Raw genomic sequence first — 44,963 nt, 5'->3', positions numbered from 1 at the left:
CCACCACACACCCGAACCCGGACAGCTCCCCCGGATCGAGCGTGGCCAGCATGGTCGGCGTCAGGAAGCCGTGCGTGACCCCCTCCCCGGCGATCAGCCCGGCCAGCTCCGCACCGCCGCGCACCTGCGCCGGTGCGATCACCAACCGCGCCGACGCCGCGAACGCCATCAGCAACTCCAGCACCGACGCATCGAAACTCGGTGAGGCGGCATGCAACACACGCGACGACGACCCCGCACGATATCGCTCGAGCTGCTCGACGGCGAAGTTCCTCACCCCCCGATGCGGCACCACCACCCCCTTCGGGACGCCGGTGGAGCCGGAGGTATAGATCACATACGCGGGATGGTCGACCCGCAACGGGCCGACCCGATCCGCATCGGTCACCACCGCACCGGACTGCCGAGCACACTCGGCCCGCACCGTCGCATCGTCGAGCACCAACCACCCCACCGACCCCGGCAGTGCACCCGCCTGCTCGCAGAGCGTAATACCCACCACCGCCCCGGAATCGGTGAGCATGTGCGATATCCGCTCGGCCGGATACATCGGATCCACCGGCACGAACGCGGCCCCGGCCTTGGCGACCGCCCACACCGCCAACACCGACTCCACCGACCGCGGCACAGCCACCGCCACTACCGACTCCGGGCCCACCCCCCGGCCGATCAGCACCCGCGCCACCCGGCTCGACCATTCGTCGAGCTCTCGATAGGTCAGCGATCGCGCCCCATACACCACCGCCACCGCACCCGGATCCACCCCCGCCGCCTCCGTGAAGATCTGCGGCAGAGTCCGGCCCACCACCGCCGCCGCACCCCGCACCGGCACCAACCGGCTCCGCTCCTCGACATCGAGCAGGCTCAACCGTGATATCTCGGTGTCGTGCTCCGCATGAAGAAAACGACCGATGAAGTCGATGAACCTGCTGTGAAGACGGTCCAGGTCCTCCTGGGTGTATCTGTTCGGATTTCCGTGGAGGTCGATCGACAAGGCGGCATCATGACCGCTTCCATGAACATTGATCTGCAGGTCGTCCAATATCCCGGACCGCAGAATGTGATAGGTAGCCGTCGCCTCCCCGAGATTCAACTCGGAATCGAACAGCATGAGATTCACAACGGGACCGAACACAGCCCCGATGGTGTTCAGCAGATTCGCATCACGGCGAATGTCCTCGTAGCGATACCGCTGATGACGCAGGGCCCCGAGCAGCTCCCGCGCAGACTCGGCGACCAGCTCACCGATCGTCGTCCGCACACCGACGTGGAATCGGATCGGGAGAAGATTCGCGAACATTCCCGCAGCCTGCTTCGCACCAGCGTTCGCCCGACCCGTGACGGGAAGACTCATCACGACGTCGCAGGTATTCGCCATGCGAGACAGGAACGCCGCGATCGCGGCAACGACAACCTGCGCTGGACTCTGCCCGTTCTCCCGGGTTATCGCCTCCAGCCGGGCAGTCAGCTCCGGACCCAACTCCTGCCCGCTCACCAGATCGTAGGCGGCCGGCGGAGCCGATCGTCTCGACAGGCTGATTGGCTCCGGGAGACCGGCAACCCGCTCCGCCCAGTACTGACGATCCGCAACGAACCGACCGGACTCGCGGTACTCGCGCTCCGCTCCATACAGCGTTTCCAGGTCCACCGTCTTCAGCGTCGACGGCTGCCGACCTTCCACTGCGGCGCAGTACCGCTGCGCGATGCGACGAGTGACATTCAGTCCGCCGTATCCGTCCATCGCGATGTGATGGACCCGTGAATACCAGAAGTAATGACCATCTGCCAGCACGATCAGCTTGGTTTCCGACAATTCGTCACGAAGCAGATCCACCGGTTTGCTGTAGTCGGCACGCATCCACTCCCTAGCCGAACGAACCGGATCCAGCTCCGAGCTGAGATCGAGAACACCGTCCTCGTAGGACTGCACCCCCTCCACCCACTGATAGGGAATGCCGTCTACTTCGACCAAGCGGAATCGCCCGGATTTCAGCTCCGCAGTCGCGTCAAGTCCCTCCCGAACCATCAAACCGACGTCGACAGGACCTGTGATTTCGAGGTAATGGGCAATATTGAACGACACGCCGCTCGACACCTTCTCCGCCAGCCAGACGCCGTACTGTGCCGGCGACAGCGGATACATGGCCGTCGTCACCCCCACCGTATTCTCAGACCGAGCAACCATCGAAGTTGGCCTTCCGCTACTTTCAACTTCTGAATCAGCCGAGCATTTGGATGAGGGCCAATTCGGTGGTGATCCGGGCGGCCAGGGCGGTCGCGGTGTCCGCGGTGCCGATGTCCTCTCAGACGCGGACGAATTCGTCGCCGCCGAGGCGGGCGACGGTATCGGCCGGGCGGACCGCCCCTGCCAGCCGCCGCCCGAGCCGTTGCAGGATGGCGTGCCCGAGGCTGTCGTCGACGACCTCGAAGTCGTCGACATCGACCAGCAGCACCGCGAGCAGGGTGCGCTCGCGGTGGGCGGTGTGCAGGGCGGCGGTGATCCACCGGTACGCCGCGGTGCGGTTCGGCAGCCCGGTGAGCGGGTCGTGCAGGCTCTGATGCCGCACCCGGGTTTCGGCGTCGATCCGGCCGATCGCGGCGGACAGCACCGCTACCAATCGGCCGGCCTGTTTCAGGCGTAGTGCGGCGGTCAATCCAGCGAAGCCTGCGCCGATCACGCAATAGTCGACATCTGTCATGGCGAGCTGTCCTCGTATCGAGTTCTGCGCACGACCGGAGGACCAGCGCACGATCGCGGCACCCTCGACACGGGTGCACATCGCCTTCGATCAGGTAGACGCGTCGAATCTTCAGCAATTCCCGGTTCCCGAGTCGATCTGGCAGCCAGATGCGCCCCGACGAATCCATTGCTTCCGAGAACGAGCGCGACTTCTCGTCCGGGAGGGGCCATCTCAGCTCTCCGGATCGGAGTCGTCTCATCCACGATCGGTAGCAGTCGCGTCGAATCGCCTGTGCTCAACGCTTCGATGTCTGCAAATCTGCCCCGGAACTTCAAAGTTGGACAATCCTCGGTGAGGACCGCGAGATCAGTTTCTGGCACATCAAGCCCTGATGCTGTCCGGTCATCTGCATGCACAGACACTGCCGACCACGCCCTTCGCTGTACTGTTTGCAGCATTCGCTGAGGCGGTTCGCATCACGCGACCGGTTTCACCCCAGCTCCCACCGAAATACACACGCGAGACATTGTCAATACCAGTGGATTGGTGAGGTTGGATGGCCGCGTTCCGGGTGAGCAGCCGGAGGTTCAGCGACTTTCCGGGATTCCGGTCGGTCATGAGCTCATTTCCGGGGTGAAGATGATCATAAAGTCGTCGGTGCCGAACCAGAAGCTTGTTGCCGATCCTGTGTCTACTGAGACGCCTGGGGCGAACCAGACCACGCTTCTTCGGAAGCCGAGTCGGGTAGCTGCTGGCGCTCGGATCGTCCCGCGGGGATCGTGTTCCCAGCAGATATCAGCGGCGATGATCTTCTTGCCGATCGGCCCGGCCCACCGCGGGTGGTCGGATACCGGCCCCGTGGCAGCGCCTCCGGGTCCGCTGCAAAAGAAGTCGACCATCGGCTTCGGGAAGATTCTCAGTTCCGATTCGGTGAGGTGTTGTTCCAGATCGCCGCGTATCGGTGACCGATATGGGTGATCAGTTCAACGCCCATCGTCGGTTCGTGCCAGTCGCCGAAATCCCACTCCACGGCGAGCCGACCGTCGTCGTCGATGGTTCTACGGGTAGTACACGACATCGGCGAGGCGTTGACCGCGCAGCTCGGCCACGACCGCTTCGAGGTGTTTCTCGGCAGTGGGTATCGACGGCGGCACGACATGATTGTTGCCCGGGTGATCGGATTTCACCCGCAACGGGCAGCACCTCGGAGGATGTCACCAAGCTGGCGTTCGCCAGCGTGATGTCGAGCAGGGCCGAAGCGGCGGCCCAAGTAGATCTACAGAACCTGCCGAGCACCCCTCGGCTGACCGAGACGGAGATCCGCAAACTCATGGACTCCCTCGGCGACATCGCAGCCGTCCTTGCGAACACGTACGCGGGGAGTTGTAGTCATTGCATGGGTCCTTGCGTCAGCCGAATCCTCTCAGATTCCTTGTGTGTGTGTGGACCGCGGTGTGGACGCAGAGGGGGCGCACTCTTCCGATTACGCCCCTGACCTGCTGTGGGCTGGTGTCCTGTCGCCACACGTAACCGCAGCCGTTGCACCGGTATCGGCGGACCGTAACGTGCATCGTGGTGGGCCGCCACCCGAATGGTTCGTGCGCCAACCGGCGCAGGATGGTGTCGCGAGGCACGCCCTCGCAGCCGCAGCATCGACACCACTGGTTCGGTTCGACGACACGGCATGCGAGGACCGCGCGGTCGGGATCGAGCCGCTGGCCGGTGACTTCGAGCCCGAGCTCGTCCAGTCGACAGAAAGTGGTCAGGTCAACGCGGGAGAGACCCCGACCAGGACTAGCGTCGTTCACGTCAGACGCTGCTTCGACGCCTCCCGTTGGCTGGTCAGCGGCCGATGCTGTCCAGTTCGGCCACATCCTCGCCGGAGAGGGCGAGCCCGGCGCCGGCGATGTTCTCGCGCAGATGCGCAGTCGATGACGTGCCCGGGATCAGCAGGATGTTCGGGGAGCGCCGCAGTAGCCAGGCCAGCGCGACGGACATCGGTGCTGCCCCGAGCCGGTCGGCGACTCCCGAAAGCGCCGCGGACTGTAGCGGCGTGAAACCCCCGAGGGGGAAGAACGGTACGTAGGCGATGTCGGCGGCGGCGAGTCGGTCGATGAGGTCGTCGTCGTGGCGGTGGGCGAGGTTGTACATGTTCTGCACGCATACGATCTGTCCGATGCGCCGGGCCTCGGCGACCTGCTCGGTGGTGACGTTGCTGACGCCGAGGTGGCGGATCAGACCTTCCTGCTGTAGGTCGACGAGCATCCCGAACGCCTCTGCGAGCGAGCCGGGCTGGGGGCCTTCGGCATTGCCCATACGCATGTTGACCAGGTCGAGCACCTCGAGACCGAGGGACTGCAAGGTCTCGTGGACCTGCTTGCGCAGGTCTTCGGGCCGCCGGGCTGTGGGCCAGCCGCCCTGCGCGTCGCGGTTCGCCCCTACCTTGGTGGCGATGAACAACGACCGAGGATAGGGGTGCAGGGCTTCGCGGATCAGCTCGTTGGTGACCTGCGGGCCGTAAGCGACACTGGTGTCGATGTGGGTGATCCCGGCCTCGACTGCCTCGCGCAGTACCGCCAGGGCACCGTTGTGGTCGGCGGGCGGGCCCATGACCCACGGGCCCGCGAGCTGCATCGCGCCGTAGCCGAAGCGGGTGACGGGCGAATCGCCCAGAGTCCAGGTGCCGCCGGGAAGTGAGGTGGGGGATGCGTTCATCGTGCTTCGTTCTGCTCTCTGATCCGAGGTGGCGCGTGTCGCCACCTCGGACCATCATTGGGGAGTTACTTCCTATCCGGAAGTAGGCACCTCAAGGTGCGTAACTCACTCTCAGGAATAGGTGTGATCAGGTTGGGGACGACAAGCGCCGCTCAGCGGCGAGCGCAGGCCAAGGTGGAATACAACGCGTTCTTGGCGGCATGCCCCAGTCGCCAACTGCTCGACCGGATCTCGGACAAGTGGGTTGTGCTCGTTCTATGCGCGCTCGGGGGCGACGCTTCCGACCAGCCCGGTGCGGCGAGCGATGCGAGGGCGATGCGCTACTCCGAGATTTCGCGCCTGCTGGCGGGAGTCAGCCAGAAGATGTTGACCCAGACATTGCGGTCGCTGGAACGTGATGGCCTGATCACCCGCACCGTGACGCCAACCGTCCCCGTCACCGTCTCCTACAAGGTGACCGACCTTGGCCTCTCCCTCCACCACCTGACCCGCGGACTCAGATCATGGGCGCAGAGCCACATGGACGAAGTCCTCTTATACCGCGCGACCTACGACGCTCGCGTCTCGTAACCAACACCTCGAACCGTCAGATACCACCACACCCTCGATTGTGAAGAGCCGCGAAACGCCTCGACCTGGGTGTCGAGGTCGCGGGCCATCATCGATACCTGGGAGTTGGAAAGGGTTGTGATGCCGAGTGATTCGACGAGTTTCTCCATCCGTCGTGTCGATACTCCGAGCAGATAGCAGGTGGCCACTACTCAGAAAACGAATCCTGTTGAGCGAGTGAATAACCCGGCATCCGAGATCACCAAAATTGTGCCAGATCCGCGTCACGGACGTCGTTGTCCGCTGAGGTGGTCGAGGCAGGGCAGGACGATATGGTTGGCGCCCGATCGTCGAAGCCCATGGGCGAGCCATAGGAACGAGCCGCTATTGGGGTCGGCTCCGTAGAAGACGGTAGCGAATTCGATCCCGTCGTGTTGTGCCTACTGCTCGTGACGGTCGTCGTGTCAAGCTTGCGGGGTGCCCTCGATGGAGTCCCCGAGGTGCCCGTCCGCCGGATCTGTCGTTCGATGTCCGGTGACCCGGCTCTGGCCCCGAGTTCGGCTTGTGATGTCGGCGTGCAGTCAGGGTCTCGCACCGCAGGTCTGCGCGAGCGTGCTCGGCGTTCAGGTATCGAGATCGCGGCATGTGTAGCCGAGCAGGCCTATCGCCGTCAGGATCGCCGCGATCGCGAGGAGCACGAGGCTGGCGACCCAAGCCGGTCCGGTGTCGGGAACGGCAGACAGGTGAGCGAAGGGCGAGACATTGATCAGCCATGCCGGTGCTCGGATGCTTCGGGCGATGACGTCGAGCAGGAACCCTCCGGCGACGGGGAGTGCGCCGACCGGCCCGACCGCGGCCGGATACCAGCCCAGCGCGAGCATCGCGGCGCCCAGCCCCAGCAGGGCGATCGGCGCGACGTTGATCGCTCCGGCGAGGGCGGCGTCGATCCCCAGCGGCGCGCCGGTCAGTGCAGCACCGCTCCACATCGCGACAGCCGCGGTGATCAACAGGACGAACGATCCCGCCGCGGTCACCGCGACCTCCGCGGCTGCGATGCGACACCGGGGCACCGGCAGGGCATGCAGCACAGTCCAGCGCCGCGCCTTCTCGTCCGCGCCCATGGCCGCGAGCCGAGTCGCGCAGTAGAGCCCGACCGGAATCGCGAGCAAGCCGAACAGCGCCGCGGCGAAACCGGTGGCCGAATCGAGGCCTGCGAATCCAGCCGACGCGGCGAGCTCGGCGAAGCGGGCATTGCCCTCGAAGAACTCCAGGATCGAGGAGATCAACGCACCGATCAGCAGGAAGTAGGTCGCGATACCGATCGACCACGCCATTGTCGGCATGACCGCCCGACGCAGCGCGAAGGCACTCATCGAACCCAGCAGCCGAGTGCGCGCAGGACGGGTAGCCGGAAGAACGATCAGCGCGCCGCCGAGGTCGCGATTGCGAGCAGCAGCCAGCGCGGCGACCGCGAACGCAACACCCACAGCCACCAGCACCAGCAGCGGCTCATAGCGGTTGCCCGCATAGGGCGCGGCGCGGGCAACGAGCCCGAACGGTGTGACCCATGCGGTCCAGGCGACCTCGGACACACCATCGGCGAGCATCCGCAGCAGCAGACACACGCCCAGGACCGCGCCGGAGAATCCCGCGGCCGCGGCCCGGGAGGGCAGCAGTTGCGCGGCGAACAGTCCAGCGCAGCTGAAGACGACGACAGTGCCGAACACGCAGAAGGCGTGCACGATCGCTCCGGCGGGATCGGTGCCGGTCAGGATCAACGCCATTCCCACGCCCGTCGCGATCAGGAGGGCCGCCATGGCAAAGGTGACCAGGCACCGCACCAGCAGATCCACCGCGCGCACAGCTCCGCCGAGGAGCAGGTCCCAGCGCCCGGCATCCTCTTCTCCACGGGTGACGCGAGTGGCGGCCAGCAGCGCCCAGACACCGCTGAGTACCAGGACGGGGGTACCGGTTCGCCACACGGTGAACCCGCCGGGATCGTCGAGCGCGCGTGGAGTTCCGAAAAGGACTCGGATAGCGGGGTTTTCGGCCAATGCGTGGATGGCGTCGGTGTCGATGGCATCGGCGAAGGTGGTCTGATACTGGCCGGCGACGAGGGCAGACATTCCCGCCGCGGTGACCGCCACGAGAACCGCTCCTCGCCGGATCTGCCGCGCGGTGAGCCATTGGACAGCCCGGCCAGGCGCCGGTGCCTGCCTCACCTCTGTCCGGACTGCGGTGGTCATCGCTCGTCCTCGCCGTAATAGTCGAGGAAGATCTCCTCGAGGCTGGGCTCACGCAGCGAAAGGGCGGTCGCCTCGGACGCGGCCAGTGCCCGTAGCGCCGGCGCGGGCGGTCCGGACAAGGTGAACCGCACACGACTGCCATCGAGTCGTTCGACTGCCGCCACCCCCTCCACACCATCCAGTGACGGCGCGCCGCCTCGATAGGAGACTTCCACGACAGTGCGCTGCAGGCGGCGCAGGTCCGCCAATGTCGCGATCTCGACCAGACGACCGGCCCGCAGAATTCCGACCCGATCACACAGCGCTTCGACCTCCCCGAGCTGATGCGAGCTCAGGAACACCGTTTGACCCCGCTCGCGCGCCTCGCCAACGCACCGGCGAAATTCCCGCTCCATCAACGGATCCAGCCCAATGGTCGGTTCATCGAGAACCAGCAGAGGTGCGCGAGTGGCGAACGCGGCGACCAAGGCGACCTTCTGACGATTGCCAGTCGAATACGCCTTGCCCGGCTTGTCGAGTTCGAGCGCGAAACGGTCGATCAGCTCGCCGCGATACGCCGCATCGATTCCAGGGCCGACGCGGGCGAGCAGCTCGAGGATCTCGGCTCCGGTCAACGACGGCCACAGCGCGACGTCGGCGGGCACGTAGGCCAAGTGGCGGTGGGCCGCACGAACGTCGCCCGCGAGGTCACCGAACACGCGCGCCACCCCTGCGGTGGGGCGGATCAGGCCGAGCAGAAGCCGGATCGTGGTCGACTTCCCGGCGCCATTGGGCCCGAGAAATCCGAATACTTCACCGTGTGAGACTCGCAAACTGAGGTCATCGACAGCGAGCGTGCGACCGAACCGCTTCGACAGGTGGTCGATCGTGATGGCCGCGCTTGAATCGAGGGCGCGCGCGGACAACGCCGCAACAGTGGACATGGAAGCCCTTTCCTAGTCGGCGAACTGACCTGCCGACCAGACTTCCCGGCGCACCTACCAAACAGGCTACTCCGGAAAGGAGCCGTCTCACGGCGTTTCCAGCGGACGCGAAGGCAAGCGCAAGGGAGGCGACAGCGCGTAACACTTCGAGCCGATCGGCCATGGAATCCCCACCGCATCAACCCGCCGAAGCCTGCCCCGCAGCAACCGACAGTACTCTCCGTGAAAATTCATCAGGGTCACACCGTGGGTGTCGGTTGCGTGTTCGGTGATCGGCAGATCCGTTGCGCTGCCGAGGATTTCGTCCAGCACGTAGTGCGCTTCGCGTTTCGTGGCGACGATGATCTTCGTGCCGTAGGTGGCGTGCTGATCGGTGACGTGGGTGTAGGTCGACTTCACCCGGCCGCCGTGGATGACCATCTCCCGGGCCGAGGTCGACTTGCCGCGCACCTGTCGCGCATCGAATCCGAGACCCGCCACCGCGCCTCATCGTCACGCACGATGTCGACCTTGCTGGTCGCCGGTTGGCAACATTCTGATGCTGCTGGCCGGTCAGAGGTCACCGTCGAACGACGAGCTGAACGAGACAAGAAGACGGTGTGATGATTGCCATCATCACAGCCACGATCGCCAGTGCGACCGATTTCGGTGTGCTGTGGTGGATAATCGCCAGACAGTCCAGCACTGTGGCGAGACCCGCATCGCCCTCGTAGGTTACAGCCAGGGTGCCGACGCCGCCGGAGATCTCGCGGCCGAAATCGGACGCGGCGGCAGCGTCGTGGCTCCGGACCGTCTCGTCGGCGTCGGTCTGCTCCCCGACCCACAGCGCGCCCCCACCGACATCCAGGTCGGGCCGCAGGTCGGCGGGGCGGGCGCGATCGGCGCGCGACCGGGAGGGCTCGGCCTGGTCCACAGCAAGGTCCGTACCATCTGCGCAACCGGCGACCTGTACTGCTCGACCGACGACGAGGATTTCCTCCTCCGCTTCGGCGGTTACCTCGCCCGGGCGTCGGGCACCACGTCGGACCCGGTGCTGCACAAGTGCGATGCCGCCGCGCTCCTGGACGCGATCCGGTCGCGCGGCGGCATCGCGGCTCTCCCAACCGATTTCGACGAGGAAACCAGCGGGCAGCGCGCGCAGCTGGCACACTTCTACGGCTCCGGGACGCACATGTCGTACGGCACCTATCCGGTCGGAGACGGGCACACCGCTATCACGTGGATGCACGACTACCTCGCGAACCTGGCCTGAGCGCCCACCCGTGCCGACCTCGACCGTTCAGATCATCATCGCCGAATCCTGCGCCGCCACAGCGCGGCGACCGCCACCAGCGCCCAGATCACGACGACAGCGGTGAGCAGTCCCGTGCTGTAGTCGCGATCGAGGACGGTGGGGTTGGCCGCGTTCGCGTGTTCGCGGCCGAGGACGGCCACGGCGAGCAGCCCGAGCGTCACGGTGCATACCGCGCCGACGACGACCGGCGCCCACGACCACGCAGGCAGCAGACGTCGGGCCGTGAGACCCGCGGCGGCGCACAGGGGCGCGAACACCCCGTCGTGCAACACGATCGCGGCGGCGAACCACCACGCGATCGAGATCAGGTCCGCGCGCGGAAAGTCGAGCAGCTGGCTGAATCCGTGCCAGCCCAGCCAGAGTCCGGCCGCGCCGAGCAGCAGCCGGATCATCGTCATCATCGCACCTCGATCGAGGACAACCATTTGGTTTGCAGGACGCCGGGTCGGGTCGGGGCGATGAGTCGACACGGATAACCATGGTCGAGATCGAGGTCCTCCCCGTTCAGCCGCAGCGCGATCAGGCTGTCGGCGGCGACTACGTGGGACTCCGGAAGCGCTGAGCGGCTGTAGAGCCCACCCTGCTCCAAGGAGCGGAAGACGGCGTCGCCACCGGTGTAGTCGCCAACCGCGCCGAGCAGATCGCGCACCCTGATTCCGGACCAGTCCGCGCTGACACTCCATCCCTCGACACAGGCCAGCGGCAGCGTCGCGGTGGTCTGCGGCAGCGCCGCGAGCGCGTCCCGGGTGAACTCGGCGGTGCGTTCGCCCACCGTGACGGTGAGCCGGTAGGCCGCATCGCGGGCGCGTTCGGCGACACCGGCCTCGACCGCGGTGCGATTCACCGGAAGCCCCTGTGGCCCTTCGCCACTGCGCGGTGCGAGCACCGAGATACGACGAAGCAGCGGCACCGTCTGCCCCGCGACGGCGACCCCGACAACCGCGGCCGCGGCGACCGCCGCCCCGAGCACGACCCGCCGCGAAGCCGTGCCGCTATCGGCGCTGGGCTCGACGGCGGGCCGAGCCAGTGCGGTGTGCACCACGGGAAGTTTCACCGCGAGGTGCACCGCGAGCGCACCGATCGCGACATAGGCGAGGGCGTAGTGGGTGGTGGTGAAGAAGAACCGCCACGGGTAGTACTGCGCGGAGTTGAGCAGTCCGGTCACCAATTGGAAGATCATCGAGCCGACCAGCACCGCGATCGATCCGCGTTCGAGCAGGTGCAGCGGATTGCCCAGGATCGGGCGGGCGAACAACCTCGGAAACACCGACCACAGCTTGACGATCAGCAGTGGTATCGCGACCACACCTGAGATGACGTGGGCGCCTTGGCTGACGCGGTAGAGCCAGACCGGGTGCGCGGGCCACCAGAACCAGGCGGGCGGATGCTGGATCCAGTGACTGATCAGGCCGGTCACGAGGCAGATCGCGACGGCGATTCCGAGCAGGATGCCGACCCGGGCGGCGACGGCCGTCGAGCGGGCCGGGGAGATGCGCGCGGTCACCGCCGCGGGCAGCAGCAGGGCGGTGTCGGTTCCCGGTTGGGCTTCGGTGTCGCGAGGCTTGTGGTCTTGCGCCACGGTCACTCCTCAGAGGTGGTCAGGGGCCGCGCGTGCGGTCGGCCGCGGTAGGGGCTCCGAGGCGTTCGGGCGTCTCGGGGACAACCGGAATTTCGGGGATGATCGGCCGCCGCGACACCCCTGTCGTGGTACCGACCCGTCACGGCCGGCTCCCGCTGCCCACGGTGAGGCGGGCCGCGACGGCCGCGAAGCGTCCACCCGAGGCCTCGGCGACCGGCGCGATGTCGTCGACCTCGTCGACGTCGGTCAGCATCGGCAGCAGGCCGATGTCATAGCCGTTGCGGAACAGTGCGTTTCGCGTCAGTTCACCGGTCGTGGTCGTCGACATGGGTATCCCGACGAGCATCCGGGCGATGCGCGGATCGGTGAGTCCGAGCATCCACCAGCCACCGTCGGTGGCCGGACCGAGCACCGCCTCCCGGCCCGCCGCCAATTGCGCGGCCGCCTCGGCGAACAGCGCGGGGGTCACCTGCGGGGTATCCATACCGATCTGGACCACGGGATCACCGGGACGTGCCGCGTCGGCGTGTGCGTTGGCCAGGCGTTCGCCGAAGGTCCGGCCGCGCTGCGGCACGACTTCGAAATCGGCGAGGGCGCTGACGATTTCAGTGGCGTGCTGAGCGTGCGTGACAGAGCCGGTCCACGCAACGATCGCATGGCGCGGATTGCTGGCGCGCACCGCGTCCAGGGTGTCGAGCAGCGCGGCGGCGGCCAGGGTGGCGGCGTCGACGGGCCGCAGCGGCGGGGTCAACCGGGTCTTGGCGAAGCCTGCGATCGGGGCCTTCGCGACGACGAGCACCGTCGCGTCCAGGGTGGTCATCGAACGCTCCAGAAGTCGCGGGCCGCCCGGATCGTGCCGAGCACCGAACCGGAAACCTTCGACACCCCATGGGTTCTCGGCCGGTAGGTGACGTCGCGTTCGACTACGCCCCAGCCTGCCGAGGCCGCCCGCGCCAGCAGCGCCAGCGGATAGCCCGACCGCGGATGCAATGGACCGAGGTCGACCAGTTCGGCGCGGCGCAGGACGCGCATCGCGGCCAGATCGTGCACCACCAGGCCGTACCGGCGACGCAGCCAGCTCGCCAGCACCCAGTTGCCCAGCCGAGCATGCCACGGCCAGGCCCCCGGCACAGGTCGACGACGTCCCGCCACCATCGTGACTTCGGGTGCGAGAGCGGCTACAAGCCTGGGAAATTCGGCCGGATCCATGGATCCGTCGCCGTCGAGCACCGCGATCAGTTCGGTCGTCGACGCGTCCACTCCGGCTTGCACGGCGCTGCCGTATCCCGGCCTGGTCTCCGTGACGACCTGAGCGCCATGCGCCCGCGCGACGGTCGCGGTGGCATCGGTCGAGCCGTTGTCGACCACGATCACCTCGTAGGCGGCGGGGATTGCCGTGAGGACGCCGGGCAGTGCTCCCGCTTCGTTTCGGCAGGGAATCACCACGGTCACTCGCCGTGTGCTTTCTGCAACGTTCACACCACTGACCGTAGGGTCGTTTCAGCGGAAAATGCCTGCTGAAACCAGTGACGAAACTGTGACGGCGCGATCGCGTTGGTGTGCGAGGAGGTCTGTGGAACCTACCGTGAACCAGTGCGGAAGACGACTGACCGACCCCTGCGCCGAGCGATTACCGGGCGGGCCGATCTATACGGCGCGGGTGCCGCGGCGGCCCTGGTCGCGCTGGCGATCCTGGTGCCCCTGCTGGGGAGCGACCAATGGCGAGACAGCCTGTACGCGGCATCGGCCCCGATCTTCGGCAGTTGGGATCCGCACTGGGGGTGGGGAACGGCACCGGCGATCGCGATCGGCGCGCTCGTCACCCTGTACGGACCGGGCCTCGCCGCCCGATTGCCCTGGCGCACAATGCTGCTCGCGGTCTGGCTCACCGGGCTGGCGTGGGCGTTCGCGCTGGCCATGGTGGACGGCTGGCAGCGCGGCTTCACCGGACGGCTGGACAACAGCCACGAGTATCTGCACGAGGTCGGCGGCGTCACCGACATCGGCGCGATGCTGCGTGGTTTCGCCGACCGCATTCTCGACTTCCAACCCGATTCCTGGACCACACACGTGTCCGGTCATCCACCGGGGGCGCTGCTGACGTTCGTGCTGCTGGACCGCGCGGGATTGGGCGGAGGAACCTGGGCGGCGCTGGTGTGCACCGTGATCGGGTGCAGCGCGGCGGTCGCGGTGGTGGTGGCGATTCGCGCACTCGGTGCACCGGACCGTGCGCGCGCCGCGGCCCCGTTCCTGGCGCTGGCGCCCGCCGTGATCTGGCTGGCGGTGTCGGCGGACGCACTGTTCGCCGGTGTGACGGCATGGGCCGTCGCGCTACTCGCCCTCGCGCTCCAACCGGGTCGACGACGGCCGATAGCCGCGTTCGCGGCCGGGTTGCTGTTCGGGTACGGGCTGTATCTGAACTACGGCCTGGTTTTGATGGCGGTCCCGGTGCTGGCAGTGCTCGCGCTGCGTGGGGTGTGTCGCGCGGCGGCCGCGGCGGCCGGGGTGCTGGTAGTGGTCGCGGCCTTCACGGCGTTCGGGTTCTGGTGGCTGGACGGCTACCACCTCGTCGTGGAGCGTTACTACCAGGGCATCGCCACCACGCGTCCGGTGTCGTACTGGGTGTGGGGGAACCTGGCCGCGACAGTCTGTGTCGTCGGCTTGGCGAGCGCGGCGGCGCTGACCCGGCTCCCCGGCTCGCTCGCACTGCCGACCAGACTCCGTCCGAATCCGGTTGTGGTACTGAGCGATTGGCGCGAACGCGTCGACCCGGCCGCCCTGCTGGCCGCCGCCGGACTCCTCGCCCTGCTCGCGGCCGACCTGAGCGGTCTGAGCAAGGCCGAGACCGAGCGCATCTGGCTGCCGTTCGACGTCTGGGTGCTGGCCGCGACGGCGCTGCTGCCCGCCTGGTCGGCACGCCGGTGGTTGGCCGTGCAAGCGATTGGCACACTCCTACTAGCCCATCTCATCCTGACGAATTGGTGACCGACACGATGCGTATCCTGATTGCCGACGACGACCCGGTGGTCCGCGAGGTGGTACGGCGCTACCTCGAGCGCGACGGGCTGGAGGTCGTCGAGGCAGCCGACGGCGCGACCGCGCTGGCCCGCCTCGAGGCCGCCGATATCGACCTCGCGATCCTCGATCTCATGATGCCGCCGCCGGACGGCATCGCCCTGTGCCGGGGCATCCGAGCCGGTGATCGCGCGGACATCCCGATCATCATGCTCACCGCACGCGGCGAGGAGGACGATCGCGTGACCGGCCTGCGGGTCGGCGCCGACGACTACGTCACCAAGCCGTTCAGCCCCCGCGAACTGACCCTGCGGGTCGCCTCGGTGCTGCGACGGACCTGGGCCGCGGCACCGTCCGGTGAACCGGTGTTGCGTGGCGGACCGATCGAATTGCGTTCTGCCGCAAGGACGGTCCACGTCGCCGGGACCGCGGTCGAGCTGACCGCGCGGGAGTTCGACCTGCTGGCGTTCCTGCTGGCCAATCAGCAGCGTGTCTTCAGCCGCACCGAATTGCTCGAGCGGGTGTGGGGCTGGAACTTCGGCGATCAGTCGACAGTCACGGTGCACATCAAACGCCTGCGCGCCAAACTCGGCGCCGCCAGCCGGATCGACACCGTGTGGGGTCGCGGCTACGCCTGGGGTAGGAGCAAGGACGAGGGGCGCGACGATGCCCGCTGACGTCTCCGGCCTGATCGGTCTCGCGCTGATCGGTACCCTGCCCGTGGTCGCGGCCGGCGCGCTCGTACTGCGGCTGATCCGCAATCGCCTGCTCAGTACCAGCATGGTGATCCTGGTGCTGATCCCGACCCTGGCCACGCTGACAGGTTTCGTCGCGGTCAGTCGACTGATGGTCACCGACGAACTCTGGCGTGTTGCCGTGGTTCTCACGGTGGTCACCGCGGTGACGGTGCCCGCGGCGGTGCTGCTCGGCCGGGCCCAGGCGCGGCAGCTGGTGTGGGAACAGCAGATGCTCGAGCAGGAACGCGTCGCCGAGCAGTCGCGCCGGGAACTGGTCTCGTGGGTCAGCCACGACCTGCGCACCCCGCTGGCCGGTATTCGGGCCATGGGCGAGGCGCTGGCCGACGGCGTGGTCGACGCCGACGCCGACATCACCCGCTATGGGCTCCAGATCGTGCGCGACACCACCAGGCTCTCGGCGATGGTCGATGACCTGTTCGAGATGTCGAAGATCAACGCCGGCGCGCTGCGCCTGCATCTGGAACCCCTCGACCTGCGCGAACTCGTCGACGAGGTGTGCGCTGCGAACGAACCCGCCGCAGCGCGCGCCCAGTTGACGCTCACCGCCCGGCAACCGCTCACCCGTGTCATGGTGGCCGCCAGCGATCAGGCGCTGACCCGCGTACTCACCAATCTTGTCGGCAACGCGATCGCGCATACACCGCCGGGCGGCCGGATCGAGATCGCCGCGGGCGCCGACGACCAGGCATGGGCCCGAGTCACCGACACCGGGCCCGGCATCGCGCCCGAGGACCTGCCGCGCATCTTCGAAGCCGGATACCGCGGGACAACGGCACGGACGCCCGGACTCGGCGAATCCGGCGGCAGCGGTATGGGTTTGGCCATCGCGGCCGGACTGATGTCCGTCCATTCGGGCACCATCACCGCGACGAACCGGGAGCCCGGCGCACGGTTGGAGATCCGACTGCCCCGGTTGTCGCCGCCGAGCGCCGGAGGCTGATCGGTTCACCAAGTTGGCGCGCCCGCGCCGCCGACGGCGCGCAGTGGCGCACGAGCGAATTCGGTCAGTCCGGGCTCCGGCCCGATCGCGGCGGTGAAATCCAGCAGCTCGCGGGCGCGGTCCGGACTCGCCACGACATGGCGGACATCGCCCGGCCGGAACTTCCCGGTGATCACTGGCGCGGGTCCGAGGTGGGCGGCCGCGAGCAGCGTGGCGACCGCTCCGATGGAGATCGGCTGTCCCGAAGCGATATTCAGCGCGACGAAACCGGGCAGCGGCCGTTCGACCGCGGCGAGATTGGCCGCGGCGACATCGCGGACATGCACGAAATCGCGCATCTGCCCGCCGTCCTCGAAGACTTGCGGCGGCACGCCCGCCGCAAGTGCCGACCGGAACAGCGCGGTGACACCGGAATACGGTGTGTCCCTTGGCATATCATCGCCGTACACATTGTGATAGCGCAGCGCGGTGACAGCCGAATCAGTGGCGGTCGCCCAGGCCGCGGCATAGTGCTCCTGGGCGACTTTGCTCGCCGCGTAGAGACTTCGGGGGCGCACCGGCGTGTCCTCGCCGACCGGGGCCCAGCCGAGGGGTTCGCCGGAGTGCAGGTCACGGTGTTCGAAGAAGCCACGCTCGAGCTCGTCCCGACTGCGCGGCGCCGGTACCCGTGAAGTGGAATCGGCTGCGCGATAACAGCCTTCGCCATACACCACCATCGAGGACGCGAGCACCATGCGTCGACAGCCCGCCCGCGACATCGCGGCCAGCAGCACCGCGGTGCCGAGGTCGTTGTGGCTGGCGTAGGCCGGCGCGTCCTGGGCGCTCACACCCGCCCCGACGACGGCGGCCTGATGACACACCACGTCGATGCCGGTTAGCCGGTCGTCCAGGGCCGCTGGGTTGCGCACGTCGACACGCTCGACGCCGACCGGCGGCGGCGCCGCCGGACCGTGTGCGGCGGCCAGCATCAGGTCGACGGCAACCACCTCGTGCCCGGCATTAGCCAGAACGCGCCGCACCTGGGACCCGATGAAACCGGCCGCGCCGGTCAAGAGCACTCGCATGGGGTCGAGTCTGTCGATGCTCGCCTGGAATTCCCAGCAAATCCCGCTGTACCGGACCAGCGGTAAGAATTCCGTCACATTTGACAGCGCGGACATGATGTCAATGTTTCGTCAGATTTTCCCGGGGTCGCCGAATGCCATTCTGCGGAATGCTGGGCGGGTGCTGTTGGACATGGACGAGACCTGGGAGGCCGGCATGGCGGCAACCGTCGCCGATCGTATTCGGACCCGCATCGAACGGTCCCACCACGAACGCATCCTGGGTGGGTGGGGTGGCCGAAACCCACGCCACAGCCGCGCACCCGCCACCCACGACATCGTGCTGACCAGCAACGACTACCTCGCGCTCGCGGACGACCCACGGATCGCGGTGGCGGTGTGCCGAGCCGCGCTCGACCGCCCGCCCGCGACGGGCCACCGCGCGGAGCGGGCCAGCGCCGACCTCGAAGCCGCGCTGGCCACCCATGTGCACGCGCAGAGCGCAGTGCTGTGCCAATCAGGGTGGGAGGCGAATGTCGGTCTGCTGCAATCCATCGCCGATCCCGCAACCCCCGTCTACCTCGACAGCCGCACACACATGTCCTTGCGGTTCGGCGCTCGGGCCGCAGGCGCGCCCGTGTACTCCTTCCGACACAACGTCCTCGACGACCTGCGCGCACTGATCACCGCGCACGGCCCCGGCGTCATCGGCGTCGACGCGATCGACAGCACCGGGGGCAGCCACGCCGCGCTGGCCGCGCTGTGCACGTTGGCCGAGGAGTCCGGTGGTGTGCTGATCGTCGACGAGTCACACGCGCTGGGCGTGACCGGACCGCGCGGTGCGGGTGTGGTCGTGGCGCTCGGCCTCACCGACCGGGTCGCCTATCGCACCGCGAGTCTGGCCAAGGCGTTCGCCCGGCACGCCGGGGTCGTCTTCGCTCGTGATCCGGATTTCGCCGGATACTTTCAGTTGGAGGCGGCGGCCGCGGTGTTCTCCTCGCCCGTCCCCCACGCCGATATCGCCGCGCTGACGGCGACGCTCGCGGTGATCCAAGAATCCGATTCCCGGCGCGACCGGCTGCGGGAGGTGGGGCACCGAATCCGAACAGCGTTGCGCACGACGGGATTCGAGCTGGCGGGGGCGGCCGGCCACCTGGTGTCACTACCCACCGGGCCCGCGCCGCATGCGATCGCTGTCCGAGACCATCTGGAAAAGCTCGGCGTCTTCGGCTCGCTGTTCTGGCCGCCCGCGACCCCCGACGACGCCACCCTGATCCGCTTCTCGCTTCATGCCGCACTGACCGACTCCCAGGTCGACCGCATCCTCGACGCCTGCCGTGAGGTCGCGAACACGTACGGGCCGATCCCGCCCGCTATCGCTTGACCGCCTGATGAATGGCATCGATCGTGCCGGGTCCACCTGATCAACAGCTTGCCGACGCGGCCATCGATCCAATGGTGCGTCGGCAGATGGAAATGAGGTTCCCCCGCTAATCCGGAGAGCGGATTATCTGGTTCCGGCTGGAACCTGGTAGTTCGCTCTCCGACCAAGCGGGAGAACCTCATCTCGGCCTTCACCCGCCAGGATGTGCGTGATCTGTCTGGGCCCAGGCGACGCTGGCCGGTGAATTGGCGGGACGGGCGGCCAGGACCATCTCGGCCCGGGAACTCGAGCAGCTCGGCGATGTCGTCCCCGAGTACGGCAGGGCCATGACCGCGGGCGATACCGACCGCATCGTGACTCTCGGCCGCGAGTTCCATCGCCGGATCAACCTCGCCGCTGATTCGCACCGTCTGGTGACGGCTGTTGGGTTCGATCGTCAAACAGTTACCCGACCGGTTCTTCGGCGATATCGAGGGTCACACCGAACAGACGCGCCATTTCCATCCGGCGATCCCCGAGGCGCTGTGCAAGCGCCGCGCCAAGACGGCGACCACGCTGATGCGCGATCACATCGCGCCCGGCACCAACGATCTGGTGGCCGTGCTCGACGAGCACGGGCTCTGGGCCGAGGACGCCGAGTCCAGGCCTAGAACGTTCACCTGTCGATGACGACGTGTCGAAGTTCTGGTCGATCTGGTTGTCGGTGAGGAACTCCCGCAGAAGTTGTGTGCCCCGGGTGTCCGACGGACAATATCGTCGACATCCACTGATCCAGGCCCGTTCGCGCGGCGCCTGCTGCCGGGAGGGCAGTCGGAATGTTCGTCGAACCGCTGTCGGGGCATCGCTATTTTCGGACCGACGACCCCGAGGTGGCCCGAGCGGGGATGGCCGGCATCCTGCGTGAGCACCGGCTCGACCCGGGCGCCTCCACCATGGAGGCCAGCTGCAATATCGTCCGGTACGGCGATATCGGCCTGGTCTACAAGCATTACGGGGTTCAGGTTCGGATCCGGACCGACCCCATCGAAACCTTCCGCCTGATTCAAATACCGCTGGCCGGGTGGGTCCGGGTGCTCGACGGCACCGCCGATATTGCCTGCGACCCGGCGGTGGCCTCGGTTCCGGACCCGGATGCGCCCCTGGACATGAACTGGCACGAGAGCAGCAGGCAACTCCTGGTCCGAATCGACCGTGCCGCGTTGGACGACCATTTGCGGCGGATGCTGGGCCGGCCGCCGGATCGTCCGTTGCGGATGGCCATCGCCATGCAGTTGCGATCACCGGCCGCCCGGACCTGGTTCGAATCGCTGCGCATGCTGCAGACCGACGCCGAAGGTCCGGGCCTGTTTCTGGATCCGCGGCTGCGGCCGCAGGTCGAGCAGCTGATGATGTCGCAATTCCTGCTGGCCCAGCCGAACAGCTGTTCGGAGCTCCTGCTCGACGACGCCCCCGGAAGGTCGACGCCACGACCCATCCGCCTGGCCGAGCAACTCATGGCCGACCATGCGCACGAAATGCTCACCGTCACCGATATCGCAGAGGCAGTGGGACTTTCGGTGCGGAGTCTCCAGGAGGGCTTCCGGCGATACCTCGACACCACACCGACGGCGCGATTGCGTGAAGCCCGGCTGGTGGGCGTGCACTCCGCGCTGGTCGCCGCGGACCCCACTATGACCACGGTCGCCGCGGTGGCCGCGGACTGGGGGTTCTGGCATCTGGGCCGTTTTTCGGCCCTGTACCGGCGGCGATGGGGTGTGCCGCCGTCGGTGACGCTGCGCGCCTGACGCACCGCGCAGCCCGGACAGAACTCGCGCGAGGTGGATAGTCGCGGACGGTCCGGACCACCCATCATGAGTGCGGCGGATTTCCGCCCACCGATACTCGATCCCACCGGCTTTGAAGGGTCAATCATGTTGTCACTCAGACTGTTTAGCCGTCTCAGCGTCGCGGCGGCAGCCACCATCGCGGTCGCCGGGTACGGCGCAGCCCTCGCGCCGGCGCCGGCATCGGCGGCCTACGACTGCCCGGGCGGACTGTTCTGCGGCTACGACCACCGCGACGGCTCCGGCATGTTCGTGCAGGTCGACAACAACTGCCTGCTGCACGACATCGGCAACGGCGGAATGGGAGATCGTTTGAGCTCGTACTGGAACCGCACCGGAAAGACGGTCGGCGTCTACAACTGGACCGGTCAGAAGTGGCAACTGCTCGTCGCGGTCCCCGACAACAGCAAGGGCAATGTGCCCGCCGACGGTGACAACAAGGCCGATGCCCTGTGGGTCTGCGGCTGAGGCTTGCAGTACTCGGTAGACCCTCCCGGCGCACCACCGGGAGGGTCTTCTGTCTGTCGCGCTGAAAGGCCGCCGACGTTACCTGTTCAACGTGGCAGCGATGTGCAGGACGGCTTGGTAGCGGACGGCGAGCTTGTCGAACCGTGTTGCGGACAGCGAGCTCGGTAGGCCGCCGAGTCCCGGCTCGTCGGAACCCGGGCCGGGCGGATCTTCCGGTCGGCCGGAGTCCGAGGGGGGCGGGAGACCCGGTGTCGATCCGAAGAAGGAGGCCGATCGCCAAGCGCGCATCGCCAAAGGCGAGGCGCTTCTCAACGACACGCGGATCGGTGATACCGAGGATTCCCTGGGCCAGGCGATCTGGGGTGACCGGCCCGCGACCGATCGCGCTCGGCAGCGAGCGGCGGACCTGGTCGGTGGTGGCACGACCTTCAAGAAGAAGGCTTTGGCGGAGGGAATCCAGGACCGAGCCATCCAATGGGCGTTCGAGCAGGGCGGGCGCAATAATCCGGGGCGATTCTCCAATGCCTACGAGTACTACAAACTGAAATTCGACGAATATCGCGGATCGCTGGACCCGTCGCTGTACCGGAACCAAAATCTCGATGCCCTCGCGGCGAGGATGTTCGAAAATCGCATTGCCGACGAGATGTTGGCGATCGATGTCCAGACGGTCCTGCGCAGCGGACGCGGCGCGGTGAATCTCGGTGCGAATCTGTCCGACGAGGCGATGGTATCGGCGCTGCGCAATGCCGAGGGGTTGGGCTTCGATGACCCGGTCTCTAGTGCGTATCACACCCTCAAACACCGCGATGAGTACCCCGATATCGAGAAGGTCGGGCCGACCGAGATCGAGTCGTATCAGAACAGCGCGGCCCGAACCGTCCGCGAGGGCCGTTTGGTTCAGGTCGGGGTCGACGACGCGACCGGAGCGACGAAACTGGTTTTTCACCGAGTGATCGATGACGGCGCGGGCGGTACGAAGATCACTGAGGCGATCGTATGGGTCGATACCGAGGGGCGTGCCTCCATCGCCTCGTACGGCGCTCCGAAGGCGGTTCGGCTGGGACCGGACAAACAGTTGCCGCCGGAATGGGAATTCGGCGGCGCCCGATCGGACGCACCGCAGATCCTGCCCGAAGACGCCGATCCCGCCCCGACCGGAATACCGCGCCCGCTTCTCACAGTGCCGCCGCTGCTCTCGCTGCGACCCGGCGAATCCACGCCGAACTCCGGCGACGGAACAACCGCACCGTGGGCGGGTGACCTACTACAGCACCTGCGGGAAACGATCGAGATGGCTCAGCGCACGGTCCCGCGGACCTTCGCGGCGATGCCCGTCGCTCGCGCCGAGACGTCGCAGGATCGGCCGCTGACGTTCAATATCCGCGTGCCGAGGCCGACAACGGACATGCGAGCGGAATCGGCTAGGGTGCTGACCTATTCAGCCCACCTCGGTTGATTCGTAAGGGGATCGATATGGCGCGCAATTCCGACGATGGCGGAGATGAGAAAATGGCTTCGACTGTGAGAGACAAGTTGATGCGTGACACGATCGCGGCATTCGAGGAATCCGCGTCGATCGCGGACTCCGGCGCGGATGATGTGATACGTGGGCGCGATTCCGCATTCAGGCGGGCGATGGCGTATCTGTTCGAGGTCTGCCTCGACTCCGAGCGGGCGAAGGCAGGTTCCGGGTGGGCCGAATTCCGGGAGCGGGTAATAGGTCTCATGCGGCGCAACGGGTGGGCGTTCCACAATTACATCGACGCCACCACAGAAGCGTCACTGCATTCCTCGGTGGACGGCTGGGACTCGTGGACATCGGCGTGTCGGCGCCGGTCCTCGGTGCAGTTCGTCATGGACGAATTCGACGGCGCCGCGTTGCTGTACGCCGGTGATTACGACGTCGAGTTGTTGCGGGAGGCCGACGAGGAACTCCGCGAACGCGCGCACCGGGTCTCGCCGCTGCCAGACGACCTGCTCCCGCCCGGTATTCCGGAAACCCACTGGTGGTGGTTGTCGCCGGGGAACCCGTGAGGCCGGTCGGGAAGGCCCGGGACGGCGAGTCCGTCGGTGCCGCGCCCGGACCGCTCGTGCCGGGCCCGCCCGGCATGGGTATGGCCTCAGTGTGAGTGATGAGCACGGCAGCGTGCCCAGTTCAGGAACGGAGCGGGCCGTGGCGCGAAGGTACCGGTCACACGGAACAGCACCGACGCGATCGCGTACCGGCCTGCCGTGAGACCGATCGTAGTGCCAGCGGTCGTTCCCAGCATCAATCCGAGGAGTAGTCCGACATCGAGCCCTTGCTCGAACTGGGGCAGCATGGTTCGGGCGAGCTGAGCTCCGGACAGGTGATCGGGGATTCCGTATAGCCGAAGAACGAGCCAGCTACGAAGCAGGAATATAGGGCCGGTCAGGATGCCGACTGTGAGCAGGACCGTGAGTCCGACGGCGATGGCGGCGGTTCGGACGTCGCGGATCACCCGCTGTTCGTCCACGCCGAGTGCGAACCGGTCTTCGCTGGTCGTGCCCAGTGCCTTCATGACCGCGATCGCCACCCCGAGAGGTAGTAGGCACAGCGAAATCAACCAGCCCGCAATAGCGATCGCGCCGGAGGGGCCGCGCGGCTGGAAGTACCACATCCAGGTCGTCAGCGTGAGCGCGAACGCGATGATCGCCCCGGCGACCAGCATGCCTTGCAGGGTTCTGCGGCCTCGGGATCTGCCCGGGATACGCCAAGCCAGGCGCGGTGGCGCGGCGAGTTTCGGAAGGAACCGTGTCAGGACAGACCAGAATCCGAACCACAACCCCAGCCACAGCCAGGTCAGTATCGCTGTCCCGCCGATGAGATAGGGGCCGGACAACAATCCGGTCGCCGTGCTGTAGAAGAGCCCGCCTCTCAGGACGAACGCAGATAGCGTCAGTGATCGGGTCGGCCGCGCACCGGCCAGTTCCCAGATCCGGTCGAGGGTGATATCGGTGCCGCCACGTCCCCCGAGTCCGCTGTGCCTGGAGGTGCTCGGCGAGGTTGTGCAGCCAGATATCGACAGCGCGTTCGGTGTAGGCGCGGGTCGCCGCGGTGCGTTCAGTCGCGGCGATCGCCGCCGGAATCATGCTGGCGAACAACAGATCACACACCGCCGTGACGGTGGAACACGCGGCCAGCGCGTCGGCGGTGTCACGGCCGCCGCCATGTAGAGCGGGCGCGGCCAGTCCGAGCAGCCACGGTGTGCGCAACGCGGTGGCCAGCGGTCCGTCCGGATCTTGCTCGAGCCGCGCGGTCACCGACGCCCACGCCTGTTCGGCAACTCCGAGCTGGTCACGGTAATCATCGAGATAGCAGTAGATATCGGTCGTGGTCAGCGTTTGCACCGTCACCGTGGTCGCACCGTGCAGACCGGCATCGCCACGCAGGTCGGTGATCCTGGCGAACGCCGGAGTGCGGCATAGGACGACGAGAAAATGGATCGGTTCTTCGACACCCCGCTCACCCCCGAACATCCAGCTCTACCGAGGTGCAGCACCTCCGTCGGCGAGTGCGCCGCAAGGCCTGAAGCGGTTAGGTTGCATCCTGTACCTGCCATCTCGCGTGCAGACCGCATTCTCGCCGCCGGACAAGCGGGACTTTCCGTGACGAACCACAAGATGGTGGACTATCGCCGTGACCGGTTCGTTCTGGTTGGATCTGCTGATCGGCGTCGTGGCCGCGCTCTTGCTGGCCTGGCTCGCGCTGGTAGTCGCGCTGGTGGTTGTGCGTCCTCGCGGCGGGCTGCTCCGGGAAGCGCTGCGAATTCTCCCCGACACCCTGCGCCTGATCCGCCGCCTGGCCGCCGACCGGTCTCTGTCCCGCGGTGTTCGGATCCGGCTGTGGCTGGTCCTGGCCTACCTCGCCTCACCGCTGGACCTGATACCAGACTTCATCCCTCTCATCGGCTACGCCGACGACGCCATCATCATCACCGCGGTCCTGCGCAGCGTCGTCCGCACCGCCGGCGGCGCCGCGGTCCGCGCACATTGGCAGGGCACCGATGACGGATTCGCCGCGCTCGCCCGGCTCACCGGGCTGCCGACGTCGTAAATCGTTCGGTTCTCCGACACCCCGCCACCCGGCGGCGGTGCGGTCCGGAGTTTCAGTTTTCTCAGGCGGAGTCCGCCGCCGGCGAAACCCCGTGGCCCCGAATGACACCCGGCGGCGATGATGGCGGGCATGAGCCTGATGAAGTACTGGCCCCTGGCCGGATTACGGGTGTGGACACCGCGTCTGGAACTACGCCTGCCCAGTTCGGAGGACCTGGGCGCGCTTGCTGGGCTGGCCGCGGAGGGAGTGCATGATCCGGCGGTGCAGCCGTTCACTGCGGAGTGGACCGATGCGGAACCAGACGAGCGTGCGCAGCGGGTGCTGCGATGGCACTGGCGATGCTGGGCCGGCTGGCAAGTCGATGCGTGGGCACTCAATCTCGTCGTGCTCCGAGAGGGGGAGTTGGTGGGCACCCAAACGATCAGTGCGAAGGACTTCGCGGTCTGCTGCGAGGTGAGCACCGGATCCTGGCTCGGCCGAATCCATCACGGGCAAGGCATCGGAACCGAGATGCGGGCCGCGGTCCTGGAATTGGCATTCGCTCATCTCGGGGCCGAGTCGGCGGTATCGGGCGCGTTCGAGGACAACCTTGGCTCGCACGGAGTCTCACGCAAACTCGGCTACGAGCCCGACGGGCTCGAGGTGCATGCAGTGCGGGGAAAGCCGGCGGTGATACGCCGGTTGCGGCTGACGCGTGAGAGATGGGAAACGCATCGGAGCATGCCGGTGGAAGTGACCGGGCTAGCGCAGTGCCTGCCGCTGTTCGGGGCTCGAATCAAACCGTGACGACGACGCGCGAAGCGCTTCGACCTGCAGGTTCGGCGTCAGAACCGGCAAGGACCCGTGTCAACGGGTCTGTATTCCCCGCCCGGATCACCTTGTTGAGTCGCGGCCGGTTTCCCTGGTGGAGTATGTTGTCCAGCTTCCACCGGCCTCGCCCCAGACTCGGGTCAAGTGCTTGGCGGAGAAACCGAGTGCGTCGGCGACGACGGGGGCCGGAGCCTGGAGAACAAGCTGGCGGAGTGTCGCCGACTTCGTGGCCTGCGCAGGTAGGCCGAGATCGTTGCGGAGATGCTCGAGCAGGGTGCTGGAGCGCAGGGGTTGTCCGGCCCGGCGGCCAGGAGACAGCCACTCGCTGTCCGGATTCACCGTCGTCATGTTCTGGCGGCTGTCGACAAGTTTCAGCAGCATTCCCGCTAGTGGTTCACGGACGGGCAGCGGTGGTGTGCCGAAACGGATGAGCAAGCGGTCGTCGTCGCTGACAACGTCGGCGATGGTGAGTCGGACGAGTCGGGCGACGGACTGGGCGGGCCGACCTCTTTCGATGGGTGAGACTTGGGCGTGCCAGGCATCGATGTCGACCTAGGCGCACTCATCCAGCTGTGAGCCGTGGTCGTCGAGCCAGGTCAGGAATCGAGCTGCTTCGTCGATCGAAGCGATCTAGTAGTTGCCTCCGTCGACGACTCGTCGTCGAATTGCATTGCGGCGCAGATGCGGAGCTGATGCCAGATGCGAATTGCCGTAGCGACCGGCCGTAGGTGTGGTCGGCCAGATCGGACAGCTTCTGCTGTAGCAGGGCCTCGGGGTGCGGCAGCTGCTTGTCGACGGCAGGCAGAACGCCGCAGGTCATGAGCAGATCCCGCAGGTAAGCGACAGCTCACTGGTTGATCTGGAGCCAGCCGCAACTGTGTCCTTCGATGAGGGCGGAGGCCGCGACCTCCTCGGCGCGATCGGCGACTACGAGAGCCAGATGTTCGAATAAGGCGCCGAGGCCGTCCGCTTCGGCCTCGAGGCGCTGCCCGCCATCGCCCCGCAGACAGAACCGGCCTGACAGAAACCGAAGGTGCTGACTCTGGCTGACCTCGAAGCCCCCATCCGGACATGGGTAAGGCAATCCGTGGGCTGCACGGTGACGATGCATCCAGATTCTCCGGCTAACGCTCTTCGACGGAACTGCGCCCTACCGCGCACTCTGCCGCCGCGCTGGCGGTAGCTGGTGGATCTGCGTCGATAGGCCGAGACTGTTATTGCCTGCCCGCGCCATACGGCACGCGATCACACGGGTCGCGCTCGCCTCGGAACCGCCAGATCGGGCGAGGTGCGTGGGTCTCCGCCTATCGACATGAAGGAGGCTGGAAATGAATCACTCAGACTTGGACCCGACCTTCTATCGGAGCGCAGCGGAGGCGGCGGCCGCGCCACCGGAGCGGCTCGCATACGTTGTTGCGTTCGACCGCGCGGCACAGAAGCCAGATGCGCTGTCAGTAATCGATGTGGATCCGGGCTCGGCCACCTACGGCCGGGTGGTGGGCTGGACCGAGGTACCCCACCTGGGCAACGAGCTGCACCATTTCGGCTGGAACGCCTGCAGCAGCGCGCTGAAGCACGAGGGCCACCAGATTGAGGGGCTGACTCGGCGGTACCTGATCGTGCCGGGTCTGCGCTCGTCGCGCCTGTACGTGTTCGACACCCAGCCCGACCCACGCCAGCCCACCCTGTCCAAGATCGTGGACAGCTCCGAGCTCGCGGCCAAGGCCGGCTACTCCCGTCCACACACGCTGCACTGCGGGCCGGACGGTGTGTTCATGACCTGCCTCGGCGGGGCAGACGGATCGGACGGGCCGGGCGGGATCGCGCTGCTCGATCACGGCACGTTCGATGTGCTGCGGCAGTGGGAGACCAACCGTGGGCCGCAATACCTCGCGTACGACGCCTGGTGGCATCTCAACCAGAACACGCTGATCAGCAGCGAGTGGGGCACCCCAGCCATGATCGAGGACGGGCTGAACCCGGAGCTGCTGCTGGCCAACAAGTACGGCCACGCGATCCACTTCTGGGACCTCAGCGCCGGTCGGCACCAGCAGCGGATCGATCTCGGCGAGCAATACCAGATGGCACTCGAGCTGCGCCCGTCGCACGATCCGGACGCCGCTTGGGGGTTCGTCGGCGTGGTGATCTCGACCGAGGATCTGTCGGCCTCCGTGTGGCGTTGGCACCGCGATGGCGGCGTGTGGGCGGTCGACAAGGTGATCACCATCCCGGCCGAGCCGGCCGATCCCGACCTGCTGCCGCCGACACTGAAACCGTTCGGCGCGGTGCCGCCGCTGGTCACCGACATCGACCTGTCGGTCGATGACGCATACCTCTACGTCTCGTGCTGGGGTACCGGGGAGCTGAAACAGTTCGACGTGCACGATCCGGCTGACCCGAAAGAGACCGGGTCGGTCCGGCTCGGCGGGATCGTGGGCCGCACCGCCCACCCGGCCGCGCCGAACCAGCCGCTTGCCGGCGGCCCCCAGATGGTCGAGATCAGCCGTAACGGTCGGCGGGTCTACGTCACCAACTCGCTCTATGGCGCGTGGGACGACCAGTTCTACCCGGATGGGGTTGGCGCCTGGATGGCCGTGATGCGCATCGATCCCGACCGCGGAATGACCATCGACGAGTCGTTCTTCCCGCACGACGAGGACTTTCGAGGTCTGCGGGTGCACCAGGTGCGCCTCCAGGGCGGCGACGCCTCCTCCGACTCCTACTGCTACCGGTAGTCGGGTCGAGCGGGGACCACTGGATCTCTACCGCGTATGCCCGGTCGGCGAAGTGTCCGCACACGTCCAACCTCGGACACGCTGTTGGCGCTAGGAGATCGTCCCCAGAGGTGCTCGCCGAAAGCCCCAGGCGGCTTGGGGTTTGAACTTAGCAGCCTCGTCGGCGTAGCGGGACGATCGTCGTGTCGGTTGGCATGCTCGGCCGGGCTGCTTCCGGGGTGGTCAGCAATCGCGCCGAGCACTTCGCTGAGGCGAAGTCCGACACCGACACCGAGCGCGAGGGCGATGCGTGTCTCCTCGGGCATCAGATGAAAGCAGGTCCAGAACTCCGTCATCGTCGGACAGTAGGCGGCGAGCTCAGGGCGATCCCGGTTCGGTTTGGCGTAGGTCTCGATAGAACAGGGCATCACCACGGTGGCTTCGGCTCGTTCGCTGCAGCCGTGATCCGGGTGAGCATGCGATGGATATCGACTCGGTAGTCGAACGAATAGCCCGTGCGATGGAGTCCGGTCATCAGTTTCAGGACGTGTGGCTCGCGCATTTCGTGGACCGCTAGTCTGTCGAGATACAGGAGGATGAGCCTGATCTTGCTCTGGTAGCGACCGTAGGTTCCCCGATCGATCGCCTGGAGATCGAGCCATTCCCAGCACCATTCGGTCATCATGACCCGAGATCATCTTTCGTGATGTGCTGTCCGGCTACCATTCTGATCTGGGGGATCTATGACCTACGACGACTGCGGCTGGCACTCGGACACAACCGCGGAGTTGGGCCTGGACCGCGAGGCAGGAGCAACCCATATCGGGATGTTCTACGCATGGGCCGTCGCTCACGACCTGCATTCGCCGACCGTGCTCGTCTGGGGCGAACCGGAACCGGTGCCACGACCTGAGCTGGCCGCGTTGCGCGATCGCACGAAAACACCCGGCCGCTACCTGCTCGACCACTGCTGCAGCGAACTGAACGAGGGAGACCTCAACGCCACCGGACAGGCCTTCGCCAAGGCCGTCTACCGGCAATACCTCCGCGCCTATGAATCCATCCCCGCGATCGCGCGGTATGAGACCACCTATCACGTCCCCGATACCTGGGAGATCTACGACGCCGTCGCGGTCTTGCTCGACGAGGCGTGGACGGAGTGGCAGATACACGCTGGCTGACCTGCCGAAAGACGCGCGAAGGCACGGACTTCACTACGGAAGTCCGTGCCTTCGTGCGTTATTCGCGTAGGTGGCAGCGCTCACGAGGAGCGCGGGCTCACCAGGAGCTCTTGTGCACGCCGGGGAGCTCGCCACGGTGGGCCATCTCGCGCAGGCACACGCGGCACATCGTGGAAGACTCGGCTGACACTCGGTCAGAGCGCCCGCTTCAGCCCGACGTGACTGTTGTCGTACCCGAGCCGCGCATAAAAGGCGTGAGCTCGCTCGCGGACCCGGTCTGTGGTGACCTGCGCGAGTGTCGCACCTCGGTGCCTGCCGTGGTCGTGTGCCCACTCGAGCATCGCGGTTCCGATGCCGCGAGAGCGTTCCGAGGCAGCGACCCGGACTCCCTCGATCTGGAGGCGGGTGGCGCCGCCGCGGGAAAGCCCCGGAATGATGGTGAGCTGCATGGTGCCGACGATCCGGTCGCCCTCGTCCCGGACCACGGCCAGATAGTGCGACGGGTCCCTGGTGACGGCGTCGTATGCCTCCTCGTAGCGGGCAATTTCGAAACCTTCGCGGGTACGGCCGATCTCGTCGTCGGAGAGCAGCGCGACCAGCGCTGGCACGTCGGCACGCCCCGCCCGCTGCACACGATAGATCCGGTCGCCGAGTCGGAGCCGACCACCGACCGAAGCCCGTGCCCGTGACTGCAGTCGGGCGATCAGCGTGTCCAGCCAGGCGCCGACGTGCCGCCGGGCTTCGGGAGTGTCCGGATACCGGCAGCGCAGGTGCAGCCCCGCCTCGTCGAGGATGAACCAGAGCATCACGCCGTCGGTCCGAATCGTCGCGCCGACGTACTGCGCCTCCAATCCGGTCGCGTCGACTCGCACCGGCAGCCGACGCAGGTCCAGCCACGAAATCGCGAACATCCCCGGCGCCTCGGGCATCCCGCCCCACGGACGCAGGATGTCCTCCAGTGGCCAGGACCCCATCCGGACGGCCTCCTTCACCGCCTCCGCGCTGGCACGGGGATCGGAGTCGGCCGACTCGAGCACCGAGTTGGTGATGAACCACCCCACCGAGTCGTGCCAGGTGGTGTCGTACCGACTGTGCACCGGAAACACGGCCCGCAGTGCGGTACCGGCCAACTCGTGGGTCACCTCGGTCATCGCCCCCACCACCAGCGCCAAGGTCGAGACGCCGTCGTCGCGGGCCTGCGCCGAGAACGCGGCGCTGTCGTCGACGTCGAGGACATCGCGCACCTCCACGCGCTCCTCCTGCAACGTCGCCTCACCCAGCGGCAGCGGGAACCGTGGCATCACATCGCCGCTGCCCGCCAGCACCTCTGCCCAGCGGCGGTGCACCTCGTCGGGTGCCGGCGGGCGGTCCCGCAGCGCGCGGGTGTGCTCCGCGAAGGCGGGTGCCGGCGGCAACGACGGTGCACGACCCTTCTGCACCGCGGCCAGCGCGGTGAGCAGGTCGCGCACGATCACCAGCATCGACCACATGTCGACGTGCGCGTGGTCGGCGGCGACCACCACGGTCGGCCCTACCGCGGTCTCGAGCACGCAGAGCCGGTACGACGGACGACCGTACGGTGAACAAGCACGGTCGAGCACGGCGCGGAGCGCATCGTTGACCGCCTGCCCCGGAGCGATCACATGCTCGACCCAGCCGCCGGGGCGGATATCGACCTCGTGCAGCCGAGGCTCGCCGTCCTCGCCCGGCACGAAGACCGACCGCAGCGTGCCGTGCCGCTCGATCACCGCCAGCCAGCAGGTCGCGAGCTCGTCGGGCGGTACCGGCGCGGAGAGCCTGAAGGACAACGCCATCCAGGATCCCGCTCGGTCGCCGGCGCCGACGTGGCGCCGCTGGTCGAAGGACACGGGAAGTGACCGGCCCACCCGACCCGCAATGACGTCGAAGCCCAGCAGGCGGCCGAACGGCAGGCGCAAGTGCGCGACGTTGGTCAGCCGCATGACGGTATCCTAGGCTTCTTCCCGAGCGATCGCCGTCTCACCAGCACCCTGGAGCCGCCGTGCCGACCTTCCGTGTTCCCGGCGCCGACCTCGCCGTGGAACTGAGCGACGAGGGCGGCCACCCCGTCGTCCAACTCCACGGCCTCACCTCCAGCCGCCACCGCGACCGTCTGATGGACCTCGATCTCGGCCGCGGACTCAGCGGAACCCGACTGCTGCGGTACGACGCGCGCGGCCACGGCCACTCGACGGGCCGTACCGTCCCCGAGGACTATCGGTGGCCGGTTCTGGCCGATGACCTGCTGAAACTGCTCGACCACTGGTTCCCCGGTGAACAGGTGCACGGTGTCGGTCCTTCGATGGGCACCGGGACACTGCTGCATGCCGCTGTCCGCGATCCTGCCCGATTCGCCGGCCTCACCCTGCTGGTGCCCGCGACCGCCTGGCGCACCCGCGTCGCGAAGGCCGACATCTACCGGAAGAATGCTCGCTTGATCGAGGAACAGGGACTCGACGCCTTCCTCGGTGCCGATCTCACCGCGCCTCGCCCGCCGGCCACCGTCGGAACGCCGGAAACCGTGCCGGATGTCGCCGAGCACCTACTGCCCTCACTGTTCCGCGGGGCAGCGATGAGCGACCTGCCCGCCCCCGAGGCGATCGCCGCGATCGAGGTGCCGACCACGGTGTTGGCCTGGATCGACGACCCCGCCCATCCGGTGTCGACCGCCGAGGCGCTGGTGGACCTGCTGCCGACGGCCACACTGGAGGTGGCGCACACACCGGCCGATCTCGCACGCTGGCCGAGCATCCTGTGCGAGGACGTAGCACGACACGGGTAGGCACGACGCCCTAGCGATTCGTTCTGGGGCCAACCGCCCGACACGATCGCCCGTGCCCCACAGCTCGCCGTCGGCCGGTCCGACGGGGGCCCGAGCACCCAAATGTACGCTCTGGCTACACGGAACTGATCGAATCGGTCCCAGGACGGGTGCATAACAGCCGAGCGCCAGCCGGATCTCGTGTGGCGCAGCGCCAGGCCGCACGCCCCGCGCCCGCCTGGCTTTCGCGATCTCCGACGGCGGTTGTTCATCAATAGTGACGGCAGTCGGCGGGGTTGCGGCGGGCGTGTTGTTCGCGAACTCTGACGGCGGTCAGGCGGGCGGAAGTGCCGGTGCGGTCGAGGTGATCGTGTTGCGGCTCTGGGCCAGGACGACGGTGTCGCCGGTCATGGGTGTGGGGTTCACGGGGCCTTTCCATCCGCACCAGCCGCCGCAGGCGGCGATGCTTTGGCTTTCGACGCGGCCGTCGTCGAATTGGGCGGTGATGAGCCAGGCGCGAGCAGGGTAGTCGCAGATGGGGCAGGTGCCGAAGTAGTTGAGAACGTCCTGGACTTCGGAAGCGGTGACAGTGTGTTTGCGACTGGCCATGAGCTGGTTCCTCCCTGAGCAGGGAGCATAAGCCGTTGGGGCCGTTGCTCTTTCCGGAATGCCGGGTGCTTCCGATCACAGGTCAGCGCGACGGCGGGATCTCGGTGCCGAGTAGCAAGGCGAATCGGAGCAGGTCGGCGCGAAGGTCGTCGGCGGTGTAGTGGCCGTCGGTGAGGTAGCGGTTGAAGCTTAGGCGGGCGTGTTGATCGGTGCTGATCCAGTCGTGGATGAGCAACAGCAGTTCGCCGAGCTCGATGGCGTCGGCGGGATCGGCGTCGGTCATCTCAGCTGGCGCCGGTGGCGGCTTTGGTGCGGGCGAGCCGGTACGAAACGGTGCCGGTCTCGATGATGTTGCCGCCGAAGGTAATCCTGTCGACAATGGCCGCGCAGAGCCGGGGATCGGTGAAAGTCTTTGTCCAGGAACCGAAGCTTTCGTTGGAGGCGATCGCGACGTAGCCGAGTTCATCGATGCATAAAGGTCGACCCGGCCGTAACGGGCGATGGTCTTGGTCAGCACCTTGTCGTCGGCGGCCTCGACCAACTCGTTGACCAGCTTGGCGACGAGGGTGTATTCGACTCGGAACCCGGCCATGGCGGCCTCGGTGCCCAGCGCGATCAGCAGGTGGGACTTGTCGGCGCCGGAATCGCCGATCAGACACAGCGGCATGCCTTTTCGGATCCATTCGCATTTGGCGAGAGTGTGGATCATGGCCGCGTCGATGTGGGGGTTGGCCTCGAAGTCGAAGCCGCGCAACGACTTCTCGCGCGGGAACCCAGCGGCTTTGATGCGGCGTTCGGAGCGGCGCCGGGCGCGGTCGTCGCATTCGGCCATGAGCAACTCGGCCAGGAAGCCGCGGTAGCTCATCTGTTCACGCTCGGCGGCATCGGCCATGTCGTCGAACTGGGCGCGGATGGTGGGCAAGCGCAGCAGGCGGCAGGCGCTGTCGACCGCGGCGTCGGCGGCCTGCTCGGTCAGCCCGCGGCGGCGGGGCGTGTTCATCGAAGGTCATCCTTTCGCTCGGGATCTCAACCGCAGCAGCTGGTCATAGGCGGCCACCGACGGCAGCGGCCGAGTATCGGCCGGTAGCTGCGCCAACCGGCGCGCGGTCAGCGAAGCCACCAACGGTGACCGGTCCACCGGTTCAGCGGTTGTGGTGTCGGTAGCGGGATGGTCCGCGTCGGCAGATTTTCGGGCCTTCATCGCGACCGCGTCGGCGGTGAGCGCGCCGGCCTGCAGCGCGGCCGCCAGGCCCGCGACGACGTATTCATGACGCAGATGCCGGTGCAGCATCAACACTTCGATCAGAGCGAGAGTGCCGTCCTTGTCGCCACGTGCCTTGCGGGCGGCGGACCACCAGGCGTCGTGGACGGGAGTGAATTTGCCCGCGGCGCGGGCCTGTTCGAGGATCGTGGACCCAGGCAGAGCACCGGGTTTGCGCAGCAGCCCTTCCAGGTAGTGGTCGAGCTCGAGGCGGGTGTCACCTTTTCCTGCGACCCGTTCGTGGCGGGCGATCTCGGAGCGGCCGTCGTAGACGATCAGCTCCGAAGCCCGAAGCAGCACCCGCACTTGCCGACCCACCAGCCGCACCGGAACGGAATACTTGTTGGTGCGCACCGTAACCTGCGAAAACCGGTCGACCCGCGGGGTGAACCAACGGCCGGTCTCGAACGGCTCGGCGGGTAAAGGCTTCAGCGGCGAACGGTTCGGCTGACCGGCCAGGTGCGAAACATCGTTAGATTCGTATATCGACATAGCCGAACTATTCGCGCGGCCGCCTGCACTCAGGCTGTCGACTGATGTGGCCGAGGACGTCGGCGGCGCGCTGCGGGTCGCATCAGGCGCCCCGATCATCAACGCGCTGTACGTACGGGGCCCCCGCCAAATGTTCGAAAAGCTCAGGGGCTTGCCCGCGCGCGCCGTACACCCGACGTGGCATTACCGCCAGCGCGCCTGCACCGGGTGGAACCAACTCCTCCTCGTGGTAGCGACCGCGGTGACGCCTCGCACCTTTGTCGAACTCGACGAACGCCGCCCTCGCTTCGGCAATCGACCGTCTGCTCGGCTTCTGCGCATCCTCCCGCTGGCCGGAACTGGTTCCCGCCAACCTCTTTCGACATCCATCTCCCCTCCCCACGCCAGCTCACAGATCGCGCAACAGTACGGTACTTGCAGTTATCCCTGGCCTCGAACCAGGCTCAGCAGGCAGCGATCCGAACACAGCGCGTCGACGAATTCGTTGCCGCGGAGAAGGCACTCTTCTGCCGAGGGGAATGCCCCGGGGGGCCAGCACCTACGCTGCCATCATGCCCAAGCTCAGATTGACCAACACGCACGAGAGCAAGAAGCTGGTGATCTGGCTCGAACCCCTCGGCGAGGACTTTTGGATGTGTCCGGGAGAGGCATTCACGGTCGAGTTCGACGGCAGCGACCACGCGGAGCATGTGATCGGCGACGCACACTTCGACGTCTCGTGGTACGAAGACGGTTTCATCGTATGGACCGGCTCCCGGTGGTGCCCAAGCTTGCGCGACAAGGCAGGTGTCGAGCTCGAATGTGGGCATCAGCGTCCCCCCGCAGCCGACCGCGCTTGGCAGCTACCGAAGCTCATGCGCGACGGCGGGTAGGAGATGGCAGCGGGTAGCGAAGAGTTGCCACAACTCTCTGACCAAGACAGCCGCAAAAATCCGGACAATGCCCCGCTGAGCGGCGGCCTGCACCCGAGACGGACTACGGCTCGCAACGTTGTGGCTAATAACGTTCGGTAGCCGATTACCGCGCAATCGCGTGACACGCTCGGACATTTGCTGACTGATGGTGCGCCGACACGTTTGGCGGTTCCGCTCTGACTGAGCTGAGCGGCTTTGTCGCGCTGCTCCCTTGGGCATCACCACCCACTGGCTCCGCCACACCACACAGACCTGGGTCGAACGCAACTTCGGCCACGCCGTCGCCCACGCCTACGCAGGACACACCGACGCCAACGGCGAGAGCAGCACCACCCTCTATACCCGAGCCCGGCATCGAGAAAGTGGCCCAAGCCCTCTCAGCCAATGGGCGCAGCAGTTTCCGAGTCAACGCCTCTGGGTTTGTAATACAACAATGTTTGGAAGCCTGGCGCCCACAGCGGCTCCGGGCGGCTGTCGGACGGCGATGCCGGGGCCGGCGGGTTCCATGCCGGCGGACTGTCGAGGTCGATCAGCGTGACAGGGCGACCGACTGCATCATCGCCAGCAGGAGGGCGCCGCAGGCCTCGAGCTGTTGATCGGCGGCGTGGGGGTCGTCGCTTATTGTTTCGATGGTCGTCTTCAGGCCGTCGAAGGCGCCGACGAGGACGGTGGCGAGCAGTTCCGGGTCGACTCCGTCTGATACCTCACCGATGTGCTGGGCGTCGCGAATGAGGTCGGCGACGCGGTCGATCCATCGGCGGGTCAGTTCCGTGGCGAGGGTTCGGGTCGCGGGCACCTCGGCGAGGTTCTGGGCAAGGCGCGAGATGACCCAGGCGTCGGGGTCGTCACGGTGGAGATCCAGCATGGCGGGCAGCAGCGCTTCCATCCGCTGTAGCCCGGGGGGTGCCGTGGCCAGTCGTGCTTGTACCCGATCGAGCCATTGCGCGTGCTTCTCGGTGAGCACGGCAACGGCGAGGGCTTCCTTGCTCTCGAAATGAAAGTAGACCGAGCCCTTGGTCATTCCGCTCGCTTCGATCACGTCGGCCATGCGTGCCCGGTCGTAACCGACCTGCGCGAACACAGCGGCGGCGGCATCGAGGATCCGCTCTCGGGATGCCGCTCCGTGTTCGGTTGGGCCGGATGGGCGGCCGACGCGTCGCCGGGCCGGCGTGTTGCGGTGGGGGCTTGCCATGGCCTCATCATAGCGGTATTAATTAGACCAGCATGCAGGTTTAATTAAGGAGGTAGTGGTGGCCGGATACTTCGACCGACAGCGAGTACTGGTGACCGGGGCGTCATCGGGTATCGGGCGCGCGTTCGCCGCGCGCGTCGCCGCGGACGGTGGTGACCTCGTTCTGGTCGCCCGCAGGGAGGCGGTACTGCGAACACAGGCCGACGAATTGCACGCGCAATTCGGTTCGAGCGTGGAGGTCATCCCCGCGGACCTCAGCGCCCCGAGCGCCGCGGTGGGCGTCGCCGAACTGCTCGCCCAGCGTGCGATCACCGTCGATGCGCTCGTCAACAATGCGGGACTCGGAATCCATGGCGACCTCGCCGATGCCGACCTCGGGGCGGTCTCGAGTCAGATCGCGGTGAACATCACCGCTTTGACCGAGCTCACCGCAATCCTGTTGCCCGGCATGATCGCTCGCGGACGCGGAGCCGTCGTCAACGTGGCCAGCACCGCCGCGTTTCAGCCGGTGCCGCACATGGCGGTGTACGCGGCGACCAAGGCGTACGTGCTGTCCTTCACCCGCGCGCTGTGGTCCGAGACCCGCGGCACCGGGGTCCAGGTACTTGCCGTGAGCCCGGGTGCCACCGACACCGCATTCTTCGAGATCGCCGGTGAGGACGCCTCGGTCGGCAGCCGGCGTGCTCCCGAACAGGTCGTCGAAGCGGCCTTGTGCGCGCTCGGGTCCAACCGCCCCGACATCGTCGACGGCGCGGCGAACGCATTGCTGGCGCGCATCGCCGGCCGGATTCCCGCCAAGTGGGCAATCGCGCTCGCCGAGCGTTCCGTCCGGCCGGAATCGCCTGTACCCCAAACCAATTGATCGATTCGGAGAGAGTGCGACATGTTCATCCAGCAGTTCGCCACCGCGGCCGCGGCCGCGGTGAACAAGCACAGCGTCGATGAGGTCGTCGGCCTGTGGCGAGAGCCCGCCGCCTACGACTCACCCCTGACGGGTCCGCAGCAAGGGCTTGCGGCGCTGGCTGCCCGAGAATCCGCGCTGTTCGATGGTTTCAGCGACCTCACCGCCACTATCCAACCCCTCGGGCAAGTGGATTCCACTGGCGCCGCGCTGGTTCGCTTCGACGGTACCCACGACGGGCACTACGCGGGAATAGCGTCGAGCGGGAACACGATCGCCATCGAGATGGTCGCCGTCGTCACCTTCGACGACGAGGGCTACGTCATCGGTGAACGGGTCTTTCTCGACACCGCGGCAGTCCTGCGTCAACTCACCGGATACGACGGCACCAGCACGACATAACCTCGCCAACTTCATCCCGACCGCACTGCCCGACGGAGCAGGGCTCGCCTCGATACGACGTGGACGACGGCCCCCATCTTCCATGCGATCGCAAGCGAGGATCGTCACGAGCGAGAGCCGTGGCCCGAGCATGCACTCGCGGATGTCGGACACACCGCCGCTGATCTCGTCCGGCAAAAGGCCGCGGCCTCCGAGATCGCTGTGCAACCGAGTGCCGCCGAGCAGGCCGGGACCTCAACTGAGTACCGGGGCGGCGATCTCGTCGGCATCCACCTCGGCGACTCCTGGCTGGAACGCTTGGGCTGATGAGATCAACTCGCCCGTCGAACGCGGTGAGCGGAGCGTGGGTAGCGCTCCGGTTGACCAGAGTGGTGCCAACTCTGCTCCGGCACAGCCAGTCCGCGACTTTTGAGTACGACAGGCCCAGGGGAATCGAACAGTTGCCGGCCCGTATCTCGACCCGCGCACAGCGAGAATATCGACTTCTTCGGCGCCATCGAAGTCGACCTTCACACCGAACTCGTCCGCTGGGGCGACTACCGGTCGCCGAAGCGTCAGATGGGCAGGGCCCCATAGCGTCTGCTGTGCGGCTTGCCAGCGGGCACGGCCAGCACGCCGGTGCCTTGGACACGTGTATGCGGTCCAAGTGCTTCAGGGCTCACCGACAGCCGCCAGGCCACCTCGAGGGACCTGAATTCCCAGCCCCCTGACTCCCCTTCGTCCTGATGAGTGTCGAGAGGTTCGTCGACGTCGTCGGCATCGTCGAACTCGTCGTCGATGTCCTCATAGCTCCTCTCATCCTTGGGAGTGGGTGCGAACTTTTCCAGCACCCACGCCTTGAATTTCTCTTCTGTCGACTCGCTGGGCGGGGTCTCCGGTCGCACAGGTGGGACTCCCGTGCCGGGGTCATGCTCGTTCACCCAGGCCCGAAGTTCCTCGACGGTCGGTTGCCGTCCGGATTCGGCCGCAGGGCCGATCTGCACTCCGTCGTCGATATCGAAGTCGTAGTAGCAGTACCGCACGACCTCACCCTTGTCGGCGACGCACCATCCGCTCTGATCCCAACATCCACCGCTCTCGGTTTCGAGGTACCAGTGCGCTTTCCCGAAGCGGCGGCTCAACTCCGCGCAGCGGCGGTGCGCGGAGGCGAACGCAACTTCACCGTCAGCCACATTCCCGTCCGCGGTCAGCACGCTGCCGTCGGCGAATACCAACGTCCACCCGTCCAAGGCCGGTGTGACGAACACCTGCCCGTACGCGCCGGTGATGCCGTAGCCGATGTACTCGGGCAACGGCCGCCACGGGCCGTCCAGCTGCCAGGGTGCGAATCCCATACGCATGGTCACGGGCACCGGGTCTCGAAGATCGAACGCGGCCAGCACTGCTGCCTGGTCGGTCGTCGGCAATGCGTACCACTCGCCCTGCGGGATCACCGGCTGCGGCACTTCGGTGAGCTGCTTGACCCGAATCAGGCGTTGAACCAACGCTTGGTCGGCCGTGCCCAACTCGGCCCAGTCGAGCTCCGCCAGGGCGCTGATCGCGGCGCGCCGGCCCAACATTCGTGTGTCTCGTACGGCGCGCAGTACCGGGGCGACGCCGGGGCCGAGTTCGGCCAGGAACCACACTGCATTCTGCCGCACCCGCTCCAGCGGGCTGCCCAGCAGTGCCACCAGCACGGCTGCCCGTTGATGGAGGCCAGCAGCCACCGCGGGCGCGGGTAGCACGGAGTCGCCACTGTGACCGTCAATGGCGAAGCGGGGCGGGTGAGTTCCGGCCGGTAGCCCGAGCAGACCGGCAAACCGATCGAACACGACCTCGTTCGGCGCTTCGATGAGGTCATCGATGAAGACGTTGAAGGAGATCTTGCTGTCACAGAGGTCTTCGCTGAGCATGTCGGCGCAGTCCGGCCAGGCGTACGAGTACTCCTCGTATCGCAGCACTTCCACCAACACGTTGTAGATGTAGCCACCCCAGTCGGCCAACCTTTCCAAGCCTTTTCGGCGAACCTCCGAATCCACGTCGGTCACCTGCGCAAACAGCTTGGCTATAAGAGCGTCACCCACGGCCGACAACGCTACTGCCCCCAGATGTTCGACGGGTAGGCTCGAAACCTGAACCAGGGCGACCTCACAGCCCAGTACCGGCAGACCGAGCAACCGACGGACGTATCGCCGAGGTCCGCTTGTTGTCTTGGACACCGCGGCCGTCACCGAAACTTGTTCGCCCATTCGGCGTAGGCACGAGGACGACATGGGCACGGCGGCAGATCATCACCGGGAATCCCTCCCAGCAGCAGCTGATAACGCTCCAGATCGACACACAGATCACCCACTGAATACGTGCCGGTCCCCACGAACGCCGCGAACTCCTCGGTCACCGCCAGCCCCGCCGCGCCGAAGAAGTCTCGGATGAACTCCAACAGTTCAACCAACCCCAAGGCGTCATTGACGTCGATACGTATCCCGTTGTCGGCCATGGCTGAATCACCCCCGGTTTGGTGCCCACCATGCCTCAACACACCCCGGCCCGCACTTCTCCGCCATCACCGTCCGGACCCGCACAGGCGCCGTCCAAATCCGCGGACACTACCCCTGCCCGATTTCTCGGTGCCGTCCAAATTCGTGGACAGACGCCGTCCAGATCAGTGGACGTAGCCACGGAGCACCGCCTTGCGGAGTGAGGTATGAACTAGCGAGACCACCGACTGGCACTGAGCGCACAGCTCGTGGGTACCCCGCGGGCGACCGCGACGTCCAAGCCGACAGCACCGCGTTTGAACCCATCAGCATCTCGCTTAGCTTTTCGCCTACTCCCGGAGATGACAGTGACCGATACCTCTGACACAACGCCAACTGTGCCCGATGGACCCTCGCACCAAAGGCCATACGAAAGAACCTATTCCGTTGCGGACGGCGCCAGCGCGCTGCGGAAGTCAGTCCGCTGGTATACCGAACAACTAAAGGCAGGGCGGCTGCCTGGTCATAAGGCGGGACGAACGTGGTTCCTCACCGACAGCGACATCGCTACGGCGATCGAAGTCACCCGCCAACCGGCTACACAGCTGCCCGTACGGGCCCGAACTGCGCCGACCATCGACCGATCGGCCCAACCGCGCCTCCGCGCACGCCGTCGTAACCCGATCCCTCCACAGAACGACCGGCGCTGACGCCTCCTCCTTCAGAGCCATTCATCCGATCAACCACCCGTCGCACGGTCGGAATGCGGCATGGTTCCATGCGCGACATCAACCTGGATGAAAGCTGCGGCGCCCAATCGATAACCGAGCCAACGAGGTTCAGGCAAGGGGAGCGACGACGGTCTGCCTGCCGTCTCCGAGGTCCCGCCGCGAGCCTGTCGCGAATGCCGTATCAGAGCCAGCCCAAAGCGGGCATCAAACCAGGGCGATTCATGCGCGGCGCAGCGTCGCACACCCTCCTGGCCACATGGAGATTGTCGGCCGCATTCCTGAGGTCGGCGGTTGGTGCATCCACGTCAAGGACACGAATATGCCCGCGCTGTTGCCCACACCAAAGCCTGTTGCGCTGGAACCGACTGCAAGAACGCACACCGACGACGTCGAACTAGCTCGACGCACCAACTAGCGTTGACATGGAGGGGCATCTGTAGCAGCGCGCTTTCTTGGTCATGGCGCCGAAGCAGAAGATCGGGTTTCATGTAAGTGGGTGAATCAGGCTAGACGGGCCAGAATGCGATGTCCCATGCCTTCGATTCGCAACAAGCGGTCGGTAGTCCACTTCAACGACAACGTGTCGAACACTGAGAATCCAGATCGCAGGCGCGCGACGGACTTTCAACGCCCTCGTCATCTCGTCTCTTCACTTCGAAGTGTCGACGATCGACTCGCCAGCGGGACTCCAAAGCAGACAGGCTTTCGACCCGTCCCGCTGGGCTTCCTCAGTGGTCGTGAGCGCTGAAGCCGATGGTTCCGCATCCTTCTCGCAGACGCCCCGCTGGATCGATCGAGGTCGTCTGCCCAGACGACCCGCCCGAGTTGAACCCCGCCGCGGCTAGGCTGCTGCTCGAGCTGCTTCTCCGACATGCCCGCGACGGTTCTGGTGAGAGGAAGACCGACGATGCCGACCGAGTCCAACGAATGGGCCGTGCTCGACGAACTTCTCGGGCTCGTCCCCGAAACCGTTGAGCCGAGTGCCGATCAGCGGTTCGCCTTCTACGGGCGATGCTCCACCGAGGACAACCAAGACCCCGAAACCTCGTATCGGTGGCAGCGCGGCAACGCCGAAAAGTTCGTCGCCGACGGCTCCATCGTCGAGGACTACTTCGACGTCGGCCAATCGCGCTCGGTGCCATGGCATCGCCGCCCCGAAGCCGCACGCCTGCTGGCAGACCTGAAGCGCCACACCCGCGGCTGGTCGGCGATCGTGGTCGGTGAAGGGACACGCTGCTGGTTCGGCAACCAGTTCAGCCTCGTGGCACCCCGCATTCAAGCGCACAAGGTCGAAGTCTGGGTCCCCGAACTCAGCGGACGCTTCGACCCCCACAACGTGACCCACTCGATCATGATGAGCATGCTCGGCGGCCTCAGCGAATCCGAACGCCAACACGTCCAACAACGCACCCGAGCCAGCATGGACGCCCAAGTCCTCAACGAAGGCCGCCACCAAGGCGGCCGAGCACCCTACGGATACATGGTCGTCGACGGCCCACCACACCCGAACCCGAACCGGGCCTCCGACGGATCCCGACTGCGGATCCTGTCACTCGACGTGGCCACCGCACCGGTGGTCCAACGAATCTTCCGCGACTACATCGCCGGCCGAGGCGACAAGGCCATCGCCCACGAACTCAACCGCGAGGCCATTCCCTGCCCCTCGGCGCACCGGCCCGAGCAGAACCGGCACCGATCCCAAGACGGCTGGCAAGCCAGCACCGTCTCGGCCATTCTGCAGAACCCGCGCTACACCGGCTACGCCATCTTCGGGCGCTGGAACAAGCACGAAGAACTCCTCGATCCCGACGACGTCGCCGCAGGCCACATCACCCGCCTACGCCGCTCCCCCAACCACCGCATCATCCGATCCAAGAAGCCCGCGCACCCCGCCATCGTCTCGGTCGAGACCTTCACCGAAGCCCAACTTATCCGCAGACGCAGGGCCAGCACAGGCAATGGCGCCCGCGGCCGCCTGGAACGTACAAGGAAAACCTCCCCACGCGAGTATCTGCTTCGCGGGCTGGTGCGCTGCGACGTCTGCGGGCGCAAAATGCAGCCTGGAGTGGTCCGAGGAGTCGTCTACTACCGCTGCCGCGCAAAGACCCTCACCCCTGGGAGCCCCGCCTTGGCCGAGCACCCCCTGACGGTCAACCTCCGCGAGGACCACCTCGCTGCACCGATCAACCGGTGGCTGGCCACCCTGTTCAATCGGGCCAATCGCGATCGCACCATCGCCAACCTGTTCGCGGCCCAGAACGGCAACGATCACGACACACATCGGGCATTGCTACGGCGACGTATCGCCGACGCCGAAGCCAAGCTCGAACGCCATCTGGCCGCCATCGAAGCGGGCGTTGACCCGCAAGCCCTCGTCGCCGCGATGAACACTGCACAAGCGGACAAAGCCGCAGCCCAAGCAGAGCTACAGAACATGCCGAGCACCCCCCGACTGACCGAGACGGAGATCCGCAAGCTCATCGAGTCCCTCGGGGACATCCCTGCCGTCCTCGCCGCGGGCGCACGACCCGACAAAGCGGACCTCTACCAGGCTCTCCACCTGGGCATACGGTATCGGCCTCGACAACGGGTTGTCGTTGTCGAGGCCGATGCTGTGTTTAGCACTGGTGTCCGGAGCCGGATACGCTGCAACCTGCATCCACCGACAACCGGCTCTCACGCGCGCTGGACCGAATCACGGGGTCCCGTCAGCCACATCAGGTAGCTGTGAAACACTCAGGCGAGCCGGTAGGTGATGTCAGCGCGAACCTCGGTTACCGGGGCGAGTATTTCGATGTCGGGTCCCCATCCGGCAACGGCGAGAGTCTCACAGCTCGTTGTCGATAAAAGCGAAAATCTCATCGGCAGTGGCCGACTTGAGCTTCTCCGCAACGTTCGCACCACCTGTATCCGGTGTTTGGCTGATTTTGGTGAGGAGGGCTTGGAGGCGTGATGTGATGCCCGAACGATCGGCTGGGTTTGCCGCCGATATGACGGCTTCGAGCCGATCAAGCTCCGCGGACAC

At 66.5% G+C, this 44,963-nt stretch carries 43 protein-coding genes and 6 pseudogenes; 22 read left to right on the top strand and 27 right to left on the bottom strand.

The genetic code is table 11. The annotated features are described in order from the left end of the window. From AC3EO7_RS36210 to AC3EO7_RS36190, 5 genes and pseudogenes are all read right to left on the bottom strand, one after another. The coding region (locus AC3EO7_RS36210; RefSeq protein WP_431972493.1) for an AMP-binding protein at positions 1 to 2,155 on the bottom strand (2,155 nt) is incomplete at its 3' end. A gap of 148 nt (positions 2,156 to 2,303) precedes the next feature. Further along, positions 2,304 to 2,699: a diguanylate cyclase domain-containing protein gene (locus AC3EO7_RS36205; protein ID WP_431972494.1), complete on the bottom strand. Its 396-nt coding sequence runs from the start codon at positions 2,697 to 2,699 to the stop codon at positions 2,304 to 2,306. Positions 2,700 to 3,739: 1,040 nt separating this feature from the next. Continuing rightward, positions 3,740 to 3,874 carry a hypothetical protein gene (locus tag AC3EO7_RS36200; protein ID WP_431972495.1) on the bottom strand — a complete coding sequence of 45 codons (135 nt, stop codon included), beginning with the start codon at positions 3,872 to 3,874 and terminating at the stop codon, positions 3,740 to 3,742. Positions 3,875 to 4,186: 312 nt separating this feature from the next. Further along, positions 4,187 to 4,489, bottom strand: a pseudogene (locus tag AC3EO7_RS36195) (ISL3 family transposase); the annotation flags it as partial. A gap of 34 nt (positions 4,490 to 4,523) precedes the next feature. Next, positions 4,524 to 5,396 (bottom strand): aldo/keto reductase family oxidoreductase, encoded by an 873-nt coding sequence (locus AC3EO7_RS36190; protein ID WP_431972496.1) that lies wholly within the window; start codon positions 5,394 to 5,396, stop codon positions 4,524 to 4,526. A 132-nt stretch (positions 5,397 to 5,528) separates the two neighbouring features. Here AC3EO7_RS36190 and AC3EO7_RS36185 point away from each other — a divergent pair, with 132 nt between their 5' ends. Continuing rightward, on the top strand, positions 5,529 to 5,966 hold the full coding sequence (locus tag AC3EO7_RS36185) for a winged helix-turn-helix transcriptional regulator (RefSeq protein ID WP_431972497.1): 438 nt from the start codon (positions 5,529 to 5,531) through the stop codon (positions 5,964 to 5,966). Positions 5,967 to 6,016: 50 nt separating this feature from the next. On the opposite strand, the pseudogene AC3EO7_RS36180 reads toward AC3EO7_RS36185, so the two are convergent. From AC3EO7_RS36180 to AC3EO7_RS36165, 4 genes and pseudogenes are all read right to left on the bottom strand, one after another. Continuing rightward, positions 6,017 to 6,157: pseudogene (locus AC3EO7_RS36180) on the bottom strand (transposase); the annotation flags it as partial. 411 nt (positions 6,158 to 6,568) lie between these two features. Next, positions 6,569 to 8,092: a polyketide antibiotic transporter gene (locus AC3EO7_RS36175; protein WP_431972498.1), complete on the bottom strand. Its 1,524-nt coding sequence runs from the start codon at positions 8,090 to 8,092 to the stop codon at positions 6,569 to 6,571. Between the two features lie 95 nt (positions 8,093 to 8,187). After that, positions 8,188 to 9,114 carry an ABC transporter ATP-binding protein gene (locus tag AC3EO7_RS36170; protein WP_435593680.1) on the bottom strand — a complete coding sequence of 309 codons (927 nt, stop codon included), beginning with the start codon at positions 9,112 to 9,114 and terminating at the stop codon, positions 8,188 to 8,190. A gap of 225 nt (positions 9,115 to 9,339) precedes the next feature. Further along, positions 9,340 to 9,561 (bottom strand): annotated as a pseudogene (locus AC3EO7_RS36165) (Tn3 family transposase); the annotation flags it as partial. A gap of 91 nt (positions 9,562 to 9,652) precedes the next feature. On the opposite strand from AC3EO7_RS36165, the gene AC3EO7_RS36160 reads away from it, so the two are divergent. Then, complete coding sequence (locus AC3EO7_RS36160) at positions 9,653 to 10,366, top strand: cutinase family protein (protein ID WP_435593679.1); 714 nt, start codon at positions 9,653 to 9,655, stop codon at positions 10,364 to 10,366. A 35-nt stretch (positions 10,367 to 10,401) separates the two neighbouring features. On the opposite strand, the gene AC3EO7_RS36155 is transcribed toward AC3EO7_RS36160, so the two are convergent. The 4 genes from AC3EO7_RS36155 to AC3EO7_RS36140 all read right to left on the bottom strand — a co-directional run bounded on the left by AC3EO7_RS36155 (position 10,402) and on the right by AC3EO7_RS36140 (position 13,466). Then, entirely contained in the window at positions 10,402 to 10,806 is a 405-nt protein-coding gene (locus tag AC3EO7_RS36155) for a hypothetical protein (RefSeq protein WP_435593678.1), read from the bottom strand. Continuing rightward, positions 10,806 to 11,924, bottom strand: coding sequence for a molybdopterin-dependent oxidoreductase (locus AC3EO7_RS36150; RefSeq protein WP_435593681.1), 1,119 nt, complete (start codon positions 11,922 to 11,924; stop codon positions 10,806 to 10,808). The genes AC3EO7_RS36155 and AC3EO7_RS36150 overlap by 1 nt, the downstream gene beginning before the upstream one ends. 202 nt (positions 11,925 to 12,126) lie before the next feature. Then, on the bottom strand, positions 12,127 to 12,807 hold the full coding sequence (locus AC3EO7_RS36145; protein WP_431972502.1) for a TIGR04282 family arsenosugar biosynthesis glycosyltransferase: 681 nt from the start codon (positions 12,805 to 12,807) through the stop codon (positions 12,127 to 12,129). Next, positions 12,804 to 13,466, bottom strand: coding sequence for a glycosyltransferase family 2 protein (locus AC3EO7_RS36140; RefSeq protein ID WP_435593677.1), 663 nt, complete (start codon positions 13,464 to 13,466; stop codon positions 12,804 to 12,806). Before AC3EO7_RS36140 ends, AC3EO7_RS36145 begins: the two co-directional genes overlap by 4 nt. A 114-nt stretch (positions 13,467 to 13,580) precedes the next feature. Here AC3EO7_RS36140 and AC3EO7_RS36135 point away from each other — a divergent pair, with 114 nt between their 5' ends. The 3 genes from AC3EO7_RS36135 to AC3EO7_RS36125 are packed head-to-tail and all read left to right on the top strand — an operon-like array spanning position 13,581 to position 16,700. Then, entirely contained in the window at positions 13,581 to 14,972 is a 1,392-nt protein-coding gene (locus AC3EO7_RS36135; RefSeq protein ID WP_435593676.1) for a hypothetical protein, read from the top strand. 8 nt (positions 14,973 to 14,980) lie between these two features. Next, a complete protein-coding gene (locus tag AC3EO7_RS36130; protein ID WP_435593675.1) occupies positions 14,981 to 15,679 on the top strand; it encodes a response regulator transcription factor in 699 nt (232 codons plus the stop codon). Continuing rightward, positions 15,669 to 16,700 carry a sensor histidine kinase gene (locus tag AC3EO7_RS36125; protein ID WP_435593674.1) on the top strand — a complete coding sequence of 344 codons (1,032 nt, stop codon included), beginning with the start codon at positions 15,669 to 15,671 and terminating at the stop codon, positions 16,698 to 16,700. Before AC3EO7_RS36130 ends, AC3EO7_RS36125 begins: the two co-directional genes overlap by 11 nt. Positions 16,701 to 16,705: 5 nt before the next feature. On the opposite strand, the gene AC3EO7_RS36120 is transcribed toward AC3EO7_RS36125, so the two are convergent. After that, the gene (locus tag AC3EO7_RS36120; RefSeq protein ID WP_435593673.1) at positions 16,706 to 17,764 is read right to left on the bottom strand and encodes an NAD-dependent epimerase/dehydratase family protein; all 1,059 of its coding nucleotides are present in this window, start codon (positions 17,762 to 17,764) and stop codon (positions 16,706 to 16,708) included. Positions 17,765 to 17,924: 160 nt separating this feature from the next. On the opposite strand from AC3EO7_RS36120, the gene AC3EO7_RS36115 reads away from it, so the two are divergent. The 7 genes and pseudogenes from AC3EO7_RS36115 to AC3EO7_RS36085 all read left to right on the top strand — a co-directional run bounded on the left by AC3EO7_RS36115 (position 17,925) and on the right by AC3EO7_RS36085 (position 23,455). After that, complete coding sequence (locus AC3EO7_RS36115) at positions 17,925 to 19,127, top strand: aminotransferase class I/II-fold pyridoxal phosphate-dependent enzyme (RefSeq protein WP_435593672.1); 1,203 nt, start codon at positions 17,925 to 17,927, stop codon at positions 19,125 to 19,127. A gap of 245 nt (positions 19,128 to 19,372) precedes the next feature. Beyond that, positions 19,373 to 19,534: pseudogene (locus AC3EO7_RS36110) on the top strand (FCD domain-containing protein); the annotation flags it as partial. Between the two features lie 16 nt (positions 19,535 to 19,550). Further along, the gene (locus AC3EO7_RS36105) at positions 19,551 to 19,796 is read left to right on the top strand and encodes a hypothetical protein (protein WP_435593683.1); all 246 of its coding nucleotides are present in this window, start codon (positions 19,551 to 19,553) and stop codon (positions 19,794 to 19,796) included. Positions 19,797 to 19,942: 146 nt separating this feature from the next. Beyond that, on the top strand, positions 19,943 to 20,911 hold the full coding sequence (locus AC3EO7_RS36100) for an AraC family transcriptional regulator (RefSeq protein ID WP_435593671.1): 969 nt from the start codon (positions 19,943 to 19,945) through the stop codon (positions 20,909 to 20,911). A 66-nt stretch (positions 20,912 to 20,977) separates the two neighbouring features. Further along, the gene (locus AC3EO7_RS36095; protein WP_488186320.1) at positions 20,978 to 21,418 is read left to right on the top strand and encodes a peptidase inhibitor family I36 protein; all 441 of its coding nucleotides are present in this window, start codon (positions 20,978 to 20,980) and stop codon (positions 21,416 to 21,418) included. A 133-nt stretch (positions 21,419 to 21,551) separates the two neighbouring features. Continuing rightward, positions 21,552 to 22,877 carry a hypothetical protein gene (locus tag AC3EO7_RS36090; RefSeq protein ID WP_431972511.1) on the top strand — a complete coding sequence of 442 codons (1,326 nt, stop codon included), beginning with the start codon at positions 21,552 to 21,554 and terminating at the stop codon, positions 22,875 to 22,877. 80 nt (positions 22,878 to 22,957) lie between these two features. Beyond that, complete coding sequence (locus tag AC3EO7_RS36085) at positions 22,958 to 23,455, top strand: hypothetical protein (protein ID WP_435593669.1); 498 nt, start codon at positions 22,958 to 22,960, stop codon at positions 23,453 to 23,455. Between the two features lie 86 nt (positions 23,456 to 23,541). Here AC3EO7_RS36085 and AC3EO7_RS36080 read toward each other — a convergent pair whose 3' ends face one another. Continuing rightward, positions 23,542 to 24,111 carry a hypothetical protein gene (locus AC3EO7_RS36080; RefSeq protein WP_435593668.1) on the bottom strand — a complete coding sequence of 190 codons (570 nt, stop codon included), beginning with the start codon at positions 24,109 to 24,111 and terminating at the stop codon, positions 23,542 to 23,544. Positions 24,112 to 25,079: 968 nt separating this feature from the next. Between AC3EO7_RS36080 and AC3EO7_RS36075 the strand changes: the two genes are divergently transcribed. Then, entirely contained in the window at positions 25,080 to 25,496 is a 417-nt protein-coding gene (locus AC3EO7_RS36075) for a YkvA family protein (RefSeq protein ID WP_435593667.1), read from the top strand. A 129-nt stretch (positions 25,497 to 25,625) separates the two neighbouring features. Next, a complete protein-coding gene (locus AC3EO7_RS36070; RefSeq protein ID WP_435593666.1) occupies positions 25,626 to 26,282 on the top strand; it encodes a GNAT family N-acetyltransferase in 657 nt (218 codons plus the stop codon). 87 nt (positions 26,283 to 26,369) lie between these two features. Here AC3EO7_RS36070 and AC3EO7_RS36065 read toward each other — a convergent pair whose 3' ends face one another. Then, positions 26,370 to 26,687: a Rho GTPase-activating protein gene (locus AC3EO7_RS36065; protein ID WP_435593665.1), complete on the bottom strand. Its 318-nt coding sequence runs from the start codon at positions 26,685 to 26,687 to the stop codon at positions 26,370 to 26,372. Positions 26,688 to 27,081: 394 nt separating this feature from the next. On the opposite strand from AC3EO7_RS36065, the gene AC3EO7_RS36060 reads away from it, so the two are divergent. After that, entirely contained in the window at positions 27,082 to 27,258 is a 177-nt protein-coding gene (locus AC3EO7_RS36060; protein WP_435593664.1) for a hypothetical protein, read from the top strand. A 376-nt stretch (positions 27,259 to 27,634) separates the two neighbouring features. Next, entirely contained in the window at positions 27,635 to 29,041 is a 1,407-nt protein-coding gene (locus tag AC3EO7_RS36055; protein ID WP_435593663.1) for a selenium-binding protein SBP56-related protein, read from the top strand. A 406-nt stretch (positions 29,042 to 29,447) separates the two neighbouring features. On the opposite strand, the gene AC3EO7_RS36050 is transcribed toward AC3EO7_RS36055, so the two are convergent. Further along, positions 29,448 to 29,705, bottom strand: a complete 258-nt coding sequence (locus AC3EO7_RS36050; protein ID WP_431972515.1) for a hypothetical protein — start codon at positions 29,703 to 29,705, stop codon at positions 29,448 to 29,450. 58 nt (positions 29,706 to 29,763) lie between these two features. Here AC3EO7_RS36050 and AC3EO7_RS36045 point away from each other — a divergent pair, with 58 nt between their 5' ends. Continuing rightward, on the top strand, positions 29,764 to 30,201 hold the full coding sequence (locus AC3EO7_RS36045) for a DUF7832 domain-containing protein (RefSeq protein ID WP_431972516.1): 438 nt from the start codon (positions 29,764 to 29,766) through the stop codon (positions 30,199 to 30,201). A 97-nt stretch (positions 30,202 to 30,298) separates the two neighbouring features. Here AC3EO7_RS36045 and rpsN read toward each other — a convergent pair. Together rpsN and AC3EO7_RS36035 are read right to left on the bottom strand one after the other, a co-directional pair. Then, positions 30,299 to 30,370, bottom strand: a pseudogene (rpsN, locus tag AC3EO7_RS36040) (type Z 30S ribosomal protein S14); the annotation flags it as partial. A gap of 25 nt (positions 30,371 to 30,395) precedes the next feature. Beyond that, complete coding sequence (locus tag AC3EO7_RS36035; RefSeq protein ID WP_067834539.1) at positions 30,396 to 32,162, bottom strand: GNAT family N-acetyltransferase; 1,767 nt, start codon at positions 32,160 to 32,162, stop codon at positions 30,396 to 30,398. 59 nt (positions 32,163 to 32,221) lie between these two features. On the opposite strand from AC3EO7_RS36035, the gene AC3EO7_RS36030 reads away from it, so the two are divergent. Then, entirely contained in the window at positions 32,222 to 33,001 is a 780-nt protein-coding gene (locus AC3EO7_RS36030) for an alpha/beta fold hydrolase (protein WP_435593662.1), read from the top strand. Positions 33,002 to 33,313: 312 nt separating this feature from the next. Here the strand turns inward: AC3EO7_RS36030 and AC3EO7_RS36025 are convergent, their stop codons facing one another. The 4 genes and pseudogenes from AC3EO7_RS36025 to AC3EO7_RS36010 all read right to left on the bottom strand — a co-directional run bounded on the left by AC3EO7_RS36025 (position 33,314) and on the right by AC3EO7_RS36010 (position 35,342). After that, positions 33,314 to 33,589 (bottom strand): hypothetical protein, encoded by a 276-nt coding sequence (locus tag AC3EO7_RS36025; protein WP_431972519.1) that lies wholly within the window; start codon positions 33,587 to 33,589, stop codon positions 33,314 to 33,316. A gap of 82 nt (positions 33,590 to 33,671) precedes the next feature. Beyond that, positions 33,672 to 33,872, bottom strand: coding sequence for a hypothetical protein (locus AC3EO7_RS36020; RefSeq protein ID WP_435593661.1), 201 nt, complete (start codon positions 33,870 to 33,872; stop codon positions 33,672 to 33,674). A gap of 1 nt (position 33,873) precedes the next feature. Further along, positions 33,874 to 34,589 (bottom strand): annotated as a pseudogene (locus tag AC3EO7_RS36015) (ATP-binding protein). A gap of 6 nt (positions 34,590 to 34,595) precedes the next feature. After that, positions 34,596 to 35,342, bottom strand: a complete 747-nt coding sequence (locus AC3EO7_RS36010; RefSeq protein WP_435593660.1) for a Mu transposase domain-containing protein — start codon at positions 35,340 to 35,342, stop codon at positions 34,596 to 34,598. A 551-nt stretch (positions 35,343 to 35,893) separates the two neighbouring features. Between AC3EO7_RS36010 and AC3EO7_RS36005 the strand changes: the two genes are divergently transcribed. Beyond that, positions 35,894 to 36,214, top strand: coding sequence for a hypothetical protein (locus AC3EO7_RS36005; RefSeq protein ID WP_431972521.1), 321 nt, complete (start codon positions 35,894 to 35,896; stop codon positions 36,212 to 36,214). A gap of 571 nt (positions 36,215 to 36,785) precedes the next feature. Here AC3EO7_RS36005 and AC3EO7_RS36000 read toward each other — a convergent pair. Further along, positions 36,786 to 37,448, bottom strand: coding sequence for a TetR family transcriptional regulator (locus AC3EO7_RS36000; RefSeq protein WP_431972522.1), 663 nt, complete (start codon positions 37,446 to 37,448; stop codon positions 36,786 to 36,788). A 58-nt stretch (positions 37,449 to 37,506) separates the two neighbouring features. Here AC3EO7_RS36000 and AC3EO7_RS35995 point away from each other — a divergent pair, with 58 nt between their 5' ends. Together AC3EO7_RS35995 and AC3EO7_RS35990 are read left to right on the top strand one after the other, a co-directional pair. After that, a complete protein-coding gene (locus AC3EO7_RS35995; RefSeq protein WP_435593659.1) occupies positions 37,507 to 38,310 on the top strand; it encodes an SDR family NAD(P)-dependent oxidoreductase in 804 nt (267 codons plus the stop codon). A gap of 21 nt (positions 38,311 to 38,331) precedes the next feature. Further along, on the top strand, positions 38,332 to 38,751 hold the full coding sequence (locus tag AC3EO7_RS35990; RefSeq protein WP_435593658.1) for an ester cyclase: 420 nt from the start codon (positions 38,332 to 38,334) through the stop codon (positions 38,749 to 38,751). Positions 38,752 to 39,305: 554 nt separating this feature from the next. On the opposite strand, the gene AC3EO7_RS35985 is transcribed toward AC3EO7_RS35990, so the two are convergent. Beyond that, positions 39,306 to 40,907: a HEAT repeat domain-containing protein gene (locus AC3EO7_RS35985; protein ID WP_435593657.1), complete on the bottom strand. Its 1,602-nt coding sequence runs from the start codon at positions 40,905 to 40,907 to the stop codon at positions 39,306 to 39,308. 50 nt (positions 40,908 to 40,957) lie between these two features. Beyond that, positions 40,958 to 41,227: a hypothetical protein gene (locus tag AC3EO7_RS35980; RefSeq protein ID WP_435593656.1), complete on the bottom strand. Its 270-nt coding sequence runs from the start codon at positions 41,225 to 41,227 to the stop codon at positions 40,958 to 40,960. A 1,618-nt stretch (positions 41,228 to 42,845) separates the two neighbouring features. Between AC3EO7_RS35980 and AC3EO7_RS35975 the strand changes: the two genes are divergently transcribed. Next, a complete protein-coding gene (locus tag AC3EO7_RS35975) occupies positions 42,846 to 44,663 on the top strand; it encodes a recombinase family protein (RefSeq protein ID WP_435593655.1) in 1,818 nt (605 codons plus the stop codon). Between the two features lie 102 nt (positions 44,664 to 44,765). Here AC3EO7_RS35975 and AC3EO7_RS35970 read toward each other — a convergent pair. Next, the coding region (locus AC3EO7_RS35970) for a hypothetical protein (protein ID WP_435593654.1) at positions 44,766 to 44,963 on the bottom strand (198 nt) is incomplete at its 5' end.

This window comes from Nocardia sp. bgisy118 (assembly GCF_057708605.1).
This window is presented reverse-complemented; position numbering and strand designations above follow the sequence as displayed.

Bases quoted from the DNA above. Each gene is read 5' to 3' on its own strand.
- AC3EO7_RS36160 (WP_435593679.1), top strand. From the start codon at position 9,653: ATGCTGCTGGCCGGTCAGAGGTCACCGTCGAACGACGAGCTGAACGAG.
- AC3EO7_RS36005 (WP_431972521.1), top strand. From the start codon at position 35,894: ATGCCCAAGCTCAGATTGACCAACACGCACGAGAGCAAGAAGCTGGTG.
- AC3EO7_RS36170 (WP_435593680.1), bottom strand. From the start codon at position 9,114: ATGTCCACTGTTGCGGCGTTGTCCGCGCGCGCCCTCGATTCAAGCGCG.
- AC3EO7_RS36095 (WP_488186320.1), top strand. From the start codon at position 20,978: ATGAGTGCGGCGGATTTCCGCCCACCGATACTCGATCCCACCGGCTTT.
- AC3EO7_RS36025 (WP_431972519.1), bottom strand. From the start codon at position 33,589: ATGGCCAGTCGCAAACACACTGTCACCGCTTCCGAAGTCCAGGACGTT.
- AC3EO7_RS36120 (WP_435593673.1), bottom strand. From the start codon at position 17,764: ATGCGAGTGCTCTTGACCGGCGCGGCCGGTTTCATCGGGTCCCAGGTG.
- AC3EO7_RS36055 (WP_435593663.1), top strand. From the start codon at position 27,635: ATGAATCACTCAGACTTGGACCCGACCTTCTATCGGAGCGCAGCGGAG.
- AC3EO7_RS36205 (WP_431972494.1), bottom strand. From the start codon at position 2,699: ATGACAGATGTCGACTATTGCGTGATCGGCGCAGGCTTCGCTGGATTG.
- AC3EO7_RS36145 (WP_431972502.1), bottom strand. From the start codon at position 12,807: ATGACCACCCTGGACGCGACGGTGCTCGTCGTCGCGAAGGCCCCGATC.
- AC3EO7_RS36190 (WP_431972496.1), bottom strand. From the start codon at position 5,396: ATGAACGCATCCCCCACCTCACTTCCCGGCGGCACCTGGACTCTGGGC.
- AC3EO7_RS35980 (WP_435593656.1), bottom strand. From the start codon at position 41,227: ATGGCCGACAACGGGATACGTATCGACGTCAATGACGCCTTGGGGTTG.
- AC3EO7_RS36045 (WP_431972516.1), top strand. From the start codon at position 29,764: ATGACCTACGACGACTGCGGCTGGCACTCGGACACAACCGCGGAGTTG.
- AC3EO7_RS36070 (WP_435593666.1), top strand. From the start codon at position 25,626: ATGAGCCTGATGAAGTACTGGCCCCTGGCCGGATTACGGGTGTGGACA.
- AC3EO7_RS36125 (WP_435593674.1), top strand. From the start codon at position 15,669: ATGCCCGCTGACGTCTCCGGCCTGATCGGTCTCGCGCTGATCGGTACC.
- AC3EO7_RS36000 (WP_431972522.1), bottom strand. From the start codon at position 37,448: ATGGCAAGCCCCCACCGCAACACGCCGGCCCGGCGACGCGTCGGCCGC.
- AC3EO7_RS36065 (WP_435593665.1), bottom strand. From the start codon at position 26,687: ATGCTGCTGAAACTTGTCGACAGCCGCCAGAACATGACGACGGTGAAT.
- AC3EO7_RS36155 (WP_435593678.1), bottom strand. From the start codon at position 10,806: ATGACGATGATCCGGCTGCTGCTCGGCGCGGCCGGACTCTGGCTGGGC.
- AC3EO7_RS36020 (WP_435593661.1), bottom strand. From the start codon at position 33,872: ATGACCGACGCCGATCCCGCCGACGCCATCGAGCTCGGCGAACTGCTG.
- AC3EO7_RS36035 (WP_067834539.1), bottom strand. From the start codon at position 32,162: ATGCGGCTGACCAACGTCGCGCACTTGCGCCTGCCGTTCGGCCGCCTG.
- AC3EO7_RS36080 (WP_435593668.1), bottom strand. From the start codon at position 24,111: ATGCTGGTCGCCGGGGCGATCATCGCGTTCGCGCTCACGCTGACGACC.
- AC3EO7_RS36130 (WP_435593675.1), top strand. From the start codon at position 14,981: ATGCGTATCCTGATTGCCGACGACGACCCGGTGGTCCGCGAGGTGGTA.
- AC3EO7_RS35990 (WP_435593658.1), top strand. From the start codon at position 38,332: ATGTTCATCCAGCAGTTCGCCACCGCGGCCGCGGCCGCGGTGAACAAG.
- AC3EO7_RS36010 (WP_435593660.1), bottom strand. From the start codon at position 35,342: ATGTCGATATACGAATCTAACGATGTTTCGCACCTGGCCGGTCAGCCG.
- AC3EO7_RS36100 (WP_435593671.1), top strand. From the start codon at position 19,943: ATGTTCGTCGAACCGCTGTCGGGGCATCGCTATTTTCGGACCGACGAC.
- AC3EO7_RS36085 (WP_435593669.1), top strand. From the start codon at position 22,958: ATGCGTGACACGATCGCGGCATTCGAGGAATCCGCGTCGATCGCGGAC.
- AC3EO7_RS36050 (WP_431972515.1), bottom strand. From the start codon at position 29,705: ATGATGACCGAATGGTGCTGGGAATGGCTCGATCTCCAGGCGATCGAT.
- AC3EO7_RS35975 (WP_435593655.1), top strand. From the start codon at position 42,846: ATGCCGACCGAGTCCAACGAATGGGCCGTGCTCGACGAACTTCTCGGG.